The sequence below is a fragment of the Streptomyces sp. NPDC001380 genome, from assembly GCF_042895785.1.
Lineage (GTDB): Bacteria > Actinomycetota > Actinomycetes > Streptomycetales > Streptomycetaceae > Peterkaempfera.
The window spans coordinates 26756-84426 of sequence record NZ_JBIAWP010000005.1; the positions used below are offsets into that span (position 1 = coordinate 26756).

Annotated in this window: 42 protein-coding genes and 1 pseudogene (1 of these 43 cut by a window edge); 27 read left to right on the forward strand and 16 right to left on the reverse strand. The window is 75.7% G+C overall.

Going from position 1 to position 57671, the window contains the following annotated elements; genetic code table 11:
- Positions 1 to 438: 438 nt before the first annotated feature.
- From ACFY07_RS08305 to ACFY07_RS08335, 7 genes are all read left to right on the forward strand, one after another.
- The gene (locus tag ACFY07_RS08305) at positions 439 to 1659 is read left to right on the forward strand and encodes an ROK family transcriptional regulator (protein WP_230747839.1); all 1221 of its coding nucleotides are present in this window, start codon (positions 439 to 441) and stop codon (positions 1657 to 1659) included.
- Positions 1660 to 1778: 119 nt separating this feature from the next.
- Entirely contained in the window at positions 1779 to 2891 is a 1113-nt protein-coding gene (locus tag ACFY07_RS08310) for a sugar ABC transporter substrate-binding protein (protein WP_390867940.1), read from the forward strand.
- Positions 2892 to 3084: 193 nt separating this feature from the next.
- Entirely contained in the window at positions 3085 to 3873 is a 789-nt protein-coding gene (locus ACFY07_RS08315; protein ID WP_230747837.1) for an ATP-binding cassette domain-containing protein, read from the forward strand.
- On the forward strand, positions 3870 to 5249 hold the full coding sequence (locus tag ACFY07_RS08320) for a sugar ABC transporter permease (RefSeq protein ID WP_390867941.1): 1380 nt from the start codon (positions 3870 to 3872) through the stop codon (positions 5247 to 5249). Before ACFY07_RS08315 ends, ACFY07_RS08320 begins: the two co-directional genes overlap by 4 nt.
- A 441-nt stretch (positions 5250 to 5690) precedes the next feature.
- Positions 5691 to 7637 (forward strand): 1-deoxy-D-xylulose-5-phosphate synthase, encoded by a 1947-nt coding sequence (gene dxs / locus ACFY07_RS08325; RefSeq protein ID WP_390867942.1) that lies wholly within the window; start codon positions 5691 to 5693, stop codon positions 7635 to 7637.
- A gap of 169 nt (positions 7638 to 7806) precedes the next feature.
- Positions 7807 to 9384 carry an amino acid permease gene (locus ACFY07_RS08330; protein ID WP_390867943.1) on the forward strand — a complete coding sequence of 526 codons (1578 nt, stop codon included), beginning with the start codon at positions 7807 to 7809 and terminating at the stop codon, positions 9382 to 9384.
- 68 nt (positions 9385 to 9452) lie between these two features.
- Complete coding sequence (locus ACFY07_RS08335; protein WP_390867944.1) at positions 9453 to 10982, forward strand: ArnT family glycosyltransferase; 1530 nt, start codon at positions 9453 to 9455, stop codon at positions 10980 to 10982.
- Positions 10983 to 11000: 18 nt separating this feature from the next.
- On the opposite strand, the gene ACFY07_RS08340 is transcribed toward ACFY07_RS08335, so the two are convergent.
- The 7 genes from ACFY07_RS08340 to ACFY07_RS08370 form a co-directional block, all read right to left on the reverse strand.
- A complete protein-coding gene (locus ACFY07_RS08340; RefSeq protein WP_390867945.1) occupies positions 11001 to 13538 on the reverse strand; it encodes a SpoIIE family protein phosphatase in 2538 nt (845 codons plus the stop codon).
- Between the two features lie 352 nt (positions 13539 to 13890).
- On the reverse strand, positions 13891 to 14334 hold the full coding sequence (locus ACFY07_RS08345) for an NTP pyrophosphohydrolase (RefSeq protein ID WP_390867946.1): 444 nt from the start codon (positions 14332 to 14334) through the stop codon (positions 13891 to 13893).
- A 284-nt stretch (positions 14335 to 14618) separates the two neighbouring features.
- A complete protein-coding gene (locus ACFY07_RS08350; RefSeq protein ID WP_390867947.1) occupies positions 14619 to 16745 on the reverse strand; it encodes a 3-hydroxyacyl-CoA dehydrogenase NAD-binding domain-containing protein in 2127 nt (708 codons plus the stop codon).
- On the reverse strand, positions 16742 to 17959 hold the full coding sequence (locus tag ACFY07_RS08355; protein ID WP_230651081.1) for an acetyl-CoA C-acyltransferase: 1218 nt from the start codon (positions 17957 to 17959) through the stop codon (positions 16742 to 16744). Before ACFY07_RS08355 ends, ACFY07_RS08350 begins: the two co-directional genes overlap by 4 nt.
- Before the next feature lie 352 nt (positions 17960 to 18311).
- Entirely contained in the window at positions 18312 to 19559 is a 1248-nt protein-coding gene (locus ACFY07_RS08360) for a ribonuclease D (protein ID WP_390867948.1), read from the reverse strand.
- Positions 19560 to 19756: 197 nt separating this feature from the next.
- Positions 19757 to 20455 (reverse strand): response regulator transcription factor, encoded by a 699-nt coding sequence (locus ACFY07_RS08365; RefSeq protein ID WP_230651086.1) that lies wholly within the window; start codon positions 20453 to 20455, stop codon positions 19757 to 19759.
- 250 nt (positions 20456 to 20705) lie between these two features.
- Complete coding sequence (locus ACFY07_RS08370) at positions 20706 to 21356, reverse strand: DUF3000 domain-containing protein (RefSeq protein WP_390867949.1); 651 nt, start codon at positions 21354 to 21356, stop codon at positions 20706 to 20708.
- A gap of 315 nt (positions 21357 to 21671) precedes the next feature.
- On the opposite strand from ACFY07_RS08370, the gene hemE reads away from it, so the two are divergent.
- A complete protein-coding gene (gene hemE, locus ACFY07_RS08375; RefSeq protein ID WP_390868110.1) occupies positions 21672 to 22685 on the forward strand; it encodes a uroporphyrinogen decarboxylase in 1014 nt (337 codons plus the stop codon).
- A gap of 194 nt (positions 22686 to 22879) precedes the next feature.
- Here the strand turns inward: hemE and ACFY07_RS08380 are convergent, their stop codons facing one another.
- Positions 22880 to 23899: a DUF4349 domain-containing protein gene (locus ACFY07_RS08380; protein WP_390867950.1), complete on the reverse strand. Its 1020-nt coding sequence runs from the start codon at positions 23897 to 23899 to the stop codon at positions 22880 to 22882.
- 272 nt (positions 23900 to 24171) lie between these two features.
- Here ACFY07_RS08380 and hemG point away from each other — a divergent pair, with 272 nt between their 5' ends.
- Both hemG and hemQ read left to right on the forward strand, forming a co-directional pair.
- Positions 24172 to 25665: a protoporphyrinogen oxidase gene (hemG, locus tag ACFY07_RS08385; RefSeq protein WP_390867951.1), complete on the forward strand. Its 1494-nt coding sequence runs from the start codon at positions 24172 to 24174 to the stop codon at positions 25663 to 25665.
- Positions 25666 to 25745: 80 nt separating this feature from the next.
- Complete coding sequence (hemQ, locus tag ACFY07_RS08390; RefSeq protein ID WP_390867952.1) at positions 25746 to 26453, forward strand: hydrogen peroxide-dependent heme synthase; 708 nt, start codon at positions 25746 to 25748, stop codon at positions 26451 to 26453.
- Between the two features lie 51 nt (positions 26454 to 26504).
- Here hemQ and ACFY07_RS08395 read toward each other — a convergent pair whose 3' ends face one another.
- A complete protein-coding gene (locus tag ACFY07_RS08395) occupies positions 26505 to 27524 on the reverse strand; it encodes a TIGR04222 domain-containing membrane protein (RefSeq protein WP_390867953.1) in 1020 nt (339 codons plus the stop codon).
- Between the two features lie 143 nt (positions 27525 to 27667).
- Positions 27668 to 28931, reverse strand: a pseudogene (locus ACFY07_RS08400) (DUF692 domain-containing protein); the annotation flags it as partial.
- Positions 28932 to 29246: 315 nt separating this feature from the next.
- Here ACFY07_RS08400 and ACFY07_RS08405 point away from each other — a divergent pair.
- Together ACFY07_RS08405 and ACFY07_RS08410 are read left to right on the forward strand one after the other, a co-directional pair.
- Positions 29247 to 30164, forward strand: a complete 918-nt coding sequence (locus ACFY07_RS08405) for a GNAT family N-acetyltransferase (protein WP_390867954.1) — start codon at positions 29247 to 29249, stop codon at positions 30162 to 30164.
- 141 nt (positions 30165 to 30305) lie between these two features.
- A complete protein-coding gene (locus ACFY07_RS08410) occupies positions 30306 to 31505 on the forward strand; it encodes a site-2 protease family protein (RefSeq protein WP_390867955.1) in 1200 nt (399 codons plus the stop codon).
- An 85-nt stretch (positions 31506 to 31590) separates the two neighbouring features.
- Here ACFY07_RS08410 and msrB read toward each other — a convergent pair whose 3' ends face one another.
- The 4 genes from msrB to ACFY07_RS08430 all read right to left on the reverse strand — a co-directional run bounded on the left by msrB (position 31591) and on the right by ACFY07_RS08430 (position 35185).
- Positions 31591 to 32022: a peptide-methionine (R)-S-oxide reductase MsrB gene (gene msrB, locus ACFY07_RS08415; RefSeq protein WP_390867956.1), complete on the reverse strand. Its 432-nt coding sequence runs from the start codon at positions 32020 to 32022 to the stop codon at positions 31591 to 31593.
- Positions 32023 to 32074: 52 nt separating this feature from the next.
- On the reverse strand, positions 32075 to 33421 hold the full coding sequence (murC, locus tag ACFY07_RS08420) for a UDP-N-acetylmuramate--L-alanine ligase (RefSeq protein ID WP_390868111.1): 1347 nt from the start codon (positions 33419 to 33421) through the stop codon (positions 32075 to 32077).
- A 306-nt stretch (positions 33422 to 33727) separates the two neighbouring features.
- On the reverse strand, positions 33728 to 34186 hold the full coding sequence (locus ACFY07_RS08425) for an indole-3-glycerol phosphate synthase (protein ID WP_390867957.1): 459 nt from the start codon (positions 34184 to 34186) through the stop codon (positions 33728 to 33730).
- Between the two features lie 210 nt (positions 34187 to 34396).
- Positions 34397 to 35185, reverse strand: coding sequence for a pyrimidine reductase family protein (locus tag ACFY07_RS08430; protein WP_390867958.1), 789 nt, complete (start codon positions 35183 to 35185; stop codon positions 34397 to 34399).
- Between the two features lie 37 nt (positions 35186 to 35222).
- Here ACFY07_RS08430 and zapE point away from each other — a divergent pair, with 37 nt between their 5' ends.
- The 6 genes from zapE (at position 35223) to ACFY07_RS08460 (ending at position 43335) form a co-directional block, all read left to right on the forward strand.
- Positions 35223 to 36272 (forward strand): cell division protein ZapE, encoded by a 1050-nt coding sequence (zapE, locus tag ACFY07_RS08435; protein WP_390867959.1) that lies wholly within the window; start codon positions 35223 to 35225, stop codon positions 36270 to 36272.
- Between the two features lie 129 nt (positions 36273 to 36401).
- Positions 36402 to 38501 carry an excinuclease ABC subunit UvrB gene (uvrB, locus tag ACFY07_RS08440; protein WP_390867960.1) on the forward strand — a complete coding sequence of 700 codons (2100 nt, stop codon included), beginning with the start codon at positions 36402 to 36404 and terminating at the stop codon, positions 38499 to 38501.
- Between the two features lie 236 nt (positions 38502 to 38737).
- Positions 38738 to 39319 carry a TerD family protein gene (locus ACFY07_RS08445; RefSeq protein ID WP_390867961.1) on the forward strand — a complete coding sequence of 194 codons (582 nt, stop codon included), beginning with the start codon at positions 38738 to 38740 and terminating at the stop codon, positions 39317 to 39319.
- A gap of 40 nt (positions 39320 to 39359) precedes the next feature.
- Entirely contained in the window at positions 39360 to 41156 is a 1797-nt protein-coding gene (locus tag ACFY07_RS08450; protein ID WP_390867962.1) for a TerD family protein, read from the forward strand.
- A gap of 227 nt (positions 41157 to 41383) precedes the next feature.
- Positions 41384 to 42364 carry a TerC family protein gene (locus ACFY07_RS08455; protein WP_230651127.1) on the forward strand — a complete coding sequence of 327 codons (981 nt, stop codon included), beginning with the start codon at positions 41384 to 41386 and terminating at the stop codon, positions 42362 to 42364.
- A gap of 281 nt (positions 42365 to 42645) precedes the next feature.
- Complete coding sequence (locus ACFY07_RS08460; RefSeq protein WP_390867963.1) at positions 42646 to 43335, forward strand: lamin tail domain-containing protein; 690 nt, start codon at positions 42646 to 42648, stop codon at positions 43333 to 43335.
- A gap of 107 nt (positions 43336 to 43442) precedes the next feature.
- Here ACFY07_RS08460 and ACFY07_RS08465 read toward each other — a convergent pair whose 3' ends face one another.
- Both ACFY07_RS08465 and ACFY07_RS08470 read right to left on the reverse strand, forming a co-directional pair.
- A complete protein-coding gene (locus ACFY07_RS08465) occupies positions 43443 to 44090 on the reverse strand; it encodes an MBL fold metallo-hydrolase (RefSeq protein WP_390868112.1) in 648 nt (215 codons plus the stop codon).
- A gap of 104 nt (positions 44091 to 44194) precedes the next feature.
- Complete coding sequence (locus tag ACFY07_RS08470; protein WP_390867964.1) at positions 44195 to 44983, reverse strand: maleylpyruvate isomerase family mycothiol-dependent enzyme; 789 nt, start codon at positions 44981 to 44983, stop codon at positions 44195 to 44197.
- A 413-nt stretch (positions 44984 to 45396) separates the two neighbouring features.
- Here ACFY07_RS08470 and uvrA point away from each other — a divergent pair, with 413 nt between their 5' ends.
- From uvrA to dacB, 9 genes are all read left to right on the forward strand, one after another.
- On the forward strand, positions 45397 to 48291 hold the full coding sequence (gene uvrA, locus ACFY07_RS08475; protein ID WP_230651136.1) for an excinuclease ABC subunit UvrA: 2895 nt from the start codon (positions 45397 to 45399) through the stop codon (positions 48289 to 48291).
- A 90-nt stretch (positions 48292 to 48381) separates the two neighbouring features.
- Positions 48382 to 50025 (forward strand): hypothetical protein, encoded by a 1644-nt coding sequence (locus tag ACFY07_RS08480; RefSeq protein ID WP_390867965.1) that lies wholly within the window; start codon positions 48382 to 48384, stop codon positions 50023 to 50025.
- 40 nt (positions 50026 to 50065) lie between these two features.
- A complete protein-coding gene (locus tag ACFY07_RS08485) occupies positions 50066 to 50734 on the forward strand; it encodes a Rieske 2Fe-2S domain-containing protein (RefSeq protein ID WP_390867966.1) in 669 nt (222 codons plus the stop codon).
- 132 nt (positions 50735 to 50866) lie between these two features.
- Positions 50867 to 52972, forward strand: coding sequence for an excinuclease ABC subunit UvrC (gene uvrC, locus ACFY07_RS08490; RefSeq protein WP_390867967.1), 2106 nt, complete (start codon positions 50867 to 50869; stop codon positions 52970 to 52972).
- Between the two features lie 130 nt (positions 52973 to 53102).
- Positions 53103 to 53987 carry an RNase adapter RapZ gene (gene rapZ, locus ACFY07_RS08495; protein ID WP_308188893.1) on the forward strand — a complete coding sequence of 295 codons (885 nt, stop codon included), beginning with the start codon at positions 53103 to 53105 and terminating at the stop codon, positions 53985 to 53987.
- Positions 53988 to 54066: 79 nt separating this feature from the next.
- The gene (yvcK, locus tag ACFY07_RS08500) at positions 54067 to 55125 is read left to right on the forward strand and encodes a uridine diphosphate-N-acetylglucosamine-binding protein YvcK (RefSeq protein ID WP_390867968.1); all 1059 of its coding nucleotides are present in this window, start codon (positions 54067 to 54069) and stop codon (positions 55123 to 55125) included.
- Positions 55116 to 56096, forward strand: coding sequence for a DNA-binding protein WhiA (whiA, locus tag ACFY07_RS08505; protein WP_230651145.1), 981 nt, complete (start codon positions 55116 to 55118; stop codon positions 56094 to 56096). Before yvcK ends, whiA begins: the two co-directional genes overlap by 10 nt.
- A 294-nt stretch (positions 56097 to 56390) precedes the next feature.
- Positions 56391 to 57062 carry a YoaK family protein gene (locus ACFY07_RS08510; protein ID WP_390867969.1) on the forward strand — a complete coding sequence of 224 codons (672 nt, stop codon included), beginning with the start codon at positions 56391 to 56393 and terminating at the stop codon, positions 57060 to 57062.
- A 122-nt stretch (positions 57063 to 57184) separates the two neighbouring features.
- Positions 57185 to 57671: the beginning of a D-alanyl-D-alanine carboxypeptidase/D-alanyl-D-alanine-endopeptidase gene (dacB, locus tag ACFY07_RS08515; protein WP_390867970.1), read on the forward strand. It continues 1331 nt past the right edge of the window; only the first 487 of its 1818 coding nucleotides appear in the window; its start codon is at positions 57185 to 57187; its stop codon lies beyond the right edge, outside the window.

Here is a 57671-nt window from a genome sequence, read left to right on the forward strand (position 1 = left end):
TAGGTGGGGCGGGGGTTGAGGCGCTTGGCGGGGGGGGGGCGCCCGGGGGGGCGGGCGGGGGGGGGGCGGGGGGCCCGCCCCCCCCCGGGGGGGCGGCGCCCCGGCCGCGTCGTACCGGCGCCCCGGAGCCTCCCGAAGTCCCGGAGCCTCCCGAAGTCCCGAAGCCTCCCGGGGCCCGGTTGCGTTCTTCTCCTGAAGGCAGCGCGCCGCCCTGCGCGAGTGTGGTTTCGCCACCCTGTGTCCCGATCCGTGGTGCCCCGCGGCGCCCCCCGGCCACTCCGGCGAAGGTTTGACAACAATCTGCATTCACTCTTGACGGGACCTTGCGGGATTGGCTCAGCTTGTATTTCACAAGTTGTAACCGAGCTCCGCCGCAACGGCGCGGAAGGGGCCGCGGGCGGTCGGGCCCCGGCACCCCGGGAGGGTTGAAGCATGTCCCTGGACACGCCGGGATCGCAGTCCTCGCTCCACAGGGCGAACCTGGAGCGGGTGCTGCGCGCGGTCCGCATGGCGGGGTCGCTGACCCAGGCGGAGATCGCCCGGAGCACCGGGCTCTCCGCCGCGACGGTGTCCAACATCGTCCGCGAGCTCAAGGAGAGCGGGACGGTGGTGGTCACCCCCACCTCCTCCGGCGGCCGGCGGGCCCGCAGCGTCTCCCTCAGCGCCGACGCCGGGATCGTGGTGGGCGTCGACTTCGGCCACACCCACCTGCGGGTGGCGATCGGCAATCTCGCCCACCGGGTCCTCGCCGAGGAGAGCGAGCCGATCGACGTCGACGTCTCCGCCGCGGACGGCTTCGACCGGGCCGAGACCCTCGTGGGGCGGCTGCTGGCACAGACCGGCTTCCGCACCGACAAGGTGATCGGGGTGGGGCTCGGCGTCCCGGGCCCGATCGACGTGGAGACCGGCGCGATCGGCTCCACCGCCATCCTGCCCGGCTGGACCGGGGTGGAGCCGGGCCGTGAGCTCTCCTCCCGGCTCGGCGTGCCCGTCCACGTCGACAACGACGCCAACCTGGGCGCGCTGGGCGAGCTGGTCTGGGGCGCGGGGCGGGGCCTGTCCGACCTCGCGTACATCAAGGTGGCCAGCGGCGTGGGCGCCGGGCTGGTGATCAGCGGCCAGATCTACCGGGGGCCGGGCGGCACCGCGGGGGAGATCGGGCACATCACCCTGGACGAGTCCGGTCCGGTGTGCCGCTGCGGCAACCGCGGCTGCCTGGAGACCTTCGTCGGCTCCCGTTACCTGCTCAATCTTCTGAACGCCAGTCACGGGCCGGGCCTCAGCATCCCCCGCATCGTGCAGCTGGCCCAGCGCGGCGACCTGGGCTGCCGGCGGGTCATCGCGGACGTGGGGCGCCAGATCGGCACCGGTGTCGCGAACCTCTGCAACCTGCTCAATCCCCGCCGTGTGATCCTCGGCGGTGATCTGGCCGAGGCCGGTGAGCTGCTGCTTTCCCCGCTCCGCGAGTCGGTGGCCCGGTACGCGATCCCGAGCGCGGCCCGTCAGCTCTCGGTCGTCCCGGGCACGCTGGGCGGCCGGGCCGAGGTGCTCGGCGCCCTGGCGCTGGTGATGAGCGAGATGGGTGATTCAGGTGCTTTGTCGCGTCAGGACGACCTGTCCCGCGCCCGTTCGGTCACGGCTGTGCCTTCGGGAAGATAACGAAAAGGTTCGGATTCGCTGCTATTAGATTTTACTTCTTGACGCTAAGGCGGCCGGAGGGATTGACTCCCTCCAACCTCGGCCGCAGCGTTGCGGCCCTGTCAGGGAGGCAACCCCCCATGAACGCAATGATGCGTCGTGCCGTCATCGGCACCGCTGCTGTCTCGATGGCCCTCTCCGTGGCCGCCTGCGGCTCGGCCGGCGGCGGCAAGAAGGCGGACTCTGCCGCCTCCGGCGCCTCCGGCGGCGGCAGCAAGACCATCGGCCTGCTGCTCCCCGAGAACTCCTCCTCCATCCGCTACGAGTCCTTCGACAAGCCGATCTTCACGGCCAAGGTCAAGGCGCTCTGCCCGGACTGCGAGGTCAAGTACAACAACGCTCAGGGCAACACCGCCACCCAGAAGCAGCAGTTCGACGCGCTGGTCTCGCAGGGCGTGAAGGTCATCGTCCTGGACCCGCAGGACGCCACCGCCACCAAGTCCTGGGTCGAGAGCGCCAAGGCCAAGGGCGTGCAGGTCATCGCGTACGACCGCTTCGCCGCCGGCCCGGTTGCGGGTTACGTCTCCTTCGACAACGAGAAGATCGGCGAGCTGCAGGGCCAGGCCCTCGTCGACGCCCTCGGCGACAAGGCCAAGGACGCCAACGTCGTCATGATCAACGGCGCCGAGACCGACCCGAACGCCGGCCTGTTCAAGCAGGGCGCCCACAAGGTGCTCGACAGCAAGGTCAAGAAGGTCGTCTACGAGCAGTCCGGCGAGTGGGACCCGAAGACCGCGGGCCAGAAGATGGGTGCCGCGATCACCCAGCTCGGCAAGAACGGCTTCCAGGCCGTCTACTCCGCCAACGACGGCATGGCCGCGGCCATCATCACCTCGCTCAAGGGCGCCGGCATCAAGGGCCTGCCGGTGGGCGGCCAGGACGCCGCCTCCGACGCCGTCCAGCGCGTCCTCGCCGGCGACCAGACCTACACCATCTACAAGGCGTACAAGCCCGAGGCCGAGGCCGCCGCGCAGATGGCCGTCAACCTGGTCAAGGGCGAGGACGTCAAGTCCGTCGCCACCGCCAGCGCCGACAGCGACACCGCCAAGGGCGTGCCGGCCATCCTCCTGGACGCCAAGGTCGTGACCAAGGACAACGTCAAGGACACGGTCATCGCCGACCAGCTGTACAAGGTGTCGGACATCTGCACCGACGCCTACGTCAAGGCCTGCGACGCCGCCGGCATCAAGTAGGCGGCTCCGCCCGGACCTGCTCCGGGCGGCCGGTGCCCCCCGCCCTTCCCGCGGGGGGCGCCGGCCCCGTTCCGCCGGGACGCTTCCCAGGAAGCCCCCGTGCGTGTTCTCTGACTTGCACGACCCTTTCGCGCCAGGGACGGCGCGGCATCCCGCTCCATCGGTCCGTACCCCGGACGAGCGGCAGAAGGAGATGGTTCACGTGACGAGCGCACCCGTACTGGCGTTGCGCGGGGTCTCCAAGCGGTTCGGTGCCGTCCAGGCGCTCACCGACGTCCACCTGGAGGTCCACGCCGGAGAGGTCGTCGCCCTGGTGGGCGACAACGGCGCCGGCAAGTCCACCCTCGTCAAGACGATCGCGGGTGTGCACCCCATCGACGAGGGCGTCATCGAGTGGGAGGGCAGGCCGGTCCAGATCACCCGGCCGCACGACGCCCAGAACCTCGGCGTCGCCACCGTCTACCAGGACCTCGCGCTCTGCGACAACCTCGACGTGGTCGCCAACCTCTTCCTGGGGCGCGAGATCCTGCGCGGCGGCCGCCTCGACGAGGTCGGCATGGAGAAGCGGGCCCAGGAGCTGCTCGACACCCTGTCGATCCGCATCCCCAGCGTGCGCATCCCCGTCGCCGCCCTCTCCGGCGGCCAGCGCCAGGTCGTCGCCATCGCCCGCGCCCTGGTCGGCGAGCCCAGGATCGTGATCCTGGACGAGCCCACCGCCGCCCTCGGCGTCGAGCAGACCGCCCAGGTCCTCGACCTGGTGGAGCGGCTGCGCGAGCGCGGTCTCGGCGTCATCCTGATCAGCCACAACATGGCGGACGTCAAGGCGGTCGCCGACACGGTCGCCGTCCTGCGGCTGGGGCGCAACAACGGTGTCTTCGACGTGAAGACCACCAGCCACGAAGAGATCATCTCCGCCATCACCGGCGCCACGGAGAATGCCGTGACCCGGCGTCAGGCCCGCATCGCGGAGGCGCAGAAGTGAGCACCAACCCGACCGACGTCTCCCAGGGCGGCCCCGAGGCCCCCGGCCCCGACACCCCTGACACCCCCGGCACCGCGGCCACCGCGACCGAGGCGCCCGCGACCGCCGAGGCCACCGCCGCCGCCGACGACGCCGCCGCCGAGAGCGCCGCGCCCGTCCGCACCGTGGACCCGCGCCTCCTCGTCCGCGAGGAGGGCTTCAAGGGCTACATCGGCGAGTTCAAGCGGAAGATGCGCAGCGGCGACCTCGGGTCCATCCCGGTCGTCCTCGGCCTCATCCTCATCTGGGGCATCTTCCAGGGGGTCACCGGGACCTTCCTCAACCCGGACAACCTCTCCAACATCACGCTCTACATCGCGGGCCCCGGCCTGATGGCCGTCGGCATCGTCTTCGTGCTGCTGCTCGGCGAGATCGACCTCTCGTCCGGCTCCGTGGCCGGCACCACCGCCGCGATCTCCCTCGTGCTCTCGGTGCAGCACGGCGTCAACGAGTGGCTGGCCGTCGGCATCGCCATCGTCGCGGCCATCGCCATCGGCGCGCTCCACGGCTTCTTCTTCGCCAAGATCGGCGTCCCCGCGTTCGTGGTCACCCTGGCCGGCCTGCTGGGCTGGAGCGGCCTGCAGCAGTGGGTGCTGGGCCAGACCGGCACGATCAACAACCCGCCGGACGGCCTGATCGTCAAGCTGGACAACTACTTCTTCAGCGACGTCGCGGCCGCCTACGGCCTGGCGCTCGTCGGCGTGCTGCTCTACCTGGGCGGCGCCCTGCTGGACGCCAAGCGCCGCCGCGAGGCCGGCCTGCTCGCCCGCCCGGTGGCGGAGATCGTCGTGCGCGCCGCGTTCCTGGCCGTGATCGCCTTCGCCGCCGCGTACACCCTCAACCAGGACCGCGGCCTGCCGCTCGCCCTGGTGGTCTTCCTCGGCATCGTGGTCCTCACCGACTGGGTGCTGCGCCGCACCTCCTACGGCCGCCAGATCTTCGCGGTCGGCGGCAGCATCGAGGCGGCCCGCCGCGCCGGCATCAACGTGGCCTGGGTCCGGATCTCGGTCTTCATGATCTCGGCCGGCATGGCGGCCCTCGGCGGCCTCTTCATCGCCTCCCAGTCCGGTGCCGCGGACAAGGCGCTGGGCAGCGGCAACGTGCTGATGAACGCGATCGCCGCAGCCGTCATCGGCGGCACCAGCCTCTTCGGCGGCCGGGGCAAGACCTGGTCGGCGCTGCTCGGCATCCTGGTCATCCAGTCGATCGTCCAGGGCCTCAACCTGGAGGGCATCGACACCTCGATCCAGTACATGATCACCGGTGCCGTGCTGCTGGCCGCGGTCGTCCTCGACTCGGTCTCCCGCCGCACCCAGAAGGCGTCCGGCCGCGGCTGACGCCCCCGCCTCCCACCGGCCAGCCGGTCCGGGCCGCACGTCCGAGGGGGACGTGCGCTCCGGACGGCCGGTGGGCTTCCCCGGGCGCCGGAGGGCGCGCGGGGCATGCCTGCCCGGCACCCAAGCCGCTCGGGTGCCGGGCATCGGCATGCCCCGGCCCGGGAGCCCCGCCCCCGGGGCCGCCGCGCCCCGCGCCGGCGGCGCCCCGGGACGCCCCGGGCCGCGGGAGGCCGCCGCCCGGCCGCGCCCGCCGCACGCACGGCGGCCGCGCCCCCGGATCCCGGGCGCGCCGGTCCCGGGGCCCCACGGGGCGTCCTCCGCCCGACGGGCGGACATTAGACTCGACGGGCCGGGTGTTCCCGGTGCCGCCGGACCCTCACCGGCGGGGGGACGCCGCACACCTGCGGACATGCCCGCAGACCTGCGAAGAAGGAGGAACGGGTGGCCCTGCTGACCCGCATTCGGGGACCGCGCGATCTCGACCGGCTCACCCCCGCACAGCTGGCGGAGCTCGCCGAGGAGATCCGGGGGTTCCTGGTGGACGCGGTCTCGCGGACCGGCGGTCACCTCGGCCCCAACCTCGGCGTGGTGGAGCTCACCATCGCGCTGCACCGGGTCTTCGACTCCCCGCGTGACCGGATCCTGTTCGACACCGGCCACCAGTCGTATGTGCACAAGCTGCTCACCGGGCGGCAGGACTTCTCCCGGCTGCGCGCGAAGGGGGGCCTGTCGGGGTACCCGTCGCGGGCGGAGTCCGAGCACGACGTCATCGAGAACTCGCACGCCTCGACGGTGCTGGGCTACGCGGACGGCCTGGCCAAGGCGAACCAGCTGGCCGGGCACCGCGACCGCCCGGTGGTCGCGGTGATCGGCGACGGCGCGCTGACCGGCGGCATGGCCTGGGAGGCGCTGAACAACATCGCCGACGCCGAGGACCGGCCCGTGGTCATCGTCGTCAACGACAACGAGCGCTCCTACTCGCCCACCATCGGCGGCCTCGCCAACCACCTCGCGACCCTGCGCACCACCCGGGGCTACGAGCGGTTCCTCTCCTGGGGCAAGGACGCCCTCCAGCGCACCCCCGTCGTGGGCCAGCCGATCTTCGAGACCCTGCACGGCGCCAAGAAGGGCCTGAAGGACTTCATCGCCCCGCAGGGCATGTTCGAGGACCTGGGCCTGAAGTACATCGGCCCGATCGACGGCCACGACATCGGCGCCCTGGAGTCCGCCCTGAAGCGGGCCCGCAACTTCGGCGGCCCGGTCATCGTGCACTGCCTGACCCAGAAGGGCCGCGGCTACCGGCCCGCCGAGCAGCACGACGAGGACCGCTTCCACGCCGTCAACGTCATCCACCCCGACACCGGCCTGCCGGTGAAGACCGCCGGCAAGGACTGGACGTCGGTCTTCGGCGAGGAGATGGTGGCGCTGGGCCGGGAGCGGCGGGACGTGGTGGCGATCACCGCGGCGATGCTGCACCCGGTGGGCCTGGCGCCGTTCGCGCGGGAGTTCCCCGAGCGGGTCTACGACGTGGGCATCGCCGAGCAGCACGCGGCGGTCTCGGCGGCCGGCCTGGCCACCGGGGGCCTGCACCCGGTCGTCGCGGTGTACGCGACGTTCCTCAACCGGGCCTTCGACCAGGTCCTGATGGACGTGGCCCTGCACCGCCTGGGCGTGACGTTCGTGCTGGACCGGGCCGGGGTCACCGGCACCGACGGGGCCAGCCACAACGGCATGTGGGACATGTCGATCCTCCAGGTCGTCCCCGGCCTGCGGCTGGCCGCGCCCCGCGACGCCGACCAGCTCCGCGCCCAGCTCCGCGAGGCCGTCGACGTCGACGACGCCCCCACCGTCGTCCGCTACTCCAAGGGCACGGTCGGCGCCCCCGTCCCCTCCCTCGGCCGGATCGGCGGCATGGACGTGCTGCGCGGCAGCGCCGAGCCCGTCGCGGACGCCGCGGGCGCCGCGTTCGGGGGCGACGCCCCTCGCGCCCGGCGCGCCGACGTGCTGCTCGTCTCGGTCGGCGCCATGGCCGCCACCTGCCTGGAGACCGCGGACCTGCTCGCCGCCCAGGGCATCACCGCCACCGTGGTCGACCCCCGCTGGGTCAAGCCCGTCGACCCCGCGCTGCCCGCTCTCGCCGCCGAGCACCGCGTCGTGGTCACCGTCGAGGACAACGGCCGCGCCGGCGGCGTCGGCTCCGCCGTCGCCCAGGCGCTGCGCGACGCCGACGTGGACGTGCCGCTCCGCGACTTCGGGATCCCGCAGGAGTTCCTCGACCACGCCTCCCGCGACCAGATCCTCGCCGAGATCGGCCTCAACGCCCCGGACATCGCCCGCCAGGTGACCGCCCTGGTGGCCAGGCTCGACGCGGAGCCCGTCGACGCCTGAGCCCGCCGGCGGCCGGCCCGTCCGGCCGCCGCCGGGACCGCCCGCGGGGGTCGGGAGCACACCGCTCCCGGCCCCTGCGGCGCGCCGGGGGTGAACAGCCGCCCTTCCCGCCATGGAACCGTCCGTTCCGGGTATCCGCTGGAGGCGGACTTTCCCCGGGAGGCGTTCCATGGCCACAGCGTCCAGTCCATCCGGCGGCACGGGAGGCGGGACCGCCCCGCCCGGCGGCCTGCTGCGCACCAAGCCCGTCGAGCAGTCCATCGCCGACACCGAGGAGCCGGAGCACGCCCTCCGCAAGTCGCTGTCGGCCCTGGACCTGGTCGTCTTCGGCGTCGGCGTGGTCATCGGCACCGGCATCTTCGTCCTCACCGGCACCGCCGCCAGGGACTACGCCGGCCCCGCCGTGGCCCTCTCCTTCGCCGCGGCCGGCATCGTCTGCGCCCTGGCCGCCCTCTGCTACGCCGAGTTCGCCTCGACCGTCCCGGTCGCGGGCTCCGCGTACACGTTCTCCTACGCCTCCATCGGCGAGTTCCCCGCCTGGATCATCGGCTGGGACCTCGTCCTGGAGCTGGCCCTGGGCGCCGCCGTGGTCGCGGTCGGCTGGTCCGGCTACGTGCAGTCGCTGCTCAGCAGCGCCGGCGTCACCCTGCCCGCGGCGATCGCCGGCGGCGGCTCCGACGGGTCGTGGGGCTTCAACCTGCCCGCCTCCCTGCTGGTGCTGCTCCTCACGGTCATCCTGGTGGCCGGGATGAAGCTCTCCGCCCGGGTCACCTCGGTCATCGTCGGCATCAAGGTCACCGTGGTGCTGCTGGTGATCATCGCCGGCGCGTTCTTCGTCAAGGGGGCGAACTTCCACCCCTTCCTCCCGCCGTCGCAGCACAACGGCGGCGCGTCCGGCGGGGCGACCCCGCTGGTGCAGGCGCTCTTCGGCTTCACGCCCTCCACCTTCGGCGTGATGGGCGTCTTCAGCGCCGCGGCCGTGGTCTTCTTCGCGTACATCGGCTTCGACATCGTCGCCACGGCCGCCGAGGAGACCCGCAACCCGCAGCGCGACCTGCCGCGCGGCATCCTCGGCTCGCTCGCCATCTGCACCGTGCTCTACATGCTGGTCTCCGTCGTGGTCACCGGCATGCAGAAGTACACCGAGCTCTCCACCGACGCCCCGCTCGCCGACGCCTTCAAGGCCGTGGACCAGCCCGTCTTCGCCGACCTGATCAGCGTCGGCGCGGTCGCCGGCCTCACCTCGGTCACCATGATCCTGCTGCTCGGCCAGAGCCGGGTCTTCTTCGCCATGAGCCGCGACGGGCTGCTGCCCCGGACCTTCGCCGAGGTCCACCCGCGGTTCGGCACCCCCTGGAAGAGCACCCTGCTCCTCGGCCTGGTGGTCGCCGCGGTGGCCGGCGTCATCCCGCTCAAGGAGCTCTCGGAGCTGGTCAACATCGGCACCCTCTTCGCCTTCGTCATCGTCTCCGTCGGCGTGGTCGTCCTGCGCCGCACCCGGCCCGACCTCCCCCGGGCCTTCCGCACCCCGGCCGTGCCGCTGGTGCCCGTCCTCGCGGTCCTCAGCTGCGTCTGGCTCATGGTCAACCTGCCGGTCGCGACCTGGTGGCGGTTCGGCATCTGGATGGCGCTCGGGTTCGTCGTCTACTTCGCCTACGGCCGCTCCCACAGCCGCCTCGGCCGCACCGAGGGTCCGCCCCGCGGAGCCGCCGGGGCCGCGCCCGGCGCCGGCCGCAGCGGGACGTGACGCACGCCGCACCCCCGCCGCGGAGCCCGGCACCCGTGGTGCCGGGCTCCGCGGGTAGGTTGTCCTCCGTGCCCAGGGACCCGATCAGCCGACCGCTCGCCGCGCTCGCCGCACGCCTGCCGCAGCGCCTGCGCACCGGCTACTGGACCCGGCTCGTCCCGGCCCTCGCCGCCCTCGCCGCGCTGACCCACGCCCCCTCGTTCGTCCGCCCGGTGTGGAGCCCCGATGAGGGCTACCTCGCCACGCAGGCCCGCATGCTCGCCGACGGCGGGGTGCTCTACGACACGGTGGTGGACCGCAAGCCGCCGCTGCTGCCCTGGCTGTACGAGGCCGCCTTCTGGGTCTTCGGCTCGCTCTCCCTGTGGCCGCTGCGGGTCCTGGCCATCGTCGCGCACCTGGCCACCGCCCTGCTGCTCGCCTCCGTCGCCCGCGGCCGCTGGGGCGACCGGGCCGGGGCCGCCGCCGGGGCCCTGTACCTCCTGGTCTCCATCGGGCTCTCCCCGGAGGACACCCAGGCGGCGACCTTCGAGGTCTTCATGCTGCCGGCCATGGTCGCGGCCTTCCGCTACGCGGAGCGCCGCCGCTGGCTGGCGGCGGGCGTCGCCACCGCCGTCTGCGCCCTGACCAAGCAGACCGGCGGCGCCGTCCTGCTGCCCGTGCTGTGGATGCTCCTCCAGGACGCCCGCCACCGCGGGGTGCGCCGGCCCGCCGCCCTCGGCAGGGTCCTGGCCGGCTTCGCCCTCCCGGTGGCGCTGGTGGCCGTGATCCTCACCAAGCCCGGGGGCTTCCTGTTCTGGGTGGTCACCGGCAGCGGCGACTACGCCTCCTTCGACGGCTCGGTGCTGCTGATGGCCGGCCGGGCCCTCGGCAACGCCGCCATCCTCGCCGCCGCCTTCCTCGGCCTCGCCGTCCCGCTGCTGCGGCGGCGCCGGGCGCTGCGGCGGGCGGCCCCCGGGGCGTCCGCGCCGCCGCGGCGCGGGGCCGCCGGCGGCTCGGTCTCCGACCTGTGGGTGTTCCTGGCCTCCGCCGTGGTCGCGGTCTGCACCGGCTTCCACTTCTTCGGCCACTACTACCTGCAGCTGATGCCCCCGCTGGTCCTCCTCGGGGTCGGCGCCGCCTCCGCGTCCGCCGTCCGCTGGCGGCCGGTGCTCGTGTACAGCGCGGTCGCCGCGACCGCCTTCTGGGGCCTCGCCCTGGCCTGGCCGGGCCACCGCCTGGACCGGTCGGCCAAGGTCGCCACGGCCGTCGCCGAGCAGACCGGGCCCGGGGACACCATGCTGGTCTGGGGCATGCACCCGGAGATGTACTGGCTCGCCGACCGCCGCCCCGCCACCCGCTACCTCACGGCGGGCTTCCTCACCAACTACAGCGGCGGCAAGGGCGACCGCCAGGTCGGCGAGGCCTACAGCGTGCAGGACGCGTGGAAGACCTTCGACCAGGAGCTCAGCCGCAACCTGCCGGAGATCGTGGTCGACGACTCCGGCACCTCGCCCTACTCCCCGGTCCGCATCCCCCGGATCGAACGCCTGCTGGACGCCCACTACCAGATGGTCGGCCTGACCGGCGACACGGTGATCTACCGCCTCGTGCGCCGCTGAGCCCGCCCCCGCCGGGCCTCACCCGCCCGCCGCGGGCCGGCCGGTGAGCAGCAGCGCGATGTCGTCCAGCCGGTCCGGGGACTGCCGCGCCTCCCGGACCAGCCGCTCGGCCACGTCGGCCAGCGAGGGCGCCCGGGTGTGCGCCAGCGCCGAGCGCAGCCGGTCGATGCCCTGGCCGACGTCCGCGCCCGGCTGCTCCACCAGGCCGTCCGTGTACAGGGCCAGCACCGACCCCGGCGGCAGCAGCAGCTCCGCCACCGGGTAGCGGGCCTCCGGGTCGACCCCCAGCAGCACGCCGCCCGGGACGTCCAGCACCTCCGTGCGCCCGTCCGCGTGCCGCAGCAGCGGCGGCAGGTGCCCCGCCCGCACCGCCTGCGCCCTGCCGGTCGCCGGGTCCAGCTGGACGTAGCAGCAGGTGGCGAAGAGGCCGGCGTCCAGGTCGGCGAGGAGCCGGTTGGTGCAGGCCATCACCCCGTCCGGGGACTGGCCGCCGGTGGCGAAGGCCCGTACCGCGCTGCGCAGCTGCCCCATGACCGCCGCCGCGGCGACGCTGTGCCCCTCCACGTCGCCGATCACCACCGCGACGCCGTGCGCGGTCTCGACCACGTCGTACCAGTCGCCGCCGATGTCCATGCCCTGGGTGCCCGGCAGGTAGCATCCGGCGGTCTCCACCCCCGCCACGGCCGGCAGCCGGTGCGGCAGGAGGGCCTCCTGCAGTCCGCGGGCCACGGCGGACTCCGCGTCGTACAGCCGGGCCCGCTCCAGCGCCTGGGCGATCAGCCCGCCCAGGGCGGTGAGCACGCTGCGCTCCTCGGCGGTGAAGGTGCGCGGGCGGTCGAAGCCGAGGATGCACGAGCCGACCGGCCGGCCCGACGCGATGAGCGGCAGGAACGCCCAGGAGCGCATCAGGTCCACCGGGATGCCCGGGTAGGCGGAGGTCAGGTGCCGCTCGGACTCGAAGAAGATCGGGCTGCCGGACGTCAGCGCCTGCACGCCCGGCAGCCGGGCGTGCAGCGACACCCCCTCGAACGGGTCGAGGAACCCCTCCGGGTAGCCCCGCTGCCAGGCGAGGTGCATGTGCCGGTCGCGCACCGTGTACAGGGCCAGCTCCTGGCCCGCGAAGGCGGGCAGCAGCTGGTCGGTGACGACCTCGCAGACCTGGCGTACCGTCACGGCCTCGGTCAGCGCGCTGGCCATCTGCAGCACCCGGTACAGCGCCCCGGGGCGCGCGACGGCGGCCGGCAGCCCCCCGGCGGCGGGCCCCTCCTCCGCAGGCCCGGCCGGCCCGCCGGGACCCCGGTGCTCCCCGGGGCCGCCCCGCCCGCCGCGCCCGCAGCGGTCCGGGCGCCCCCCGGCGTCCCCGTGCTCCCCGGGAGGCGGCTCCACCGGCACCACGCGGCCCGTCAGGCCGTGCACGTCCGGGTAGAGCGTGAACGCCAGCCAGTGGCCCTCCGCACGCCGCACCAGGAACGACGTCGGCTCCTGGGAGAGCATCGCCGCCCGGTACCGGTCCTCGTACGAGGGGTCGGAGAGCCACGGCAGGACGTCCCACGGGTGGCGGCCCACCAGCCCGGACCGGTCCGCCCCCAGCAGGGCCTCCGCGCGGTGGTTGGCGTAGGTCAGCCGCCCGTCCTGGTCGAGCGAGAAGAGGCCGTCGGGCAGCCGCTCCGCCGCCTCGGCGGCCGTGACGCCGCTGCCCAGGTCGACGAGCGCGCCGACCATGTACCGGCCCGGTCCCGGCCCGCCGGACTCCGGACCGGCCGGCCGTGCCCGCAGCTCCACCAGGCAGGGCCGGTCCTGCGGCCCCAGCACCCGCAGCCGGCGCACGGACACCGCTCCGCTCTCCACGGCCTCCCGGGCGGCGGCCCGCAGCGCGTAGAGGTCCTCGGGCACCACCCGGGCGGCGAGCGCCGCCACCGTCCCCCCGAACGACGCCCGGTCCTGCCCGAGGATGGCGCAGCACTCGTCGTCCGCGGCGAACACCCCCGTCTCCGGGTACCAGTCGAACTGGCCCACCCGCGCGGGGCGGGCGGCCGTGACGGGCAGCTGCACCGAGATCGGCTCGGCCTCCCAGCGGACGGACACCCCCTGCTCCCGCAGCCCGGCCAGGGCCGTGCCCAGCCGGTTCGCCGCGCCGCGCACCCGGCGGCGCGCGGGGCTCGCCAGCACCCGGCGCGGCACCGCCGCCCGCAGCACCACCAGGACGCCCACGGTCTCCCCGTCCGCCGTCACCGGCGTGTAGACCGAGGCGAACGGGTACGGGAGCGCGATCGCCAGCTGGGGGAAGCGGCGCATCGTCTCGTCCGCGTCGTCCAGGTGGATGCTGCGCCCCGAGCGGTAGGCCTCCGCGACGGGGAAGGGGCCCGCCACCGGTACCCGCCAGGTGGCCCGCAGCAGCGAGCGCGGCACCCCGGCGACGGCGGCCAGCACCAGCGAGCGCCCGCTGCGGGAGGACAGGTACACGCCGCCGCCGTAGCCGCCGGCGGCGGCGACGGCCCTGACGGTGCCCTCCGCCAGCACCCGCTCGAACTCGGCGGTGCGCGGCACGCCGCTCACCCGGCCACCCCCGGCGCCCTCCGCTCGGCCGTCGCAGGCCGGCCCCGCGCAGGACGGCCCTGCGCAGGACGGCCCCGCGCAGGACGGCCCCGCGCAGGACGGCCCGGCGCCGCCGGGTCCGGACCCGTCCGGCCCCGCCGTGCACGGCCGGACGCCGGGCGCCCGGCCGTGCTGCAGCGACCGTGCCGCCCGGTCCCGCCGGCCGGCCCGCCCGTCCCGCCGTCCGCGTCCACCGCGTCACCGCCCGGGTCCGGTGCCTGCACGCACCACCGCCAGTACCTCCAACCTGGTACGGCCCGTACGCCCCGGCAACCCGGACCGCCCCCGCGCCCGCCCCCGGGCCCCGGCCCGCTCACCGGGGCCGCACCGCGCGCGGGCCGACCACCTCGGCGCCGAGCGCCGCCACCCGGGCCCGCAGCCCCCGGTCGGCGGTCGCCACCAGGCAGCGGCGCGGCGCCGCCCCGTCCCCGGCCCGTCCGGCGGCCACCAGCTCCACCACCAGGTCGTCCCCGCTGCCCGCCGCGGAGGCCACCCGCACCCCGGGGACCTCCGCCACCCCCCGGGCCGCCCCTTCGACCACCAGCACCACCTCCAGCGGGACGCCGCAGGCCCACCCCGGCGCGCCGCTGCCCTCCGGCAGTCCGTATGCCGCCACCCCGGCCAGCGCGTCGCGCAGCCGCTCGGCCGCCCCGCGCCGGTCCCGCCACCAGCCGTCGGGCACCGACCCGACGACGTTGGCGCCGTCGACCACGAGGACGGGGCGCGGCTCCCGCGGCGGCCCCTCCGGCTGTCCCATTCCGCCACCCTTCCCCGCGCCGCCCGGCACCGCACCTGCCGGGCCGGCCGTGCGGGCCTCCGGCGCCCCGGGCCGCCGCCCGTCCCGCCCGGCGCCCCTTGATCGGAGCAGTATGCCGCTCCGGGGGCCCGCGCGGAACGCACCGGCACCACGGGCGGGACCGGCCCCGCCCGCCGGGTCCCGCGGGCGGGCGCCGGTCCCGTGACGCGCCGGTGCCCGGCACACCGCGGGGGTGTGCCGGGCACCGGCGTCGCTGTGCGGGACTCCGCCCGCGGGGTCCGGCGTCAGGCCGGGATGCTGGCGACGCCCCTCGCGAGGAACGGCTTGCCGTTGACCCGCTCGGAGACGCCCGCGCGGTCCAGGTACGGCGTGATGCCGCCCAGGTGGAAGGGCCAGCCGGCGCCCGTGATCAGGCAGAGGTCGACGTCCTGCGCCTCGGCGACGACGCCCTCCTCCAGCATGAGGTGGATCTCCTCGGCGATGGCGTCGAGCGCCTTGTCGCGCACCTGCTCCTCGGTGAGGACCGTGGAACCGACCTGGAAGAGCGCGGCGACCTCGGGGTCGACCTCCTGCTTGCCCGACGCCCAGGTGTAGATGCCGCGCTTGCCGGCCTTCACGACGCGGCCCAGGTTCTCGGAGACGCCGAAGCGGTCCGGGTAGGCGGCGTGCAGTGTGCCCGCGACGTGGTGGGCGACGGCGGGGCCGACCAGCTCCAGCAGCACGATCGGGGACATCGGCAGGCCGAGGGGCTCCAGGGCCCGGTCGGCGACCTCGATCGGGGTGCCCTCGTCGATGGTGCCGAGGACGGTGCCGAGGAAGCGGGTGAGGACGCGGTTGACGACGAACGCCGGGGCGTCCTTCACCAGCACCGCGGTCTTCTTCAGCTTCTTCGCGGTGGCGAAGGCCGTGGCCAGCGAGGCGTCGTCGGTCTTCTCGCCGCGGACGATCTCCAGCAGCGGGAGGACGGCGACCGGGTTGAAGAAGTGGAAGCCGACGACCCGCTCGGGGTGCTGCAGCTTCGACGCCATCTCGGTGACCGACAGCGAGGAGGTGTTGGTGGCCAGGATCGCGGTCGGCGAGACCACGGCCTCCAGCTCGGCGAAGACGTCCTGCTTGACGCCCATCTCCTCGAACACGGCCTCGATGACGAAGTCCGCGTCGCCGAAGGCGGCGGCCTTGTCCAGCGAGCCGCTGACCAGCGCCTTGAGACGGTTGGCCTTGTCCTTGCCGATGCGGCCCTTGTCCAGCAGCTTGTCGATCTCGCCGTGGACGTAGCCCACGCCCTTGTCGATCCGCTCCTGGTCGATGTCGGTGAGGACCACCGGCACCTCCAGGCGGCGCGCGAAGAGCAGCGCCAGCTGGGAGGCCATCAGGCCCGCGCCGACGACGCCGACCTTGGTGACCTTGCGGGCCAGCGACTTGTCCGGGGCGCCGGCCGGCCGCTTGGCGCGCTTCTGCACCAGGTTGAAGGCGTACAGGCCGGCCCGCAGCTCGCCGCTCATGATGAGGTCGGCGAGCGCCTCGTCCTCGGCGTCGAAGCCCTTCTGCAGGTCCCCGTCCTTGGCGGCGGCGATGATGTCCAGCGCCCGGTACGGGGCCGGGGCGGCGCCGTGCACCTTGGAGTCGGCGACCAGGCGGCCGTGGGCGACGGCCTGGTCCCAGGCCTCGCCGCGGTCGATCTCCGGGCGCTCGACGGCGGTCTCGCCGGTGAGGACCGAGGCCGCCCAGAGCAGCGACTGCTCCAGGAAGTCGGCGGGCTCGAAGATCGCGTCGGCGATGCCGAGCTCGAAGACCTGCCTGCCCTTGAGCTGCTTGTTCTGGCTCAGGGCGTTCTCGATGATCACCTGGACGGCCTTCTGCGGGCCGATCAGGTTGGGGAGGATCGTGCAGCCGCCCCAGCCCGGCACCAGGCCGAGGAAGCACTCCGGCAGCGAGAACGCCGGGACGCCCGAGGAGACGGTGCGGTAGGTGCAGTGCAGGCCGATCTCCACGCCGCCGCCCATGGCGGCGCCGTTGTAGAACGCGAAGGTCGGCACCGGCAGCGCGGCGATGCGCTTGAAGACGTCGTGGCCGCCCTTGCCGATGGCGACCGCGTCGCTGCGCTCCTTGAGCACCTCGACGCCCTTGAGGTCGGCGCCGACCGCGAAGATGAACGGCTTGCCGGTGACGGCGACGGCGACGATCTCCCCGGCGGCGGCCTCGCGCTCGACCTGGTCCAGCGCCTCGGAGAGCTTCGCGAGGGAGCCCGGGCCGAAGGTGGTCGGCTTGGTGTGGTCGAAGCCGTTGTCCAGGGTGACCAGCGCGAGGCGCCCGGCCCCCTTGGGCAGGTCGACGTGGCGGACGTGGGCCGTGGTCACGACCTCGTCCGGGAAGAGCTCGGCGGCGCGCTGCAGCAGCTCGGTGGTGGTCACTTGTCCCCCTCGAAGTGCGGGTTCTCCCAGATGACGGTCCCGCCCATGCCGAAGCCGATGCACATGGTGGTCAGGCCGTAGCGGACGTCCGGGCGCTCCTCGAAGCGGCGGGCCAGCTGGTTCATCAGGCGGACGCCGGAGGAGGCGAGCGGGTGGCCGAAGGCGATGGCGCCGCCGTACGGGTTGACGCGCTCGTCGTCGTCGGCGATGCCGTAGTGGTCCAGGAAGGCGAGCACCTGGACGGCGAAGGCCTCGTTGACCTCGAAGGCGCCGATGTCGGAGATCGACAGGCCGGCCTTGGCCAGAGCCTTCTCGGTCGCCGGGACCGGGCCGACGCCCATGACCTCGGGCTCCACGCCGGCGAAGGCGTAGGAGACCAGGCGCATCCTGACCGGCAGGCCCAGCTCGACCGCGACGTCCTCGGCGGCCAGCAGCGAGGCGGTGGCGCCGTCGTTGAGGCCCGCGGAGTTGCCGGCGGTGATCCGGCCGTGCGGGCGGAACGGGGTCTTGAGGCCCGCCAGGCTCTCCAGGGTGGTGCCCGGGCGCATCGGCTCGTCGCTGACGGCCAGGCCCCAGCCGGTCTCGCCGGCCTCGGGGTTGGTGCGGCGCACCGCGATCGGCACCAGGTCGGGCTGGATCTTGCCGTCGGCGTACGCCTTGGCGGCCTTCTCCTGCGAGGCGACGGCGTAGGCGTCGCAGCGCTCCTTGGTCAGGTGCGGGAACCGGTCGTGCAGGTTCTCCGCGGTCATGCCCATGAAAAGAGCCGACTCGTCGACCAGCTTCTCCGAGACGAAGCGCGGGTTGGGGTCGACGCCCTCGCCCATCGGGTGGCGGCCCATGTGCTCCACGCCGCCCGCGACGACCACGTCGTACGCGCCGAAGGCGATGCCGCCCGCGGTGGTGGTCACGGCGGTGAGCGCGCCGGCGCACATGCGGTCGATGGCGTAGCCGGGAACCGACTTCGGCAGGCCGGCCAGCAGGGCGGCGGTGCGGCCGATGGTCAGGCCCTGGTCGCCGATCTGGGTGGTGGCCGCGACGGCGACCTCGTCGATCCGCTCGACGGGCAGGTTCGGGTTGCGGCGAACGAGCTCCCGGATGCACTTGACGACCAGGTCGTCGGCGCGGGTCTCGTGGTAGATGCCCTTCGGGCCCGCCTTGCCGAACGGGGTGCGGACGCCGTCGACGAAGACGACGTCCCTCGCGGTACGAGGCACGGTGGCTCTCCTCCCAGGTCCCAGAATCAGGAGCCCAACACGTCGGTGGTGCAGCGGCCGCGCACACGGAACCCGCCGCTTCGCGGTCATGCTACTCGCCGGTAACCAGGATGCACAGGGCGGCTGCCCCTTCGCGCGCCGGGTGTGGCGCGTGCCACTGCCGGTACGCCGCGGCCCGCCGCCCCGGACGGGGGCGGCGGGCCGCGGCGGCACGGAATCCGGGGCCTGCGGCCGCCGCGGGGAGCTGCGGACGGGGCCGCGTGCGTCGTCCGGTCGGCCGTCGTCCGGTCGGCCCCGGGCGGGTCCGCCGCGGACGGGCCGGCCGCCGCCGGGAAGGACGCCGGCGGGTGCCTCAGGCGTCCTTGCCGGCGGCGGCGAAGGCGGCCGCGAGCGCGGGCGCCACCAGCTCCACCTGCCAGCGCCGGGCGCCCCGGCCCCGCAGGGCGGCCGCCACCGCCTCGGCGTCCGCCTCGGCCGGCGGCTCCCAGCTGACCCGACGGACCAGGTCGGGGGTGATGAGGTTCTCGGCCGGCAGGCCGTGCTCCTCGGCGAGCGCGCTCACGGCGGCCCTGGCCCCGGACAGCCGGGCGGCGGCCACCGGGTCCTTGTCGGCCCAGGCGCGCGGCGGCGGCGGGCCGTCGTGCGGCGCGGTGGCCGGCGGCAGCTCCGCCTCGGGGACGGCCCGCGCCCGCTCCACGGCGGCCAGCCACTGCTCCAGCTGCCGCCGGTGGACCCGGGGGCCGAAGCCCTGGACCGCCTGGAGCGCCTGGGCGGTGGCCGGCATGGCGAGGGCGACCGCCACGATCGCGGCGTCGGAGAGGACCCGGCCCGGGGAGACGTCCCGCTCGCGGGCGACGCGGTCGCGCAGCTGCCACAGCTCGCGCACCGCGGCGAGCTGCCGGCGCCGGCGCACCTTGTGCAGTCCGGAGGTGCGGCGCCACGGGTCGACCCGGGGCGCGGGCGGCGGGGCGGCGGCGATCGCCGCGAACTCCTCCAGGGCCCAGTCCAGCTTGCCCTGGCTGTCCAGCTCCTGCTCGAGCGCGTCGCGCAGCTCGACCAGCACCTCGACATCCAGGGCCGCGTAGCGCAGCCAGGGCTCCGGCAGCGGGCGGGTGGACCAGTCGACCGCCGAGTGCTCCTTGGCCAGCGAGTAGCCGAGCACGTTCTCGGTCATCGGGCCGAGGCCGACCCGCGGGAAGCCGGCGATGCGGCCGGCGAGCTCGGTGTCGAAGAGCCGGGCGGGGCGCATGCCCACCTCGGCCAGGCAGGGCAGGTCCTGGGTGGCGGCGTGCACCACCCACTCGGCGTCGGCGAGCGCGGTCCCCAGGGCGGTGAGGTCGGGGCAGGCGATCGGGTCGATCAGGGCGGTCCCGGCCCCGGCGCGGCGCAGCTGGATGAGGTAGGCACGCTGCCCGTACCGGTAGCCGGAGGCGCGTTCGGCGTCCACCGCGACCGGACCGTCGCCCGAGGCGAAGGCGGCCACCGTCTCGGCGAGCGCCCCGGCGTCGGTCACGACCGGCGGGATGCCCTCCCGCGGCTCCAGCAGGGGGACCGGCCCCGGGTTCACGTCTACGGCGATGGCTTCTCGGGCGTCGGTCACCCCCCAAGGGTACGCCGGGGCGTGTGTCGGGGGTCGGACAAGCGTCGGGAGCGGGGCGGGAGCGGGGTAGGGGGCCCGCGGGCGCCTCCGCCCGCGACCCCGGACGGGGCGCGGGCGGAGGCGGGTGGTGGCGGGCGGCGGAGTCGGGTCGGAAGGGCAGGGAAACGTTCCTCCGGCCGGGTGGTGGGCGGGTGGGGTCAGTGAATGATGCCGGTCCGCAGGGCCACTGCGACCATGCCGGCCCGGTCGCCGGTGCCCAGCTTGCGGGCGATCCGCGCCAGGTGGCTCTTCACGGTCAGTGCGGACAGGCCCATGGCGACGCCGATGGCCTTGTTGGACTGGCCCTCGGCGACCAGGCGCAGCACCTCCACCTCCCGGCCGGAGAGCTCCCGGTAGGTGGTGGGCTGCGCCCCGGGGGTCCCGGGTGCGGCGGGTGCGCCCGGGGTGCCGGGCATGCCCGGGCGGCGCATCCGGCCGGCCATCCCGGCGGCGCCCAGCGGCATGCCCGGGCGTCCCGGCATGCCGATGGACCCGCGGGTGCCGGTCACCACGTAGCCCTTGACGCCGCCGGCGAGGGCGCTGCGGACGGCGCCGATGTCGTCGGCGGCGGAGAGGGCGAGGCCGTTGGGCCAGCCCGCGGCCCTGGTCTCGGCCAGGATGGTCAGCCCGGAGCCGTCCGGGAGGTGGACGTCGGCCACGCAGATGTCGCGGGGAGTGCTGACCCGCGGCCTCGCCTCTGCGATGGAGGACGCCTCGATGACGTCGCGCACGCCCAGGGCCCACAGATGCCGGGTGACGGTGTTGCGGACACGCGGGTCCGCCACGACCACCATGGCAGTGGGCTTCGTCGGACGGTAGGCGACCAGGTTTGCGGGGTGCTCGAGAAGAACCGACACCAGGCCTCCTGATAGGGGAGTGGCGGGACGGAACCCCGGTGGGGGCGCTGGGGTTCCGCTTGCGGAAAGGGTCACTCACTGCTTCGGCACCGACCCCGGGGGGCTTTAGCGGGCGATCACGATCGAGGGACACGCAATCCGGACAAATCGTGCACTAGATCGGTCGAGTTCGACCAGAGGGCGCTCAAGTTCGATCGACAACGGTCATTTTGTCGACACTCTAAGTGAAAAAAGGGGGTTCGCTGGATACTCAGCGTGAGCGCGGACGCCGACGGGCCGGCATCGGAACCACTCCGCCGAGCGACGGCGCGTCCGGGGGCGCGCCGTGCGCCGGTGCCGCCGGGGGCAGCCCGGCGCAGGCGCACAGCAGGTCGCCCCAGGCCGCCAGGTGCCGTTCGAACCGCCCGTCGGCGGGCGTCCACGACGCCCGCACCTCGATCTCGGTGGAGCTGTCGCGCTCCGCGAGGGCGCCGAAGTACTGGGAGGCGCAGCGGGTCACCGTGCCCCCTGCCTCCGTGTACCGGGCGGCGTTCGCACCCAGCGCGTCGAGCAGCCACGCCCAGCCCACCTCGGACAGCAGCGGGTCGCCCGCCATCTCCGGCTCCAGCTCGGCCCGGGTCAGGGTCACCACCCGGAAGCTCCCCTGCCAGGCCTCGTGTCCGGCCGGGTCGTGCAGCAGCACCAGCCGCCCTTCGGCCAGCTCCTCGCCGTCGACCTCCACGGAGGCGGTCAGGGCGTGCGCGTACGGCGCGAGGCGGCGCGGCGCCGGCGCGGAGCCGAGCCGCACCTCCGGCCGCAGCCTGGCCGCGGAGAGCGCCCCGACAGCGTCGCGGAACGCCGCGGGCCGGGCGTCCTCGCCCGGGCCGCCGCCGTGTGCGGGACCTCCGCTGACCGCTGCCATGAGCCGAAGCGTAGGGCGGGCGGCCCGCGGATCGGTGGAACGCGCCCGGCGCGGCGCGGCGGAGAGCGCTCCCGGCGGCCGGGGAGGGACCGGGGCGGGACCGTGGCGGTCCGCGCCCGCGCGCCGCGGGGGACCGGCGCTCCCCGGCAGCAGGGCGGGCAGGGCGGCAGGGCCGCCGGGCGGCACGGGCGCCGCGGGGCGCGTGCGAAGATTTCCCCCGTGAGCGATACCAGCGCAGCGACCCCCGTACCGACGCCCGGCACCAGCACCCGGCAGCCCGCCGCGGCACGCGGCGCCGCCCACGACTCGGCCTTCCTGCGCGCCTGCCGGCGCGAGGCCGTGCCGCACACCCCCGTGTGGTTCATGAGGCAGGCCGGCCGGTCGCTGCCCGAGTACCTCAAGGTGCGCGAGGGCGTGGCGATGCTCGACTCCTGCATGCGGCCCGACCTGGTCAAGGAGATCACCCTGCAGCCGGTGCGCCGGCACGGGGTGGACGCGGCCATCTACTTCAGCGACATCGTGGTGCCGCTCAAGGCCATCGGCCTGGACCTCGACATCAAGCCCGGCGTCGGCCCCGTCGTCGCCGACCCGATCCGCACCCGCGCCGACCTGGAGCGGCTGCGCCCGCTGGAGCCGGACGACGTCCGCTACATCACCGAGGCCGTCGGCCTGCTGGTGGACGAGCTCGGCGCCACCCCGCTGATCGGCTTCGCCGGCGCGCCCTTCACCCTCGCCAGCTACCTGGTCGAGGGCGGCCCGTCGAAGAACCACGAGCGCACCAAGGCGATGATGTACGGCGAGCCCGAGCTCTGGGCCGACCTGCTCGACCGCCTCGCCGACATCACCGCGGCCTTCCTCAAGGTGCAGATCGAGGCGGGCGCCTCCGCCGTGCAGCTCTTCGACTCCTGGGTCGGCGCCCTCGCCCCCCGGGACTACCGGGCCTCCGTGATGCCCGCCAGCCGCAAGGTCTTCGACGCCGTCGCCGGGTACGGCGTGCCCCGCATCCACTTCGGCGTGGGCACCGGCGAGCTGCTCGGACTGATGGGCGAGGCCGGCGCGGACGTCGTCGGTGTCGACTGGCGGGTGCCGCTGGACGAGGCGCACCGGCGGGTCGGCCCCGGCAAGGCCCTCCAGGGCAACCTCGACCCGGCGGTGCTCTTCGCCCCCGAGCCGGCGGTGCGGGCCAAGGCCGACGAGGTGCTCGCCGCCGCCGGGGCCCTCGGCGGCACCGGCCACGTCTTCAACCTCGGCCACGGCGTGCTGCCCACCACCGACCCCGACGCGCTGACCCGCCTGGTGGCGTACGTCCACGAGGCGACCGCCCGCTGACCGGCACCGCCCCCTGACCGGTACCGCCCGCTGACCGGTACCGCTTCCTGACCGGTGCCGTCCGCCGATCCGGCATCGCCCGCCGGTCCGGCATCGCCCGCCGGTCCGGCATCGCCCGCCGGTCCGGCGGCCCGCCCCGCTGCCCTCCGGTCCGGGGCGGGCCGCCGCGCCCGGGCCGGGGGCGGCCCCTCCGGTCAGCTCCCCCCGGCCGGGGCCGCCGGCTCCACGGGCCCCGGCGGGGCGGCCGGTACGCGGCCCGCCGCCCGGCGCCGCCGCCCCAGCCGCACCGCGAGCCATCCGGCGGGCGCCAGGACCAGGGCGAAGGGCGCGACGGCCGCGAGGCACACCAGCAGCCCGCGCGCGGTCACGTACAGCGCGTGCCAGCCCGCCCCCAGCGCGTGTCCCGCCGACGCCCAGAACCCCCGGTGCCCGCCGCCCGGCGCCGCGGCCGGGCCCGGCGAGGGGGCGACGAGGTCGACCGTGAGGGTGGAGAGCGCCGTCCGGGAGGCCAGCTCCTGCTGCTGCCGCTCCAGCGACTCCAGGTCCGCCTCCCGCCGGCCCAGTTCGGCCTCCAGGGCCACCACGTCGGTGATGCCGGCCGCCCGGTCCATGAGCGCGCGGACGCGCGCCACGCTGGCCCGCTGCGTCCTCAGCCGGCTCTCCACGTCGACCACCCGGTCGGTGACGTCCTCGGCCTCGCGGTGCCGCCGGAGCACCCGCCCCAGCCGCCCGGCGCCCGCCAGGGTCCGGTCGAAGGCGGCCGCCGGCACCTTCGCCACCAGCTGCGCCCCCTCCTGCGGATCCCCGCCGGGCGTGGCCGCACCCCCCTGGCCGGACGCCGTCTCGCTGCTCACGTAGCCGCCCGCGCCGGTGACCAGGCCGTGCAGGCGCTCCAGCGTGCCCGCCACGTCCGCGGCCTCCAGCTCCAGCTCGGCGGTGTACGCGATGGACCGCCCCGCGGTCGCCGCGGCGGACGGGCTCCCCGCCGGGGTCCCCGCCCCCGTGGGGCCGGCGCCCGGCAGGGCCGCCGCGGCCCTGCCGCCGCCCCCCTTCGCCGCGCCGCCCGCCGCGGAGTCCTGCGCCCGGGCCGCGCCCGGCACCGCCTTGTCCGCCGCGCCCGGGCCGCTGCCGCTCCCGGCGCTGCACCCCGCGCCCAGCAGGGCCAGCGCCGCCAGCAGCGCACCCCCCGCGGCGGTGGCCGCTCTGCCGCTCATCCCCGTTCCCCCTCGTCCTGTCCCGCTGGCCCCTGCGGACCGCCCGCACCGTCCCGCCGCCGATCCGGCGGCGACAGGGATGGGACGCGGCCGGCCGTCCCGCGTTCCCGACCGCACGTTGCGAAAGGGTCACGGTCCGGAACGCCCGCGATCGCGGGTCCCCCGCCCGTTCCGCGCCGGGGCTCCGCCTGCTCCCCGCCGGGCCGGACGGCCCCCGCGGACGGGCCGCCCGTCCGTCCTGCCCGCCCGCCCCGGTCTGCGAGAGTGGGACCATGAACCCGAGCGCAGCCGCCGACCGACGCACCGACCCCGCAGCCGGCCCGGAGGGCGGGCCGCCGCACGTGGTCGTCGTCGGCGGCGGTATCGCCGGCCTGGCCGCGGCCGCGTTCCTCACCGGCGCCGCGGGCGGGGGCGGCCCGCGCGCCCGGGTGACCGTCCTGGAGGCCTCCGCCCGGTTCGGCGGCAAGCTCCGCCCCGGCGAGGTCGGCGGCGTCGCCGTGGACCTCGGCGCCGAGTCCATGCTGGCCCGCCGCCCCGAGGCGGTCGACCTCGCCCGCGACGTCGGCCTGGCCGACGCGCTGGAGCCCCCGGCGACCGCCAGGGCCGCCCTCTGGACCCGCGGCGCGCTGCACCCGCTGCCCACCGGCCACGTCATGGGCGTGCCCGGGGACCTGGAGGCGCTGGAGCGCAGCGGCGTGCTCTCCCCCGAGGGCCTGGAGCGCGTCCGGCAGGACCTCGTCCTGCCCCCCACCGAGGTCGGCGACGACGTCTCCATCGGCGACTGGGTCGCCGCCCGGGTCGGCAGGGAGGTCGTGGACCGCCTGGTCGAGCCGCTGCTCGGCGGCGTCTACGCCGGTCACGCCGACCGGATCTCGCTCCGGGCCGCCGTGCCCCAGCTGCTGCCCCTGGCCCGGAGCGGCGGCTCCCTCGTGGAGGGCGTCCGAGCCCTCCAGCAGCGCGCCGCCGCGGCCGCGCCGGCGACGCCCCCGCCGGTCTTCCAGGGCATCGCCGGCGGTGTCGGCCGCCTCCCCGGCGCGGTCGCCGACGCGGCCCGCGCCGCCGGGGCCGAGCTGCGCCCCGGCACCGAGGTCCGCGCGCTGCGCCGCACCCCGCACGGCTGGCGGCTGGCCGTCCGTGACGCCGACGGCGAGCACGGGCTCGACGCCGACGCCGTCGTGCTGGCCGTCCCGGCCCCCGCCGCGGCCCGGCTCCTCGCCGCCGAGGAGCCCGCGGCCGCCGCCGACCTCGCGGCGGTCGAGTACGCGGGCATGGCCCTGGTGACCCTGGCCTTCGACCGCGCGGCGATGCCCGCCGGGCTGACCGGCAGCGGCTTCCTGGTGCCGCCGGTGGACGGCCGCGCGATCAAGGCGTCCACCTTCTCCACCAACAAGTGGGGCTGGCTCGACCGCTCCGCGCCGGACCGCTTCCTGCTGCGGACCTCGGTCGGCCGGCACGGCGAGGACGCCGAGCTGGGCCTGCCCGACGAGGAGCTGGTCGCCCGCTCGCTGGCGGCCCTGCGGGAGGCCGTGGGGCTGGAGGCCGTCCCGTACGCGACCGAGGTGACCCGGTGGCAGGGCGGCCTGCCGCAGTACCCGGTGGGGCACCCCGACCGGGTGCGGCGGATCCGGGAGCGGGCCGCCCGCCACGGCACGCTCGCACTGTGCGGCGCCGCGTACGACGGCGTCGGCATCCCGGCCTGCGTCGCGAGCGCGCGGCAGGCCGCCGACGCGGTCGCCGGCGCCCTCGCCGCGACGGCCGCCCGGTGAGACCGCCCGGGGGCGGCGCCCCGGCGAGCCGCCCGGGACCCGGTGGACCGAGGACCCCCGAGGAGGAGGAGAATGAGGCCATGAGCGAGAGCACCCAGCCCGAGAAGAAGAAGGCCCGCGACCTCAACCAGGTCGTCCGCTACACCATGTGGTCGGTCTTCCGCCTCAAGGAGGCGCTGCCGGAGGACCGCTCCGCGTACGCCGCCGAGGTCGACGAGCTCTTCGCGCAGCTGAGGGAGAAGGACGTCGTGGTGCGCGGCACCTACGACGTCTCCGGGCTGCGCGCCGACGCCGACGTCCTGGTCTGGTGGCACGCGGAGACCTCCGACGCCCTGCAGGACGCCTACAACCGCTTCCGCCGCACCGGGCTGGGCCGCCACCTGGAGCCGGTCTGGTCGAACATGGCGCTGCACCGGCCCGCGGAGTTCAACAAGTCGCACATCCCGGCCTTCCTCGCCGACGAGGAGCCGCGCGGCTACGTCTGCGTGTACCCGTTCGTCCGCTCGTACGACTGGTACCTGCTCCCCGACGAGGACCGCCGCCGGATGCTCGCCGAGCACGGCATGATGGCGCGCGGCTACCCCGACGTGCGGGCCAACACCGTCGCCTCGTTCGCGCTGGGCGACTACGAGTGGCTGCTCGCCTTCGAGGCCGACGAGCTGCACCGCATCGTGGACCTGATGCGCCACCTGCGCGCCTCCAGCGCCCGGCTGCACGTCCGCGAGGAGGTGCCGTTCTACACCGGCCGCCGCAAGCCAGTCGCCGAGCTGCTGGCCGGCCTGGCCTGACGCCCCGTCGCCGCCGCCCCGCGCCGTGCCCCGGCGCGGGGCGGCGGCGCGTCAGGTGCTGCTGCCGCAGCTCGACGAGGACCCGCAGCTGGAGGACGACCCGCAGCTGGAGGACGACCCGCAGCTGGAGGACGACCCGCAGCTCGAGGACGAGCCGCAGCTCGAGGACGAGCCGCAGCCCGACCCGCCGCCGTCCGATCCCCCCGGCGACGCCCCGCACCAGACCGCCGGCGACCAGTCCGCACCGGAGCCCGCGGACCCCGGGCCGCCCGCGCCGGTCCCGCCCGGCACCGGGGTCAGCGCCGACCGCAGGGCCGGGTCGGCGATCATCGCCGTACCGCCCAGCGCCAGCGCGCCCAGCAGCGCCGGGTCCGGCGCCGCCATCGCGTCGTGCGGCCGCCACGGCCCGCCGCCGGCCCGCATCAGCTGCAGCTGGCGCCGTCCCGCCGGGCTGATCCGGCCGCGCCCCGGCGACGTCACCACCATCACCAGCAGCCCGTACACGAAGACCCCCAGGAAGGCGGGGAACGGCGGGAAGAGGCCGCCGTCCCCGGAGAGGTCCGACAGGGCGTCCACCCACCGGTAGGTCGCCACCGCCCCCAGCACCAGCGTCAGCGCCATCGCCCAGCCCAGCAGGTTCCGGGCGGTCCGGACGCGCCGGTGCGCGGCGGGCCGCCGCATCAGGCCGCGGTCGGCCAGCCGGTCGCCCACCGCCTGGACGGCGGGGCTGCGCATCAGCGCCGGCCGGAGCTCCGCCACGTGCCGCTGCCGGCCCGGCCCGGCGGCGGCGACCAGCGCGGCCTCCACCTCGTCCCACGGCTGCGGGTCGGTCACCGTGACCGTCCCGTCGCGGGAGACGACGGCCCTCCCCTGCTGCTGCATGCGCACCAGCGCGACCTCCGCCGCCCGCCTCGGCCCCCCGGCCAGGAACGCCGCCTCCAGCAGCGGCAGACCGCGCCCCGGCAGGCCGTGCGGCGCGGGCGCCCGGCGCATCCGGGCGCCCGCCCAGCCGGCGTTGACCGACGCGGCCAGCACCGCCGTGCTCGCCACCGCGAACTCCGTCCCCCACATCAGCGTCCCCCTCCCCGCCGCCCCGTGGGCCCCCGCCCCGCGGTTCCCCGTCCCGCGGCCCCCCGCCCCGCGGGCCGGCCCCCCGGGCGCGGCGACGGCCCCGCGAGCGAGCCCGGCAGCGAGCCCAGCAGGGCCCGGACCGTACGGCGCGGCGCCGGTCCGGCCCGGTCGGCGTACCACCGCTCCAGCGCACGCCTCTGACGCTTCGTCATTCCGTCCGCGTGGTCCAGGGCCCAGCGGGCGAACGCGAGCGCGTCCGCCCGGTAGCCGCCGGACAGCGCCGAGCCCTCCGCGTACCGCCGGAAGGCCGGGGCGAACCCGCCGCCCAGCAGCACCGGCAGCTCCGGCGCCACCTTGGCCACCGTGTCCCGCCGCTTCGCGGCCAGGCCCGCCGCCTGCACCCGCACCTGCGCCGCGTCGAAGCCGTCCGGCAGCGGCCCGCCCGCCACCAGGGCCGCCAGCAGCTCCGCCTGGCGGTGCGCCAGCCCGGCGCGGGCGAGGACCGTGCCGGGCTCCCCGGCACCCCGGGCCACCAGGTACTCGTACTCCTCAGACACCTGCCGCCACCCCCCTCCGCAGCACCCCGCGCACCGCGTCCAGCTCGGCGGCCAGCGCGGCGGGCGGCGGGAAGGCGTCGTCCCGCTCCAGCAGCACACCGGGCGGTGCGGTACGGGCGCACAGCTCGGCCAGCACCTCCAGCACCGGCCCGGTCACCGGGTGGGCGTGGGTGTCGTGCCACACCCCGTCGACCATCACCCCGCCGCCGACGTGCACGTAGGCGAGCGCGTCCAGGGGCAGGCGGGCCAGCTCGGCCGCCGGGTCCAGGCCGAGGTTGACCCGGTTGGTGTGCAGGTTGGCGACGTCCACCAGCAGCCCCACCCCGGTCCGCTCCACCATTTCGGCGAGGAACTGCCCCTCCGTCAGCTCGTCGTCCGGCCAGGCCAGGTGCGCGGCGACGTTCTCCAGCGCCAGCGGCACCGGCAGCTCCTGCTGGGCGATGCGGACGTTCTCCGCCACCACCGCGAGGGCGTCGCGGGTGCGCGGTACGGGCAGCAGGTGGCCCGCCTCCATGCGGGGCAGGCCGGTGCCCGCCCCGCCCGCGCGGACGAACGCCAGGTGCTCGGTGACCAGCGGCGCGTCCAGCGCCTGCGCCGTCGCGGCGAGCGAGGCCAGCCGGCCCGGGTCGGGCAGGTCCGCGCCGCCCAGACCCAGCGAGACGCCGTGCGGGACGACGGTCGTGCCGCGCTCCCGCAGCAGCCGCAGCGACTCCGGCAGGTGGCCCGGGCAGACGTTCTCCGCGACCACCTCCACCCAGTCGACGCCGGGCATCCGCTCCACCACCGTGTCGATCTCCGCCCGCCAGCCGATGCCCACTCCGAGACGGGGGAGTGGTGTGCCGCGTCCCATGGGCGCCCCCTTCGTGAGGCGCGGTCCGGCCGGCCGGGCTCCGTCGCCCCTGCGTGCCGCCGCGCTGTGGTGATCCGCCCCCGGGGGCGGGCCGCTCCCCGAGGAGGGCGTGCCTCCCCGGGGGCGGTGCCGGGTCGAGACCCCCGTGCCCGACCCGGATGCCGATGATGTATCCCGCAGGCGCGTCCGCCAACCGGGGGAGGCCGTTCTCAGAGCTTCATTTGAGCTTCGCCGCCCCCGCGCGCCGCCGAAGGGCCCCCGAGGGCCGGAAAACCGCGGGCGGCCGGGCTTCCGCCGGGCGTACGGTGCCGGATCGTGACCACGACCGTGCGCGGGTACCGGCCCGCAGACGCGCCCGCCGCCGCCGAGGCGGTCCGCTCCGCCTACCCGCACCTGGTGACCACGCCGGAGACGGTGGCCTGGCAGGTCGGCCGGGCCCCCGCCGGGCAGTGCTTCCGCCTCCTGGTCGCCGAGTGCGGCGGCGAGGTGGCGGGCGTCGCCCACACCGGCCTGGTGGCCGACGCCGCCGAGCCCGGCCAGGGCTTCTGCAACCCGGCCGTGCACCCCGCCCACCGGGGCCGGGGGGCGGGCACCGCCCTGCTCGCGGCCGCCGAGGAGTACCTGCGCGGCCGGGGCGCCGTCCGGGTCCACGCCTGGACGGTGGACGACGGCGTCTCGCCGGGCTTCGCCGAGCGGCGCGGCTACCGGCGGGGCCGGCGGTCCCGCGCCCTGCGGCTCGACCTCGCCGGATCCCCGCTGGCGCCCGTCCCGCCCGTCCCGGAGGGGGTCCGCCTGTGCACGGCGGCGGACCTCGCCGCCGACCCCCGCCCGCTGTACGCGGCGGACGTCGAGGCGTCCCGGGACGAGCCGGGCGACGTCGCGGTCGGCACGGTCGCGTACGAGGACTGGCTCGCCACCACCTGGGACCACCCCGCCCTCGACCGCGCCCTGAGCACCGTCGCCCTCGCGGACGGCGCCGTCGCCGCCTTCACCCTCGCCCACACCGACCGGCGCGGCCGGTACCTCTCCGGGATGACCGGCACCGTGCGCGCCCACCGGGGCCGGGGCCTGGCGCGGCTGGTCAAGGCGGACTCGCTGCACCGCGCCCGCGGCGCGGGCTGCACCGAGGCCCTCACCGGCAACGACGCGGGCAACGCGCCCATGCTCGCGGTCAACGCCCGGTTCGGCTACCGCCCGTACCTCGCGGAGTGGCGCTGCGTGCGGGACCTCTGAGCGGCCGCCCGGGCCGGGCGCGCCGCCGCGCGGGGCGGGGCCCGGCCCCGCCGGCCCCGCCCTCGGGACCATCGGGCCCTTCTCCCGGGCGGCGGCCCGGAGCAGCGTGGAGGACGGGGGCGCGAGGGAGAGGAGCCCGCCTTGGACGGCTCGATCGGCATCGGCCGCGTCTTCGGCATCCCGCTGAAGGTGCACTGGAGCGTCCCGCTGCTGCTGGTGGTGCTCGGCTACGGCCTGGGACGGCAGGTGCTGCCGGCGTGGGTGCCCGGGCGGACGGGCGCCGCCTACGCGGCCGCCGGGCTGGTCGGCGCCCTCGTGCTGCTGGGGAGCCTGGTGCTGCACGAGGGGGCGCACGCCGTGGTCGCCCGCCGGTCCGGGGTCAAGGTCGAGGACATGACGCTCTGGGCGCTGGGCGGGGTGACCCGGATGGGGCAGCCGCAGACCCCCGGCACGATGCTGGCCGTCTCCGGCAGCGGGCCGCTGACCAGCCTGGTCCTGGGCGGCGCCTTCCTGGGGGCGGGCCTGGGGCTGCGCGCGGGGCTGGGCTGGGGGATGGCCGCGGCGCTGCTGGCCTGGCTGGGCTCGGCCAACCTCCTCCTGGGCGTCTTCAACCTGCTGCCCGCCGCGCCGCTGGACGGCGGCCGCGTCCTCCAGGCGCTGCTGTGGCGGCGCTCCGGGGACCGGGCGCGGGCCGAGCAGGTGGCCGACCAGAGCGGCCAGGTCGTCGGGTACGTGCTGATCGGGCTGGGGGTGCTCTCGGTGCTCGGCGGCTCGTCCGGCGGGTTCTGGATCGCGCTGATCGGCTTCTTCGTGGCGGTCAGCGCGGGAGCCGAACGGCGGCGCGCGGCGCTGGGCGGCGCGCTGCACGGACTGCGGGTGTCGGACGCCATGTCCACGCCGGTGGAGACCGGCCCGGACTGGCTGACCGCGGCCCGCTTCGTCGACGAGGTGGTGGCCCGCGGCCACCACTCCGCGCTGCCCCTGGTGGACGTGGACGGGCGGCCCACCGGCCTGGTCACCCTCCGCCGGATCGCCGCCCTCCCGCCCGCGCAGCGCGCCACGACCCGGGTGCGGGACGTGGCCCTGCCGCTGGCCCGCTGCACCACGGCCGCGCCGGGCGAGCCGCTCACCGAGGCCCTGGAGCGGGCCGCCGAGCACGGCGGCTCCCGCCTGCTGGTGGTGGACGGCGGCCGGCTGGTGGGCATCGTCACCGGCCACGACATGGCCCGGATCGTCCAGCGGCGCGCCCTGGTCGGCCCGGCCGACCGTGCCGGCCTGTCCGGCCGGGACAGCCGGGTCGACCCGGGCGACCAGGCGGGCCGGGCCGGGCAGGCCGCCTAGCGGCCCCGCCCGGCCCGGGTTCGTCCCGGGTGCGCCGTCAGGCCTCGGCACCGTCGGCCTTCAGTGCCCTCGGCCCCCGGTGCCGTCAGGCCTCGGCGCCGTCCGCGGGGCGCAGCCGCAGCGAGATGCTGTTGATGCAGTACCGCTGGTCGGTGGGCGTGTCGTACCCCTCGCCCTCGAAGACGTGGCCGAGGTGCGACCCGCAGGACGCGCAGCGCACCTCCACCCGGCGCATGCCGAGGGACGTGTCCTCGATGTACTCCACCCGGTCCTCGGCCAGCGGGGAGTAGAACGAGGGCCAGCCGCAGTGGCTGTCGAACTTGGTGCCGGAGGTGAACAGCTCCGCGCCGCACGCCCGGCAGGAGTACACGCCCACGGTCCTCGTGTCGGTGTACTCGCCGGTGTGCGGCCGCTCGGTGCCCGCCTCGCGGAGCACGTAGTACTCCGCGGGTGTGAGCTCCTCGCGCCACTCGGCGTCGCTCTTCTCGACCCGGTACTTCCCGGTCTGCGGTTCCACTGCCTGCTCCTTCCGTGTGCCTGCCGTCCCCGGCCCGGGCGCGCCGCCCGGTTCAGGCACTGGCCACAACACCGTCGAGGCGGCCCAGGATTTCCGGGCCGAGGGCGGTGACGTCGCCGGCGCCCATGGTGAGCACCAGGTCGCCCTCCCGCGCGAGCGCCGCGACGGCGTCCGGGACCTCGGCCATGGTGTGGACCGCGGTGGCGTCCAGGCCGTGGCTGCGGGCCGCCTCGATGATGACGTCGCTGGTCACGCCGGGGATGGGGTCCTCGCGGGCCGGGTAGACGTCGAGCACCAGGGCCGCGTCCGCCAGCGCCAGCGCCTGCCCCATCTCGGCCCCCAGCTGCTGGGTGCGGCTGAACAGGTGCGGCTGGAAGACCACCAGGACCCGGCCGCCGTCGGCGTTCTCCCGGATGGCGTCCAGGTCGGCGGCGATCTCGGTGGGGTGGTGGGCGTAGGAGTCGATCACCTGCACCCCGCGGGCCGCGCCCTTGAGCTGCAGCCTCCGGTTGACGCCCGTGTACCGGCCCAGCGCCTCGGCGAGGTCGGCGGCGGGCACGCCCAGGGCGGCGCCCGCGGCGAGGGCGGCGACGGCGTTGTGGGCGTAGTGGCGGCCCGGCACCGAGACGGTGAAGGCCAGCGGTGCGCCCTCCAGCTCCACGGTGACCTCGCTGGACATGCCCTTCGGCACCACGGAGAGGATCCGCAGCGACGCGTCGGGGGACTCGCCGACCGTGACGATCCGCAGATCGGGGCGGCCCGAGACCCGGGCGGTCAGCTCGCGGGCGCCCGGGTGGTCGGCGGAGACGACCAGGGTCCCGCCGGGCGCGACGCGGCCGACGAAGGCCTCGAACGACTCGTGGATCTCGTCGATGGAGGCGTAGTTGGCGTGGTGGTCCAGCTCCACGTTGAGCACGATCGCCACCTCGGGCGCGTACTTGTGGAACGAGCGGTCGCTCTCGTCCGCCTCGGCGACGAAGATCTCGCCGCCGCCGTGGTGCGCGTTGCTGCCAGGCCCGTCCAGGTCGCCGCCGATCGCGTACGACGGGTCGAGGCCGAGGGCGCGGAGGCTGACCGCGAGCATGCTGGTGGTGGTGGTCTTGCCGTGGGTGCCGGCGACCGCGATGGCGCGCCGGTCCGCCATCAGCGCGGCGAGCGCGTCGGCGCGGTGGATCACCGGCAGACCGCGCCGGGCGGCCTCGGCCAGCTCTGGGTTGTCCGGGCGGATGGCGCTGGAGACGACGACGCAGCCGGCCCCCGCCGGGAGGTTCTCCGCGGCGTGCCCGACGGACACCCGCACGCCGAGGGCCCGCAGGGCCGCCACGGTCTCCGACTCCCGGGAGTCGCTGCCCGACACCTCGGCGCCGCGCAGGGCGAGGATCTTCGCCAGGCCGGACATGCCGGCCCCGCCGATGCCGATGAAGTGCGGGGCGCGCAGGTCGCTCGGGGCGTCGCTCACGAATGTCTCCGAGGGGTGGTGGGCTGGGGCTGCTCGGTCCGGCGGCGCGCGGCGCGGGGCGTCGCGGGCGCCAGGACGATTCTGCACCACCCGCCGCGCGGGCCGCCGCGCCCCGCGTCCGGACGGGGTGCGGCGGGCCGTCCCGCCCCGGCTCCCCGGCGGGGCCGTCCCGCGTCCGGGGCCGCGGCCGCGGACGCCCCGGGGCATGCGGCCCGGCGCCCGGGGCACCGGACGCGGGGTCCGGGCTCAGGAGTCGTGTGCGAAGAGCTTCAGGACGGGCACCCCGACCCGGTGCCGGGCCCGCGAGGCCCAGTCGCGGTGGAAGAACTCCTCCACGAAGTGCGGCGCGGCCAGCACGATGACCTCGTCGGCCTTGGTGTCCTCCACCACGGTCCGCAGGATGCCGAGCGGGTTGTCCGCCACCACGTGCCCGACGGCCTGCGCCCCGGCGGCCCGCAGCCGGTCCAGGGTGTGCGCCAGCGCCTGGTCGGCGGGGGTGGCGCCCTCGTCCTCCCCGCGCTCGTGCATCGCCTGCTCCAGGTGCCCGAGCGCCACGTCGTCCAGCGCCCTCAGCAGCTCGTCCTGCCGCCCGCGCGGCTGCATCAGCACGACGAAGGAGACCTCCTCCTCGCCGTGGAGCGTGGTGACCGTCTCGATGTCGGCCTCGGAGAGCGCCTTCTCGATCATCAGTACGGTGGTGAACACGTGAGTCCCCTCTTCTGCCAGGCCCCCGGTCCCTGCCTGGTCCCATAGTGCCCTTCCCCGCATCCGCGCACGTGCGAACGGTGCGGGCGGCGGAGTCGCCGAGATCACACGGGGACGCTGGGCCGGCCGGGTGCGGGGCCGCCGGGACGCGCCGGACGGGGCGGCGGGAGCGGCCCGGCCCCGGGAGGGAGCGGCCCGGCCCCGGCCCGGCTACCGGCCGGCCCGCGCGTAGCGGGCGAAGAGGAAGCCGTCCTCCTCCAGCAGCGAGCGCAGCTCCATCCGCTGCGCCGCCGCGAGCTGCGGGCCGTGCATGATCCGCGGCGCGTCGCCCGCCACGACCAGCGGCGCCAGCGACAGGCACAGCTCGTCCAGCAGCCCGGCCGCCGCCAGCTGGCCCAGCAGCCGCGGGCCGCCCTCGGTGAGCAGCCTGGTCCAGCCGCGGTCGGCGAGCGCCCGCACCGCCGCCGCCATGTCCACCTGCTCCCCGCCCGCCACCACCACGTCGGCGACCTCCGCGGCGGCCCGGCGCGCCCCGGCGGGCGCCGCCTCGGCGGTGACCACCACCGTGCGCACCAGCGGCCCGGTGAAGAGCGGGGCCGAGAAGTCGAGGTCCAGGTTGCGGCTGACCACGGCGACCGCCGGCGCCGGGGCCTGGCCGCGCGCCGCCCGGGCCGCCGCGAAGGCCTCCCGGGCCCGCGCGGGCCGGTACCCCTCGCTGCGGACGGTCTCCGCGCCCACCAGCACCACGTCCGACAGGGCCCGCAGCACCCCGAAGACCCGCTTGTCGGCGGTGCCCGACAGGCCCTCGGAGTGGCCGTCCCAGCGGGCGGCGCCGTCCAGCGAGGCGACCATGTTGGCCCGCAGCCACGGGGTGCCGGCACCCCGGTCCGCGGCGTCGGGGTAGGCGTAGACGGCGGCCAGCCCCTCCAGGGTCCCCGGGTCGGCGGCGGGGCGGCGGGCGTCGGCGGCGCCGGCGGGGTCGGTGAGGAGGCTGCGCATACCGGGCAGTCTTCCACGCCCCGTAGGCTGTACTACCGTGCCAGCCGTTCCCCGCACCCGCCCCGCCGGCCTCTGCGAGCGCCACCCCGTCGTGCCCGCCGACCGCCTGGTGGCCGAGATGGTGCCGCCGCCGCGCTTCGGCGGCGTCAGCTTCTCCTCGTACATACCCGACGCCGGGCAGCCCAGCCAGGCCGAGGCGGTCCGGGTGCTGGAGGCGTTCGCCGCCGGCCTGGACGACGGCGCGGGCGGCGGCGGCCGCCGCCGCTGGTTCCGCCGGGCCGCGCAGGAGCCGTCCGGCCCCGCCGGGGTCTACCTCGACGGCGGCTACGGCGTCGGCAAGACCCACCTGCTGGCCTCCCTGTGGCACGCCGTCCCCGGCCCCAAGGCGTTCGGCACCTTCGTCGAGCTGACCAACCTCGTCGGCGCCCTCGGCTTCCAGCAGGCCGTGCAGGCGCTCTCCGGGCACCGGCTGCTCTGCATCGACGAGTTCGAGCTGGACGACCCGGGCGACACCGTCCTCGTCTCGACCCTGCTCGGCAGGCTCGTGGAGAACGGCGTCCGGCTCGCCGCCACCTCCAACACCCTCCCCGACCGGCTCGGCGAGGGCCGCTTCGCCGCCGCCGACTTCCTGCGCGAGATCCAGGGCCTCGCCGCCCACTTCCGCCCGCTGCGCATCGACGGCGAGGACTACCGCCACCGCGGCCTGCCCGAGGCCCCGGCCCCGCACGCCGACGACGCCGTCACCGCCGCCGCCGCCCGCACCCCGGGCGCCTCGCTCGACGACTTCGGCGACCTGCTCGACCACCTCGCCACCGTCCACCCCAGCCGCTACGGCGCGCTGCTCGACGGCGTGGAGGCGGTCTTCCTGCGGGGCGTGCGGCCGGTCCCCGACCAGGCCACCGCGCTGCGCCTGGTGGTGCTCGCCGACCGCATGTACGACCGCGAGCTGCCGGTCGTCGCCTCCGGCACGCCCTTCGACGCGGTCTTCGGCGAGGAGATGCTGCGGGGCGGCTACCGCAAGAAGTACCTGCGGGCCGTCTCCCGGCTGGTCGCGCTCGCCCGCGACGGCGCCCGGACCGTCTCCTAGGCCCGAGCCGCCCGTCGGCCGCCCGCCCGTCGGGCCGTCAGGCCGGTGCCGCGGGCCGGTGCGGCCCGCCGGTCCGGCCGCGGCGGGATCCGGCCCCGGTTGTCGGTGCCGGGTCGTACGGTGGGTGTCGTGCGACCCATCACCGAGATCAAGCGGTCCGTGGCGCCCTTCGAGGTCGTCAGCCCCTACCAGCCCAACGGCGACCAGCCCGCCGCCATCACCGAGCTGGAGCGCCGCATCCGCGCGGGCGAGAAGGACGTGGTGCTCCTCGGCGCGACCGGCACCGGCAAGTCCGCCACCACCGCGTGGATGATCGAGCGCCTCCAGCGCCCGACCCTCGTGATGGCGCCCAACAAGACCCTCGCCGCCCAGCTCGCCAACGAGTTCCGCGAGCTGCTGCCCAACAACGCCGTCGAGTACTTCGTCTCGTACTACGACTACTACCAGCCCGAGGCGTACGTCCCGCAGACGGACACCTACATCGAGAAGGACTCCTCGATCAACGAGGAGGTCGAGCGGCTGCGCCACTCCGCGACCAACTCGCTGCTCACCCGCCGCGACGTGGTCGTGGTCGCCTCCGTCTCCTGCATCTACGGCCTGGGCACCCCGCAGGAGTACGTCGACCGCATGGTCCCGCTGAAGGTGGGCGAGGAGGTCGACCGCGACGCCCTGCTGCGCCGCTTCGTCGACATCCAGTACACCCGCAACGACCTCGCCTTCACCCGCGGCACCTTCCGGGTGCGCGGCGACACCGTCGAGATCTTCCCGGTGTACGAGGAGCTGGCCGTCCGGATCGAGATGTTCGGCGACGAGATCGAGGCGCTGTACACCCTCCACCCCCTCACCGGCGAGATCGTCTCCGAGGACAGCGAGCTCTACGTCTTCCCCGCCTCCCACTACGTGGCGGGGCCGGAGCGGATGGAGCGGGCCATCGGCGAGATCGAGAAGGAGCTCGCCGAGACCCTGGAGCGCATGGAGAGGCAGGGCAGGCTGCTGGAGGCCCAGCGGCTGCGGATGCGCACCACCTACGACATCGAGATGATGCGCCAGATCGGCACCTGCTCCGGCATCGAGAACTACTCCCGGTTCATCGACGGCCGCGCCCCGGGCACCGCGCCCAACACCCTCCTCGACTACTTCCCGGAGGACTTCCTCCTGGTCATCGACGAGTCGCACGTCACCGTGCCGCAGATCGGCGCCATGTACGAGGGCGACGCCTCCCGCAAGCGCACCCTGGTCGAGCACGGCTTCCGGCTGCCCTCGGCGATGGACAACCGGCCGCTGAAGTGGGAGGAGTTCCAGGAGCGGATCGGCCAGACCGTCTACCTCTCCGCCACCCCCGGCCCGTACGAGCTCTCCCGCGGCGACGGCCAGGTGGAGCAGATCATCCGCCCCACCGGCCTCGTCGACCCCGAGGTGATCGTCAAGCCCACCCAGGGGCAGATCGACGACCTGGTCCACGAGGTGCGCACCCGCACCGAGAAGGACGAGCGCGTCCTCATCACCACCCTCACCAAGAAGATGGCCGAGGACCTCACCGACTACATGCTGGAGCTGGGCATCCGCGTCCGGTACCTGCACAGCGACATCGACACCCTGCGCAGGGTGGAGCTGCTGCGCGAGCTGCGGGCCGGCGAGTACGACGTCCTGGTCGGCATCAACCTGCTCCGCGAGGGCCTGGACCTGCCCGAGGTGTCGCTCGTCGCCATCCTCGACGCCGACAAGGAGGGCTTCCTGCGCTCCGGCACCTCGCTGATCCAGACCATCGGCCGCGCGGCGCGCAACGTCTCCGGCCAGGTCCACATGTACGCCGACCGGATCACCCCGGCGATGGAGAAGGCCATCGAGGAGACCAACCGGCGCCGTGAGAAGCAGACGGCGTACAACCGGGAGCACGGCATCGACCCGCAGCCGCTGCGGAAGAAGATCGGCGACATCCTCGACACCATCGCCCGCGAGGACGTCGACACCGCCGAGCTGCTCTCCACCGGATACCGCGGCGCGGGCAAGGGCAAGGCGCCCGTCCCCGCCCTCGGCAAGGGCGGCACCGACGGGCGCGACGCCAAGTCCCTGCCCGCCGCGGAGCTGGCCGAGCTGATCCAGAGCCTCACCGACCAGATGCACACTGCCGCGGCCGAGCTGCAGTTCGAGGTCGCGGCGCGGCTGCGCGACGAGGTCGGGGAGCTGAAGAAGGAGCTCCGCCAGATGCGCGAGGCGGGCATGGTCTGAACCACCTCCCCCCGGCGGACGCCCTCCCCGGGCGTCCGCCGGGGGAATGTCTCAGCAGCGCCACAAAGGGGTAGGCCCTGCGTGGCGGCGGACCCGGTTGGCCATAGGGTGTGCACGGCGGGGGCTGATCCTGTTCCCGCGGCGCGCTCCCGCGACCGCGGTGCCGCGCCGGAACACGTGTGAGGGGGGCCTCGGCCGTCAGGGCATCGGGGCGATCCGGAGGAGAGGACGGCATCGTGACGGTGAACCTGGCGAAGGGCCAGAGTGTCAGCCTGCAGAAGTCCACGGGAGAGTCGCTGTCGGTCGTGCGGATGGGCCTCGGATGGAAGGCCGCCGCCCGGCGCGGCCTGTTCGGCACCCGCACCCGCGAGATCGACCTCGACGCCTCGGCGCTGCTCTACGCCGACAAGACCCCGTCCGACGTGGTCTTCTTCCAGCACCTGGTGAGCAACGACGGCTCGATCCGCCACACCGGCGACAACCTCGTCGGCGGTGTCGGTGCGGGCGGCGACGACGAGTCGATCCTGGTGGACCTGCCCCGCGTGCCGGTGCACATCACCCAGATCGTCTTCACCGTCAGCTCCTACACCGGGCAGAACTTCCAGCAGGTGGAGAACGCCCACTGCCGCCTGGTCGACGAGGCCACCGGCCAGGAGCTCGCCCGCTACGACCTGGCCGGCGGCGGCGCCCACACCGGCCAGATCATGGCCAAGGTGTACCGCGACGGGTCCGGCGGCTGGCAGATGGCCGCGATCGGCGCCCCGGCGCAGGCCCGCACCTTTCAGGACATGCTCCCCGCCATCGCGCCGTTCCTGTAGCAGGCGGCGGGGGAGGGGCACAGGGGGAGGGGCACGGGCGGTGACCGCCGAACTGGTACCGGGGCAGAACCACCCGCTGCCCTCCGCACGACTGGAGGTCCGGGTCTCGGCCGCCCGGCCGGTGGCCGCCGCGGTGGTGCTCACCGACGGCTCCGGCCGCGCCCCCGGCCCCGGCCGTGTCGCCCACTGCGGCGCCGCGCCGCCCCCGGGCGTCGCCGCGCCGGGGCCGCCGGCGGCCGGCCACCACCTCGCCCTCGACCTCGGCGCGCTGCCCCCGGGGGTCGAGCGGCTGCACCTCGCCCTGGCGCTGCCGCCCGGTGCGGGCGCCTTCGGCGCCACTGCGGCCCCGCACACCGACGTGGCCACTCCGGACGGCACCGGGGTGGCCTCCTTCACCCTCGCGGGGCTCACCGCGGAGACCGCCGTGGTCGCCCTGGAGTTCTACCTCCGGGCGGGGGCCTGGAAGGTGCGCGCCGTCGGCCAGGGCTACGCGGGCGGCATGGCGGCACTGCTGCACGACCACGGTGTGCCGGACGCCGCCGCGCTGGCGGCCGCCGTCACCGCCGGACCCGACCGCCCCGTGCACCTCGGCTCCGGGCATCCCCGTCCCGCCCCGTCCGCCACCGCCCCGTCCGCCACGGCCCCCACCACCACCGCCCCGACGCCTCCGCCCGCCACCGCCGGGCCGCCGGTGCCCGTCGCCGGCGACGCCCCGGGCCTGACCATGGACGAGCGCCTGTACAACCAGGTGTGGGGCGTCTTCGAGGACGCCGCCCGCTCGGCCGCCGCCTACCGCTCCGCCGCGGACTTCGCGGACAGCCGGCAGGAGGCCGAGCTCGAAGCCCTGCTCGCCGATCCCGCCGCCCGCTTCGGGCCCGCCGCCGAGTCCGCCCGCCGGGAGATCCGTGCCCGCCGCGACGACCTGGAGCGGCGGGCACGGGAGGTCCTGGAGCGCGACAGCGCCCAGCTGCTGGCCGAGATGCGGGCGGTGGAGGCCGCGATGCCCGCACCCATGGCCCGGTGGGACGCCCCCGTCTGGGCCGACTGGCGCGCCCCGGGGGAGGAGCCCCCGTACGCGGTGCGCCTCGGCGACCTCCACCTGCCCGACCACCCCGGGCTGCGCGTCCCCATGCTGGTCCGGATGCCGCTGTCGCGCGGCCTCTGGGTCGACGCCGGCGCCTCGCCCGACCACGGCGTCCCGGACCTCGGCGTCCCGGACCCCGGTGTCCCCGGCCCGCCGCCTGGCCGCGGAGGGCTGCGCGGCACCGCGGCGGCGGTCGCCGCGGCCCTCGCCGCCCGCCTGCTGGCCTGCCGTCCGCCGGGCGGCATGCTGCTGCACGCCGTGGACCCCGACGGTGCGGCGGCCGCCGCACTGGCGCCCTTCGCCCGCGCGGGCCTCCTGGCCGGACCGCCCGCGACCGGCCTCCCCGCCGTGGCGGCACTGGTGGACTCGCTCGTGAAGCGCGTCGACCTGGTCCGGATGGCGCTGCGGGGCGGGGCGGACGACGCCCTCCCGCCGTCCGTGGACCGGGCCGCGCGGCTGCTGCTGGTGCACGACTTCCCGTACGGGTTCGACGACCGGACGGTGGGCGGGCTGCGCTACCTCGCCGAGGAGGGGCCGGCCGCGGGGGTCCACCTGCTGCTCGTCGCGGACCGGGCGGACGCAGCCGGGTACGGGCCGGCACTGGACCCGTTCTGGCGCGGCCTGACCAGGCTGTCCCCGGTTCCCCAGGACTGTCTGGCGGACCCGTGGGTGGAGCACGTGTGGACCTTCGAGCCGCTGGTCCCGGCACCCGGCAGCACCGTCGTCACCGACCTGCTGCGCCGGCTCACCTGACGCTCCGCACCCCGGCGCTCTTTACCTTCACAGGGTCTTTCTTTACCTTCTCTTGGTTCTTGGGGTAGAGTTCTTTGCATCGGAGGGGAGTACTCCCCCGCAGCGTCCTCGTCATCACGGCGCCGTCCGGCAGAGCCGGCGGCACCCGGGGGCGTTGGTCCGCCCAGCCGCGGACGGAAGAGACCTCCGGCAGCCGACGAATGTCCGCCGAATCTGCCGGAGGTGCAGTGGACGTCTCCCTGGCCATGTGGGCCTCGACCATCCTGGCGCTGTGCGCCCTCATCGCTGCCGACTTCTTCATCGGCGGCCGCAAGCCGCACGAGGTCTCCCTGCGGGAGGCCGGTGCCTGGACCGCCGTCTGGGTCGTGCTGGCGGTCCTCTTTGGCGGCTTCCTGTGGTGGCACTCCGGCGCGCAGCCGGCCGGCGAGTTCTTCGCCGGGTACATCACCGAGAAGTCGCTCAGCGTCGACAACCTCTTCGTCTTCATCCTGATCATGGCGAAGTTCGCCGTGCCGCGGGCCTACCAGCAGCGCGTGCTGATGGTGGGCGTGCTGATCGCCCTCGTGCTCCGCGCCGTCTTCATCGCGGCCGGCGCCGCCGTGATCGGCAGCTTCTCCTGGGTCTTCTTCCTCTTCGGCGCGTTCCTGATCTGGACCGCCTGGAAGCTCGTCCAGGACGCGCGCTCCGACGAGGAGGAGGACGAGTTCGAGGAGAACCGCCTGCTCAAGGCCGTGCAGAAGCGTTTCCCCGCCACCGACCGCTACCACGGGACGAAGCTGGTCGTCCGGGAGGGCGGCCGGCGCCTGATCACCCCGATGCTCGTCGTCATGGTGGCGATCGGCACCACCGACGTGCTCTTCGCCCTCGACTCCATCCCCGCGATCTTCGGGCTGACGCAGGACCCGTACATCGTCTTCACCGCCAACGCCTTCGCCCTCATGGGCCTGCGGCAGCTGTACTTCCTCATCGGCGGCCTGCTGACGAAGCTGGTCCACCTCTCCTACGGCCTGTCGATCATCCTGGGCTTCATCGGTGTGAAGCTGGTGCTGCACGCCCTGCACGAGGCGGGCGTGCACGTCCCCGAGATCGGCATCCCGCTCTCGCTGGGCGTCATCTGCACCGTGCTGGCCGTCACCACGGTGACCAGCCTCGTCGCCTCCCGCCGCAGGGCGGACGACGAGGCCGCGCGGGAGCGGGTCGACGCCTGACCGCTCCGCCCCTCCGGTCGCGCCCCCGCGCCGCCGGGCCGCGCCCCCTCCCGGGTCCCCCCGGCAGGGGGCGCGGTCGTGCCCCCCGGAGCGGGGGCGGTGCGCGGGAACCGGGACCGGCGCGCGCCCGGTGCCCGGCTCCGACCCGGGGCCCCCGCCCCAGGACCACCTATCCGAGCGAATACCGCCGCGAGCAGGGGCGACGCGCCCCGAACCCCTCATACGGTCATTCCAACGGCGCAGCCGCACCTGGGCGGCGCCAACGAACCATGGGGACACACATGCACGCACGCCGCATCGCCTCCACCCTCCTCGCCGCCGCCACGGCGGTCGTCCTCGGTGCCGGCGCGGCCCAGGCCGCCGACCACGACCACGGGCGCCACGGCCTCGAGCGCGACCCGCGCGCTTCGGTCGAGCTCGGCCGGGTCCATCACGACCGCGACGCCCGCCGTGAGTGGATCACCGTCGTGAACACCGGCCGCCACGGTGTGGACCTGGAGGGCTGGACCCTCTCGGACCGCGACCGCCACACCTACCGCTTCGGCCACCTCTACCTGCGCGGGCACGACGAGGTCCGGGTCTACACCGGGCGCGGCCGCGACCACCGCCACGAGGTGTTCCAGGGCCGCTGGCGGCCGCTGTGGGACCGCGAGGACACCGCCGTGCTGCGGGACGACCGGGGCCGCGTGATCGACCGCGAGACCTGGGGCGACCGCGACCGGCACCACGGCCGTCACCACGACGGCCGGGGCCGCGGCGACCACGACGGCCGTGACCACGACGGCCGTGGCCATGACGGCCGGGGCCGCGGCGACCACGACGGCCGCGGCGACCACAACGACCCGGGCACCCCCGGCAACCCGAACCCGGGCACCCCGGGTACCACCACCCCGGTCGGCACCGGCAGCCAGGGCGGCTCCGGAAACCAGGGCGACCACGGCAGCCAGGGCGACCACGGCCGCGGCCGCTGACCCCAGGACATGCCGCAGGGCCGGCCGCACCCACGCTGCGGCCGGCCCTGCGGTGCGGGCGGCGGGCCCCTGCGGGGTCCGCCGCCCGCGCTGTCACCGGCCCCGTGTCACCAGCCCCGGGCGCGCCACTCCGCCAGGTGCGGCCGCTCCGCGCCGAGGGTGGTGTCGTCGCCGTGGCCGGGGTAGACCCAGGTCTCGTCGGGCAGGGTGAAGACCTTGGCCTCCAGCCCGTCCATCAGCGAGGTGAAGTCCTCGGGCCGCGTCGTCCTCCCCGGCCCGCCGGGGAAGAGGCAGTCCCCGGTGAACAGGTGCGGGTGGCCCTGCGGGTCGTCGTAGACCAGCACGACGGCTCCGGGCGTGTGGCCGACCAGGTGGTGGACGGTCAGCTCCACCTGCCCGACCCGGACCGTGCCGCCCTCGTCCAGGAGCAGGTCGGTGGGGACGGCGATGCCCTCCGCGTCGTGGCGCCCCGCGGCAGTGCGGGCCCCGGTGGCCGCGACCACGTCGGCCAGCGCGGACCAGTGGTCGCGGTGGCGGTGGGTGGTGACCACGGTGGCGAGCCGGTCGCCGACCGTCTCCAGCAGGGTCGGCGCGTCCGCCCCGGCGTCGACCAGCAGCTGCTCGTCGGTGGCCCGGCAGCGCAGCAGGTAGGCGTTGTTGTCCATCGGTCCCACCGCCACCTTGGTGATCATCAGGTGGGCCAGCTCGCGCACCTCCGCCGGCCCGCCGACCCTCACCGCTCCGTGGTACGGCATGCCGTCCTCCTCTTCCTCGTCCTCGCCGTCCGCACCGGCCTCCCGGCCATGATCGCGCACCCGGCCCCGGGCCTCATCCCGCCCCCGCCGTTCCCGGCGGGCCGTCACGCCATGGGCGGCAGCTCCGGCAGCGCGGTCCGCGGGTCGGCCAGCGGGTCGTCGCCGCGGTGGACCTGGAGGCCGTCGCCGTCCGAGCGGCCGGAGAGCCAGGCCACCAGCCCGCGGACCGGCCCCTCCACGGTCAGCTCCGGCTCCCCGCCTGCCGCGCCGATGCGCAGGCCGTTCTCCCCGCCCTCCGTGAGCAGCCGGACCGCCGGCACGCCCTCCTCGCCGCGGTACCGCGCGGCCAGCCGCTCCAGCTCGCGGGCGGCGAAGTCCGCCGTCCAGTGCGCGGGCGTGTAGCCGGCGCCGAGGTCCACGTGGTGGTACTCCAGCTCCTGGAGCCGCTTGGCGGGGATCTCCGAGGCCGGGAACAGGTACCCGCTGCGGTGGCGGACCCGGGAGGACCACGCCTCGTCCGGCAGGGACGCGGCCGCCTCCGCGAAGCGCTCCTGCGCGGCCGCGAGGTCGGCGAGCTGCTCGTCGAGCGGGCGCCCCGCCCCCTCCCGGATGCCCCGCTCGCGGGCGTCGCCGTCGGCGTACGCCGGGATGTCCCGCCCCTCGCGGGCGCCGGTGAGCAGGTTGACGAGCGAGTCGGCGTTCCGGGCGAGGTGGGCCAGCACGTGGCCGCGGGTCCAGCCGGGGAGCAGCGAGGGCCCGGCCAGGCCGTCGGGGTCCAGCTCCGCCGCGGTGCGCAGGACGCGCTCGGCGGCCTCGGCGGCCTCGGCCAGGTCGTCGCGGACGGCGGCGGGCGCGCCGGGGGCCGGGGTGGCGGGCTCGGTCGCTGCGGACATGGGACCTCCTGCGGGTCGACGGCGTTTCCCTTGCGCGTCCCGGTCGTTGGTCCTGGGGAGGCGCACTGCGGACGCTACCCGCGATCCCCGTTCCCAGCGGGGGTTTCCCCGGCCGGTGCGGCGCGCCGGGGCGGGAGCCGCGTCACCCGTTCGGGTGGTCCCGGCTGGACAGGCTCGATATTCGAACGCGTGAGCTATAGGCTGTCTTTCCGAACCTGGAAGAAACGCCCGACCCGCGTGGTTACGATCCCTGTGGGCCTGACGACGCGGCCCCGCAGCGCCGCGTCCGCTCACCCACGGGCCGAGAACGCCGGGCGGGGCCGACCAGCCCCGTCGCGCTCCGCCCGGCCCCCCGCCACGGGGGCCGCGGCACCGACCAGCCCCTGCCCCCTCCCCGGAGAAAGGCGCACAGCGTGGCAGACCGCCTCATCGTCCGCGGTGCTCGCGAGCACAACCTGAAGAACGTCTCGCTCGACCTGCCCCGCGACTCGCTCGTCGTCTTCACCGGGCTCTCGGGCTCCGGCAAGTCGTCGCTGGCCTTCGACACCATCTTCGCCGAGGGCCAGCGCCGCTACGTGGAGTCGCTCTCCTCGTACGCCCGGCAGTTCCTCGGGCAGATGGACAAGCCCGACGTCGACTTCATCGAGGGGCTCTCCCCGGCCGTCTCCATCGACCAGAAGTCGACCTCCCGCAACCCCCGCTCCACGGTCGGCACCATCACCGAGGTCTACGACTACCTGCGGCTCCTCTTCGCCCGCATCGGCCGGCCGCACTGCCCGCACTGCGGCCGGCCGATCGCCCGGCAGACCCCGCAGGCGATCGTCGACCGGGTGCTGGAACTGGCGGAGGGCACCCGCTTCCAGGTGCTCAGCCCGCTGGTGCGTGGCCGCAAGGGGGAGTACGTCGACCTCTTCGCCGACCTCCAGGCCAAGGGCTACGCCCGCGCCCGGGTGGACGGCGCCACGGTGCAGCTCACCGAGCCGCCGACGCTGAAGAAGCAGGAGAAGCACACCATCGAGGTGGTCGTCGACCGCCTCACGGTCAAGGAGTCCGCCAAGCGCCGGCTCACCGACTCCGTGGAGACCGCGCTCGGCCTCTCCGGCGGCATGGTGGTGCTCGACTTCGTCGACCTGCCCGAGGACGACCCGCAGCGCGAGCGGATGTTCTCCGAGCACCTCTACTGCCCGTACGACGACGTCTCCTTCGAGGAGCTGGAGCCGCGGTCGTTCTCCTTCAACTCGCCGTTCGGCGCCTGCCCGGAGTGCACCGGCATCGGCACCCGCATGGAGGTCGACCCCGAGCTGGTCGTCCCCGACGAGGAGAAGTCGCTCGACGAGGGCGCCATCCACCCCTGGTCGCTCGGCCACACCAAGGAGTACTTCCAGCGGCTGGTCGGCGCCCTCTCCAAGGAGCTGGGCTTCCGCACCGACATCCCCTTCGCCGGCCTGCCGGCCCGCGCCCGCAAGGCCCTGCTGTACGGCCACAAGACCCAGATCGAGGTGCGCTACCGCAACCGCTACGGGCGTGAGCGCTCCTACACCACCTCCTTCGAGGGCGCGGTGCCGTTCGTGCAGCGGCGCCACTCGGAGGCGGAGAGCGACTCCAGCCGCGAGCGCTTCGAGGGCTACATGCGCGAGGTGCCGTGCCCCGGCTGCCAGGGCACGCGGCTCAAGCCGGTGGTGCTGGCCGTCACCGTCCAGGACCGGTCCATCGCGGACGTCGCGGCGATGTCCATCAGCGACTGCGCCGACTTCCTGCAGGGCCTGACCCTGACCGACCGTGAGAAGACCATCGCCGAGCGGGTGCTGAAGGAGGTCAACGAGCGGCTGCGGTTCCTGGTCGACGTCGGCCTGGACTACCTCTCCCTCAACCGCGCCGCCGGCACCCTCTCCGGCGGTGAGGCGCAGCGCATCCGCCTGGCCACCCAGATCGGCTCCGGCCTGGTCGGCGTGCTCTACGTGCTGGACGAGCCGTCCATCGGCCTCCACCAGCGCGACAACCACCGGCTCATCGAGACCCTGGTGCGGCTGCGGGACCTCGGCAACACCCTGATCGTGGTGGAGCACGACGAGGACACCATCCGCACCTCCGACTGGGTCGTGGACATCGGCCCCGGCGCGGGCGAGCACGGCGGCAGGGTGGTCCACTCCGGGCCGCTGGCCGAGCTGCTGGCCAACGACGAGTCGATGACCGGGCAGTACCTGTCCGGCAAGCGCGCCATCCCCACGCCGGAGAAGCGGCGACCGCGCGACCGCAAGCGGCAGATCGTCGTCCACGGCGCCCGCGAGCACAACCTCAAGGACGTCACCGTCGGCTTCCCGCTCGGCACCCTGACCGCCGTCACCGGCGTCTCCGGATCCGGCAAGTCCACCCTGGTCAACGACATCCTCTACACCCACCTCGCGCGGGAGCTCAACGGCGCCCGCAGCGTGCCCGGCCGGCACACCCGGGTCACCGGCACCGACCTGGTGGACAAGGTCGTCCACGTCGACCAGTCGCCGATCGGGCGCACCCCGCGCTCCAACCCCGCGACCTACACCGGCGTCTTCGACCACATCCGCCGCCTCTTCGCCGAGACCACCGAGGCCAAGGTCCGCGGCTACCTGCCCGGCCGGTTCTCGTTCAACGTCAAGGGCGGCCGCTGCGAGAACTGCTCCGGCGACGGCACCATCAAGATCGAGATGAACTTCCTGCCGGACGTCTACGTCCCCTGCGAGGTCTGCCACGGCGCCCGCTACAACCGGGAGACGCTGGACGTCCACTACAAGGGCAAGTCCATCGCCGAGGTGCTGGACATGCCGATCGAGGAGGCGCTGCACTTCTTCGAGGCGGTGCCCGCCATCGCCCGCCACCTGCGCACCCTCAACGAGGTCGGCCTCGGCTACGTCCGCCTCGGGCAGTCCGCGCCCACCCTCTCCGGCGGCGAGGCGCAGCGCGTCAAGCTCTCCTCCGAGCTGCAGAAGCGCTCCACCGGGCGCACCGTCTACGTCCTGGACGAGCCCACCACCGGCCTCCACTTCGAGGACATCAGCAAGCTGATCAAGGTCCTCTCCGGCCTGGTGGAGAAGGGCAACACGGTCATCGTCATCGAGCACAACCTCGACGTGATCAAGACCGCCGACTGGGTCGTGGACATGGGACCGGAAGGCGGCCACGGCGGCGGCGGGGTCGTCGCGGAGGGCACCCCGGAGGAGGTCGCGGCCGTGGGCGAGAGCCACACCGGCAAGTTCCTCCGGGACATCCTCGGCGACCGGGTCAGCGACGCCCCGCCGGTCGCGAAGCGGGCGCGGCGCAAGAGCGCCGTGTAGCGGTACGCGCCCCCGCCGACCGTGTGGTTCCGCCCCCGGGCGGAGCGCCGGTCGGCGGGCAGCGGGGGCGCGGCGCCCACCATGGGCGGTATGTCCGCACCGAGTGCCGCCGCAGAGGCCCCCGATCCGCTGGACCGCGCCGCCGCCCCGTCGGGTCAGGACGCACCCTCGGGTCAGGACGCACCCTCGGGTCAGGACGCACCCTCGGGTCAGGACGCCCTGTCGGGTCACGGCGACATGCCGGGCCCGGACGGCCCGTCGGGTCAGGACGGGCCCGCGGCCCGGGACGCGTCATCGGGGGACTCCGGCCCGCCGGTCCGGGACACGCCGGTCCAGGACGGCCCGGAGGAGCAGTGCGGGCCGTCGCAGCCGCACGCGCATCCCCGGCCCGCCGCAGCCCGGCCCCGCCGGGCCGCGGCCGCGCTGCCGCTGCTGGTGGTCCTGGTGTTCGCCGCCTTCCAGACGGTCGCCCACCCCGTCTGGACCCTCTCCAACGACTCCTACCGCTACGCCCGGCAGAGCCTGGAGTTCCTGGGCGCGCCGTCCGCCGAGGCCCGCCGCCGCGCCGTCGCCGCGTACTGCGCGAGCGACGCCGCCCGCCTCGCGCGGATCCGCCGGCTGGACCCGGCGGCCTCCGGCCCGGCGGACGCCGCCCGCCGGGCCGACCTGCGCTCCTGCCTCCGGGCCAACGCCGCCGGCCTCTCCCCGACCGACCCCCGGTACGAGCGGATCTTCACCACCCGGCCCGGCTACCCGCTGCTGATCTCCCCGGCCGTGGCCCTCCTCGGCGTCGCCCGCGGCATGTGGCTGACCGGCCTGCTGCTCACGGCGGGCTCCTCCCTGCTCGTCGTCGCCCTGCTGCGCCAGGCGGGCGCCTCGCCGACCGCGGCCACCGCCGGGCAGCTGCTCTTCCTCTGCTGCCGCCTCGGCTGGTGGTCCACCCAGCCGCTCGCCGAGGGGGCGGTCACCGCCGGGGTGCTCGCCGCGCTGCTCGGCGGCTGGTGGCTGCTGCACGGCCGCACCCGCGCGGGCGCGGCGCTCCTGCTCGGCGCCCTTGCCGCCACCACCGCGGTCAAGTACTCCACCGCCCTCATGCTGGCCTGCGCCCTCGCCGCCGCGGCCGTCTGCCGCCTGCTCGGCCGGGCCGCCCGCCCCAGGCCCGACGCCGGCACCCGTACCGGCGCCCGCACCGGCACGGACACCGCTGCCGACACCGCCGCCGGGACCCGTTCCGGCGCCGTCCTGCTGGCGGCGCTCGCCGGCTCCGCGGCGGCGCTGATCGCGGTCGGCACGACCGCGCTGCGCCTCCCGGACGCGGCCGAGACCCTCCAGGACACCTTCACCCGCAGCTTCCACCGCCCCCCGGTCGCCGACGTCTGGCAGCGGCTGCTCCGCCTGGACGCCCACTACGGGGAGCAGTGGCTGCGCGACCAGGCCGCCCAGCCCCTGCTCCCGGCGCTGCTCTGCCTCGCCGGCTGGGCCCTGGCCCGCCGCTGCCGCACCCTCGGCCTGCTGGCCGCGGCCGCCGCCGCGGTCGGCGCGGCCACGGCCGCCGCCCACCCCGTCGCCGCCCAGCAGGACCGGCTCTGGGCCCTCCTCTGGGTCCCGGCGGTGCTCGGCGCGCCGTTCGCGGTCGACCTGCTCCGCCCCGTCCCGCGCGCGGAGCCCGCCTCCTCCGCCGCGGTACCCGCCGCCCCGCAGGGCTCCGGAGCCGTCGCGGCCTTCCGGCGGTAGAGTGCGACGACCAGGAGCCGGGACCCACGGAGCAGCGACCATGCACCACGCCGACAGCGGACGTTCCGACGCCCCCACCGCCACCCCCGCCGGTACCGCCACCCCGGTCAATACCGCCACCCCCGCCGGTACCGCCACCCCGGTCAATACCGCCACCCCGGTCGGTACCGCCACCCCCGCCGGTACCGCCACCCCGGTCGGCGCCGGCCGTCCCGCCTGCACGGGCTGTGCCGCCGTCCCGGCGGACGCCCGGCCCGCGGCGCCGGCCCGGCCCGCGGCCTCCCCGCAGCCCGCAGCCCCTGGCGGCGCCCCCTCGCGGCGCGCCGTCCTGCGCGGCGCCGCCGCGGCCGGCGCCGGAGCGCTCGGCCTCGCCGCCTGCTCCTCCTCCGGGGACTCCTCGGCGCCCGCGTCCGCCGGTCCGGTCGACCTCGGCGAAGCGGCGGCGGTCCCGGTCGGCGGCGGCGTCGTCCACCGCGACGACCGGATCGTCGTGACCCAGCCCGCCAAGGGCGAGTTCAAGGCGTTCAGCGCCCGCTGCACGCACGCCGGCTGCATCGTGGACAAGGTCGCCGACGGCCTCATCCAGTGCCCCTGCCACGGCAGCCGGTTCCGCATCGCCGACGGCTCGGTGGCCGACGGCCCGGCCCCCCGGCCCCTGCCCACGGTCCCCGTCGCGGTCCGGGGCGGCCGCTTGGTCGCGGGCGGCTGACGCCCCGCCGTCCCGACCGCCGCCGCACCGCCGTCCCGCGCCCGGCCCGTCCGCCGGGCGCGTCCGCCCGGTCCGTGCGCCGGGCCCGTCGGCGCCGCCCGGGATGTCCTCCCCAGTCGGTACGGTGGGGGCATGGCCGACCCGTCGACGTACCGCCCCGCGCCCGGGCAGATCCCGGACTCCCCGGGTGTCTACAAGTTCCGCGACGCCCACGGGCGGGTGATCTACGTCGGGAAGGCCAAGAGCCTGCGCTCCCGGCTCTCCTCGTACTTCCAGGACCTGGCGAACCTCCACCCCCGCACCGCCACCATGGTCACCACGGCCGCCGCCGTCGAGTGGACCGTGGTCGGCACCGAGGTGGAGGCCCTCCAGCTGGAGTACACCTGGATCAAGGAGTTCGACCCCCGGTTCAACGTCAAGTACCGCGACGACAAGAGCTATCCGTCGCTCGCGGTCACGCTGAACGAGGATTTCCCCCGCGTCCAGGTGATGCGCGGGCCGCACCGCAGGGGCGTGCGCTACTTCGGCCCGTACGGCCACGCCTGGGCCATCCGCGAGACCGTCGACCTCCTGCTGCGGGTCTTCCCCGTGCGCACCTGCTCCGCCGGCGTCTTCAAGCGCGCCGGGCAGGTCGGCCGCCCCTGCCTGCTCGGCTACATCGGCAAGTGCTCCGCGCCCTGCGTCGGCCGGGTCACCCCCGAGGAGCACCGGGCGCTCGCCGAGGACTTCTGCGACTTCATGGCCGGCCGCACCGGCGCCTACGTGCGCCGGCTGGAGGAGCAGATGAAGGAGGCCGCCGCGGCGATGGAGTACGAGCGCGCCGCCCGGCTGCGCGACGACATCGGCGCCCTGCGGAGGGCGATGGAGAAGCAGGCCGTCGTCCTCGCCGACGGCACCGACGCCGACGTCCTGGCCCTCGCCGAGGACGAGCTGGAGGCCGCCGTCCAGATCTTCCACGTCCGCGGCGGCCGCATCCGCGGCCAGCGCGGCTGGGTCACCGACCGGGTCGAGGACGTCGACACCCCGGGGCTGGTGGAGCACGCCCTCCAGCAGCTGTACGGCGGAGGCGACGAGGCGGTCCCGAAGGAGGTGCTGGTCCCCGCGCTGCCCGAGCCCGTCGAGCCGCTGGCCGACTGGCTCACGGACCTGCGCGGCGCCCGCGTCGACCTGCGGGTGCCGCAGCGCGGCGACAAGAAGGACCTGATGGCCACGGTGCAGCGCAACGCGCAGCAGACCCTGGCCCTCCACAAGACCCGGCGCGCCTCGGACCTCACCACCCGCAGCGTGGCCCTCCAGGAGATCGCCGACGCCCTCGGCCTGGACTCCGCCCCGCTGCGCATCGAGTGCTTCGACATCTCCCACCTGCAGGGCGAGGACGTGGTCGCCTCCATGGTGGTCTTCGAGGACGGCCTGGCCCGCAAGGGCGAGTACCGGCGCTTCGCCATCAAGGGCTTCGCCGGCCAGGACGACGTCCGCTCCATGCACGAGGTGCTCACCCGCCGCTTCCGCCGCTACCTCCAGGAGCGGCAGGAGACCGGCGAGTGGGAGGCCCCGGATCCCGGCGCCCCCGGGCACGGCGGCCCGGGGGCCGAGGGTGCGCCGGGGGCCGACGGTGCGCCGGGGGCCGACGGTGCGCCGGGGGCCGACGGTGCGCCGGGGGCGCCGGGATCCGGGGCCGACGGCGGTGCCCCCGCGTCCGGCCCGATCGACCCGGAGACCGGCCGTCCCCGCCGCTTCGCCTATCCGCCCCAGCTCGTCGTGGTCGACGGCGGGCAGCCCCAGGTCGCCGCCGCCAAGCGGGCCCTGGACGAGCTCGGCATCGACGACGTGGCCCTGTGCGGCCTCGCCAAGCGGCTGGAGGAGGTCTGGCTGCCGGACGAGGACGACCCGGTGGTCCTGCCCCGCACCAGCGAGGGCCTGTACCTGCTCCAGCGGGTCCGCGACGAGGCCCACCGGTTCGCCATCTCCTACCAGCGCACCAAGCGGTCCAAGCGGCTCACGACGGGCGGCCTGGACGAGGTGCCGGGCCTCGGCGAGACCCGGCGGCAGGCGCTCCTGAAGCACTTCGGGTCGCTGAAGAGGCTGCGCGCCGCCACCGTGGAGGAGATCTGCGCGGTGCCGGGCGTCGGCCGGCGCACCGCGGAGGCCGTTGCCGCCGCGTTGGCGTCCCGTACACCCGCCGCTCCCGCCGTGAACACCTCCACGGGGGAGATCATCGAAGACCAGGAGGCGCGATGACGGCCGACGCCGCCCGTCCGCTCCACGGTGCCCCCGGGCGGTCCCGCGTCACCCTCCCGGGTGAGAGAGGGAAGCCCCGGGGCGTCCGGCGCGTTCTCCTCAGCAGAACCACCGAAAGCGGGGAAGAACAGTGACTGTGTCCGGTGCGGGGGAGAACGTCCCCGAGCTGGTGATCATCTCCGGCATGTCCGGGGCGGGCCGCAGCACGGCGGCGAAGTGCCTGGAGGACCTGGGCTGGTTCGTCGTCGACAACCTGCCGCCGTCCCTGATACCGACCATGGTCGACCTCGGCGCCCGCTCCCAGGGGGCGGTCGCGCGCATAGGCGTGGTGGTGGACGTCCGCGGCCGCCGCTTCTTCGACGACCTGCTGACCTCGCTGGAGGAGCTGGAGCGGCGCGGCGTGCGCCTGCGGGTGGTCTTCCTGGAGGCCTCCGACGACGCGCTGGTCCGCCGCTTCGAGAGCGTCCGGCGCCCGCACCCGCTGCAGGGCGACGGCCGGATCGTCGACGGGATAGCGCGTGAGCGCGACCTGCTGCGGGAGCTCCGCGGCGAGGCCGACCTGGTGATCGACACCTCCAGCCTCAACGTCCACGAGCTGCGGGCCAAGCTGGACGCCCAGTTCTCCGGCGAGGGCGAGCCGGAGCTGCGCGCCACGGTCATGTCCTTCGGCTTCAAGTACGGCCTCCCGGTCGACGCCGACCTGGTGGTGGACTGCCGCTTCCTGCCCAACCCCCACTGGGTCCCGGAGCTGCGCCCCCGCACCGGCACCGACGACGAGGTCGCCCGCTACGTCTTCGACCAGCCCGGCGCGAAGGAGTTCCTGGACGGCTACTCCGAGCTGCTGCGCATCGTCACGGCGGGCTTCCGACGGGAGGGCAAGCGGTACATGACGCTTGCCGTAGGCTGCACCGGCGGGAAGCACCGGAGTGTCGCCATGTCGGAGCGCCTGGCCAAGCGGCTGATAGCGGACGGCGTGGAGACGGTCCTGGTCCACCGCGACATGGGACGGGAGTGACCGCAGCGACCCTCCCGCCCCGGGCCGGTCCGGTCCGGGGCGGCGGGCCGCCCGGTCGGCGGAGGAACGTGGGGCACGTGTGACGGGACACTCTCCGGGGCGGCAGCTCCAGCGCAGGGCTGCCGACCGGGCGCAGGGAGGTGCCCACAGGGCCGCCGCTCCCAGGATCGTCGCGCTCGGCGGCGGGCAGGGGCTCTCCGCGTCGCTGTCCGCGCTGCGCAGGCTCACCGCGAACCTGACCGCCGTGGTCACCGTCGCCGACGACGGCGGCTCCAGCGGCCGGCTCCGCGAGGAGCTGGGCGTGCTGCCCCCGGGCGACCTGCGCAAGGCGCTCGCCGCGCTCTGCGGCGACGACGAGTGGGGCCGCACCTGGTCCGAGGTCATCCAGCACCGCTTCACCAGCGACGGCGAACTGCACGGCCACGCGGTCGGGAACCTGCTCATCGTGGCGCTGTGGGAGAAGCTCGGCGACCACGTCGCCGCCCTGGAGTGGGTGGGGCGGCTGCTCGGCGCCCACGGCCGGGTCCTGCCGATGTCCGCCGTGCCCCTGGACATCGAGGCCACCGTGCGCGGCCACGACCCGGCGCGCCCCACCGAGACCGGGACCGTCCGCGGGCAGGCCCACGTCGCGGTGACCCCGGGGACGGTGCAGTCCATCCGGCTGCTCCCCGAGGACCCGCCGGCCGTCCCGGAGGCGGTGGCCGCCGTCCTGGACGCCGACTGGGTGGTCCTCGGCCCCGGGTCGTGGTTCACCAGCGTGCTCCCCCACCTGATGGTGCCGGAGCTCGCCGAGGCGCTGCTCGCCACCAAGGCGCGGCGGCTGCTCACCCTCAACCTCGCCCCGCAGCCGGGCGAGACGGAGGGTTTCACCCCGCAGCGGCACCTGGAGGTGCTGGCCCACCACGCCCCGCAGCTCTCCGTGGACGCGATCCTGGTGGACGAGGGCGCGGTGACCGGCGGCGCCTTCGGCGACGCCGACCTGCCCGGTCTGGAGAAGGCCGCCGGGCGGATGGGCGGCGAACTGGTGCTCGACCGCGTGGCGGCGGCGGACGGCACCCCGCGACACGACCCCGAGCTCTTGGCCGCCGCGTACGACCGGATTTTCCGGACACATGGAAGGATCGGCGCATGGCGATGACGGCAGCGGTGAAGGACGAGATCAGCCGGCTCCCCGTCACCCGGACCTGCTGCCGCAAGGCGGAGGTGTCGGCGGTCCTGCGGTTCGCGGGTGGTCTGCACATTGTGAGCGGACGCATCGTGATCGAGGCGGAGCTCGACACCACCTTTGCGGCGAGGCGGCTGAGCAAGGACCTCCTGGAGATCTTCGGCCACTCCTCGGAGCTCGTGGTGATGGCCCCCGGCGGCCTGCGGCGCGGCAGCCGGTTCGTGGTGCGCGTGGTCAAGGACGGCGACCTGCTGGCGCGGCAGGTCGGGCTGGTGGACGGGCGGGGACGGCCGATCCGGGGCCTGCCCCCCGCGGTGGTCTCCGGCGCCACCTGCGACGCGGAGGCGGCCTGGCGCGGCGCGTTCCTGGCGCACGGCTCGCTGACCGAGCCCGGCCGGTCCTCCTCCCTGGAGATCACCTGCCCCGGCTCCGAGGCCGCGCTCGCCCTGGTCGGCGCGGCCCGCAGGCTCGGCATCGCCGCCAAGGCCCGCGAGGTCCGCGGCGTGGACCGGGTCGTGGTGCGCGACGGCGACGCCATCGGCGCGCTGCTCACCCGTCTCGGCGCCCACGAGGCGGTCCTCGCCTGGGAGGAGCGGCGGATGCGCCGCGAGGTCCGGGCCACCGCCAACCGGCTGGCCAACTTCGACGACGCCAACCTGCGCCGTTCCGCCCGCGCGGCGGTCGCGGCCGGGGCCCGGGTCCAGCGGGCGCTGGAGATCCTCGGCGAGGAGGTCCCCGAGCACCTGGCGGCCGCGGGCCGCCTGCGCATGGAGCACAAGCAGGCGTCCCTGGAGGAGCTGGGCTCGCTCGCCGACCCGCCGCTGACCAAGGACGCCGTCGCCGGCCGCATCCGCCGCCTGCTGGCCATGGCCGACAAGCGCGCCCAGGAGCTGGGCCTGCCCAGCACCGAGGCCAACCTGACCGAGGAGATGGTCGCGGGCTGAGCCCGCGCCCTGCCCGTCCGCCCTCCCCGTCCGCCCGGTGCGGCGGCACCGGGCGGACGGGCAGCCGGGCCGTCCCGGGGCGGACCCCTGCGACGGCCCGCCCCGCGTCGACCGCCCCGCCCGGCCGCGCACCCCCGCCGCGCCGGCACGTCCGCACGGAACGGCCGCACCGCCCGGCCGGCCGCGGCCGGCCCGGCCCCGGGCGGCGCTCCCGGCGGGTCCGCCCGGAGCCCGGACGGGACCCGGCGCGGACCGCCCCGACCCGCCTCCCGCGACCGAAGGGACGGTGCCGCCGTGCCGGAGTTCCGGTCCGATCCGCAGGTCGCCGCCCTGCTGGCGCTCACCTTCGTCAGCGGGGTGCTGGACGCCGTCAGCTTCCTCGGCCTCGGCCACGTCTTCACCGCCAACATGACCGGCAACCTGCTCATCCTCGGCTTCTCCGCCGCGGGTGCCCCCGGCTTCTCGGTCGGCCGGTCGCTGACCGCGCTCACCGGCTTCGTCCTCGGCACCGCCGTCGGCGGCCGCCTGGCCGCGGGGATGGCGGACGGGCCCCGGCACCGCTGGGTCGGCACCGCGCTCGCCGCCGAGGCGGTCCTCGTCTCCGTCGCGGCGGCCGTCGCGGCGACCGCGGCGGGCCGGACCGCCGAGCACGCCGTCGTCGCGGTCCTCGCCCTGGCGATGGGCATCCGCAACGCCACCGTCCGGCGGCTCGCCGTGCCCGACATGACCACCACCGTGGTCACCAGGACCCTCACCGGCCTGGTCGCGGACTCCTCCCTGGCGGGCGGCTCCAACCCCCGGGCGCTGAGGCGGGCCGGCGGCATCCTCGCCCTCGTGGCGGGCGCGGCCGCCGGGGCCTGGGTCCTGCCGCACCACGGTGCGGCCGCGGGCCTCCTCCTCGCCGCCGTCCTGGCCGCCGCCGTCGCGACCTCCCACACCGCCTGGGCGCACCGCGCCGCCCGGTGACCGCGGGGCCTGCCCCGGCCCGATCCCGGTCCGATCCCGGCCCGGCCGGTCCGGCCGCACGGCCTCCGTCCGGCGGCCGTGTCCGGATTGCCGCACCTGCGGCGGTTACCTAACGTCGAGGGATGAGGACTCTCCGCATCCGGGGCCCCCGTCGGCCGGGACGGCGGGCCAGGGCCGCAGCCGTCACCGCCGTGCTGGCCGCCGCCGCCCTCCCGGCGGTCGCCGCCGGGCCCCTGGCCTCCGGGCCGGCGGGTGTCACCGCGGGCGCCCCCGCGGACGGTCCGGGGGGCGGCCTCCCGACGGGCCTCGACCCGCGGATCACCGCGATCACGGAGAAGCCCGCCTACCGGCACGCCCACTGGGGACTGCTGGAGGAGGACCCGGCCGACGGCCGCGTCCTGCACGCCGTGGCGGCGGACGAGTTCTTCGTCCCCGGCTCCGCCGCCAAGCTCTTCACCGTCTCCGGCACCTGGCACACCCTCGGCGGCGACCACCGCTTCACCACCCCGGTCCACGCCGTCGGCACCCGCGCCGGCTCCGCCCTCCACGGCGACCTGGTGCTCGTCGGCCGGGGCGACCTCACGATGGGGGGCCGCACCAGGCCGGACG

Excerpts from the sequence above, each read along its gene's own strand:
- ACFY07_RS08310 (WP_390867940.1), top strand. The coding sequence starts at position 1,779 with ATGAACGCAATGATGCGTCGTGCCGTCATCGGCACCGCTGCTGTCTCG.
- ACFY07_RS08315 (WP_230747837.1), top strand. The coding sequence starts at position 3,085 with ATGGTTCACGTGACGAGCGCACCCGTACTGGCGTTGCGCGGGGTCTCC.
- ACFY07_RS08330 (WP_390867943.1), top strand. The coding sequence starts at position 7,807 with ATGGCCACAGCGTCCAGTCCATCCGGCGGCACGGGAGGCGGGACCGCC.
- ACFY07_RS08345 (WP_390867946.1), bottom strand. The coding sequence starts at position 14,334 with ATGGGACAGCCGGAGGGGCCGCCGCGGGAGCCGCGCCCCGTCCTCGTG.
- ACFY07_RS08370 (WP_390867949.1), bottom strand. The coding sequence starts at position 21,356 with ATGGCAGCGGTCAGCGGAGGTCCCGCACACGGCGGCGGCCCGGGCGAG.
- ACFY07_RS08380 (WP_390867950.1), bottom strand. The coding sequence starts at position 23,899 with ATGAGCGGCAGAGCGGCCACCGCCGCGGGGGGTGCGCTGCTGGCGGCG.
- hemG (WP_390867951.1), top strand. The coding sequence starts at position 24,172 with ATGAACCCGAGCGCAGCCGCCGACCGACGCACCGACCCCGCAGCCGGC.
- hemQ (WP_390867952.1), top strand. The coding sequence starts at position 25,746 with ATGAGCGAGAGCACCCAGCCCGAGAAGAAGAAGGCCCGCGACCTCAAC.
- ACFY07_RS08395 (WP_390867953.1), bottom strand. The coding sequence starts at position 27,524 with ATGTGGGGGACGGAGTTCGCGGTGGCGAGCACGGCGGTGCTGGCCGCG.
- murC (WP_390868111.1), bottom strand. The coding sequence starts at position 33,421 with ATGTCCGGCCTGGCGAAGATCCTCGCCCTGCGCGGCGCCGAGGTGTCG.
- ACFY07_RS08430 (WP_390867958.1), bottom strand. The coding sequence starts at position 35,185 with ATGCGCAGCCTCCTCACCGACCCCGCCGGCGCCGCCGACGCCCGCCGC.
- ACFY07_RS08460 (WP_390867963.1), top strand. The coding sequence starts at position 42,646 with ATGCACGCACGCCGCATCGCCTCCACCCTCCTCGCCGCCGCCACGGCG.
- ACFY07_RS08465 (WP_390868112.1), bottom strand. The coding sequence starts at position 44,090 with ATGCCGTACCACGGAGCGGTGAGGGTCGGCGGGCCGGCGGAGGTGCGC.
- ACFY07_RS08470 (WP_390867964.1), bottom strand. The coding sequence starts at position 44,983 with ATGTCCGCAGCGACCGAGCCCGCCACCCCGGCCCCCGGCGCGCCCGCC.
- ACFY07_RS08480 (WP_390867965.1), top strand. The coding sequence starts at position 48,382 with ATGTCCGCACCGAGTGCCGCCGCAGAGGCCCCCGATCCGCTGGACCGC.
- ACFY07_RS08485 (WP_390867966.1), top strand. The coding sequence starts at position 50,066 with ATGCACCACGCCGACAGCGGACGTTCCGACGCCCCCACCGCCACCCCC.
- uvrC (WP_390867967.1), top strand. The coding sequence starts at position 50,867 with ATGGCCGACCCGTCGACGTACCGCCCCGCGCCCGGGCAGATCCCGGAC.
- whiA (WP_230651145.1), top strand. The coding sequence starts at position 55,116 with ATGGCGATGACGGCAGCGGTGAAGGACGAGATCAGCCGGCTCCCCGTC.